General features: G+C 63.8%; 49 protein-coding genes (1 of these 49 running past the window's edge). 46 read left to right on the top strand and 3 right to left on the bottom strand.

The window, feature by feature from the left end; all coding sequences use genetic code 11:
* Positions 1–308 precede the first annotated feature (308 nt).
* From rpmH to GS_RS17160, 43 genes are all read left to right on the top strand, one after another.
* Positions 309–458, top strand: coding sequence for a 50S ribosomal protein L34 (gene rpmH / locus GS_RS17370; RefSeq protein ID WP_010944078.1), 150 nt, complete (start codon positions 309–311; stop codon positions 456–458).
* A gap of 11 nt (positions 459–469) precedes the next feature.
* Positions 470–814 carry a ribonuclease P protein component gene (gene rnpA / locus GS_RS17365; RefSeq protein ID WP_010944077.1) on the top strand — a complete coding sequence of 115 codons (345 nt, stop codon included), beginning with the start codon at positions 470–472 and terminating at the stop codon, positions 812–814.
* Positions 808–1,017 (top strand): membrane protein insertion efficiency factor YidD, encoded by a 210-nt coding sequence (gene yidD / locus GS_RS17360; protein WP_010944076.1) that lies wholly within the window; start codon positions 808–810, stop codon positions 1,015–1,017. The genes rnpA and yidD overlap by 7 nt, the downstream gene beginning before the upstream one ends.
* A gap of 19 nt (positions 1,018–1,036) precedes the next feature.
* A complete protein-coding gene (gene yidC, locus GS_RS17355) occupies positions 1,037–2,632 on the top strand; it encodes a membrane protein insertase YidC (protein ID WP_010944075.1) in 1,596 nt (531 codons plus the stop codon).
* A gap of 6 nt (positions 2,633–2,638) precedes the next feature.
* On the top strand, positions 2,639–4,009 hold the full coding sequence (mnmE, locus tag GS_RS17350; protein ID WP_010944074.1) for a tRNA uridine-5-carboxymethylaminomethyl(34) synthesis GTPase MnmE: 1,371 nt from the start codon (positions 2,639–2,641) through the stop codon (positions 4,007–4,009).
* Between the two features lie 206 nt (positions 4,010–4,215).
* Positions 4,216–6,099 (top strand): tRNA uridine-5-carboxymethylaminomethyl(34) synthesis enzyme MnmG, encoded by a 1,884-nt coding sequence (mnmG, locus tag GS_RS17345; protein ID WP_010944073.1) that lies wholly within the window; start codon positions 4,216–4,218, stop codon positions 6,097–6,099.
* On the top strand, positions 6,096–6,749 hold the full coding sequence (gene rsmG, locus GS_RS17340) for a 16S rRNA (guanine(527)-N(7))-methyltransferase RsmG (protein ID WP_010944072.1): 654 nt from the start codon (positions 6,096–6,098) through the stop codon (positions 6,747–6,749). The genes mnmG and rsmG overlap by 4 nt, the downstream gene beginning before the upstream one ends.
* A 291-nt stretch (positions 6,750–7,040) precedes the next feature.
* Positions 7,041–7,781, top strand: a complete 741-nt coding sequence (locus tag GS_RS17335) for a lipoprotein (protein ID WP_010944071.1) — start codon at positions 7,041–7,043, stop codon at positions 7,779–7,781.
* Positions 7,782–7,843: 62 nt separating this feature from the next.
* Complete coding sequence (locus GS_RS17330) at positions 7,844–8,236, top strand: YbgC/FadM family acyl-CoA thioesterase (protein ID WP_010944070.1); 393 nt, start codon at positions 7,844–7,846, stop codon at positions 8,234–8,236.
* Positions 8,233–9,240 (top strand): glycosyltransferase, encoded by a 1,008-nt coding sequence (locus GS_RS17325; RefSeq protein ID WP_010944069.1) that lies wholly within the window; start codon positions 8,233–8,235, stop codon positions 9,238–9,240. Before GS_RS17330 ends, GS_RS17325 begins: the two co-directional genes overlap by 4 nt.
* A 54-nt stretch (positions 9,241–9,294) precedes the next feature.
* Positions 9,295–9,591, top strand: coding sequence for a hypothetical protein (locus tag GS_RS17320; RefSeq protein ID WP_010944068.1), 297 nt, complete (start codon positions 9,295–9,297; stop codon positions 9,589–9,591).
* Positions 9,592–9,682: 91 nt separating this feature from the next.
* The gene (locus tag GS_RS17315; protein ID WP_010944067.1) at positions 9,683–10,240 is read left to right on the top strand and encodes a glycine cleavage system protein R; all 558 of its coding nucleotides are present in this window, start codon (positions 9,683–9,685) and stop codon (positions 10,238–10,240) included.
* 4 nt (positions 10,241–10,244) lie between these two features.
* Positions 10,245–10,754, top strand: a complete 510-nt coding sequence (def, locus tag GS_RS17310; protein WP_010944066.1) for a peptide deformylase — start codon at positions 10,245–10,247, stop codon at positions 10,752–10,754.
* A 99-nt stretch (positions 10,755–10,853) separates the two neighbouring features.
* Positions 10,854–11,609 carry an ABC transporter permease gene (locus GS_RS17305; RefSeq protein ID WP_010944065.1) on the top strand — a complete coding sequence of 252 codons (756 nt, stop codon included), beginning with the start codon at positions 10,854–10,856 and terminating at the stop codon, positions 11,607–11,609.
* Positions 11,610–11,693: 84 nt separating this feature from the next.
* A complete protein-coding gene (locus GS_RS17300; RefSeq protein WP_010944064.1) occupies positions 11,694–12,764 on the top strand; it encodes a radical SAM/SPASM domain-containing protein in 1,071 nt (356 codons plus the stop codon).
* Positions 12,765–12,936: 172 nt separating this feature from the next.
* Positions 12,937–13,959 carry a uroporphyrinogen decarboxylase gene (gene hemE / locus GS_RS17295; protein ID WP_010944063.1) on the top strand — a complete coding sequence of 341 codons (1,023 nt, stop codon included), beginning with the start codon at positions 12,937–12,939 and terminating at the stop codon, positions 13,957–13,959.
* 78 nt (positions 13,960–14,037) lie between these two features.
* Positions 14,038–14,241: a SlyX family protein gene (locus GS_RS17290; protein ID WP_010944062.1), complete on the top strand. Its 204-nt coding sequence runs from the start codon at positions 14,038–14,040 to the stop codon at positions 14,239–14,241.
* Positions 14,242–14,261: 20 nt separating this feature from the next.
* Positions 14,262–15,089, top strand: a complete 828-nt coding sequence (locus GS_RS17285; RefSeq protein WP_010944061.1) for an alpha/beta hydrolase — start codon at positions 14,262–14,264, stop codon at positions 15,087–15,089.
* 405 nt (positions 15,090–15,494) lie between these two features.
* Complete coding sequence (locus GS_RS17280) at positions 15,495–20,027, top strand: glutamate synthase-related protein (protein ID WP_010944060.1); 4,533 nt, start codon at positions 15,495–15,497, stop codon at positions 20,025–20,027.
* Between the two features lie 34 nt (positions 20,028–20,061).
* On the top strand, positions 20,062–20,250 hold the full coding sequence (locus tag GS_RS17275; protein WP_010944059.1) for a ferredoxin: 189 nt from the start codon (positions 20,062–20,064) through the stop codon (positions 20,248–20,250).
* Between the two features lie 32 nt (positions 20,251–20,282).
* Positions 20,283–21,494 carry an acetate/propionate family kinase gene (locus tag GS_RS17270; RefSeq protein ID WP_010944058.1) on the top strand — a complete coding sequence of 404 codons (1,212 nt, stop codon included), beginning with the start codon at positions 20,283–20,285 and terminating at the stop codon, positions 21,492–21,494.
* Between the two features lie 62 nt (positions 21,495–21,556).
* Positions 21,557–22,024, top strand: a complete 468-nt coding sequence (locus GS_RS17265; RefSeq protein WP_010944057.1) for a peroxiredoxin — start codon at positions 21,557–21,559, stop codon at positions 22,022–22,024.
* Between the two features lie 9 nt (positions 22,025–22,033).
* Entirely contained in the window at positions 22,034–22,486 is a 453-nt protein-coding gene (locus GS_RS17260; RefSeq protein ID WP_010944056.1) for a thioredoxin family protein, read from the top strand.
* A gap of 99 nt (positions 22,487–22,585) precedes the next feature.
* Complete coding sequence (locus GS_RS17255) at positions 22,586–23,014, top strand: NADH-quinone oxidoreductase subunit A (protein ID WP_010944055.1); 429 nt, start codon at positions 22,586–22,588, stop codon at positions 23,012–23,014.
* Complete coding sequence (locus GS_RS17250; RefSeq protein WP_010944054.1) at positions 23,001–25,379, top strand: NADH-quinone oxidoreductase subunit B/C/D; 2,379 nt, start codon at positions 23,001–23,003, stop codon at positions 25,377–25,379. Before GS_RS17255 ends, GS_RS17250 begins: the two co-directional genes overlap by 14 nt.
* A gap of 5 nt (positions 25,380–25,384) precedes the next feature.
* Complete coding sequence (gene nuoE / locus GS_RS17245) at positions 25,385–25,873, top strand: NADH-quinone oxidoreductase subunit NuoE (RefSeq protein WP_010944053.1); 489 nt, start codon at positions 25,385–25,387, stop codon at positions 25,871–25,873.
* Positions 25,874–25,876: 3 nt separating this feature from the next.
* Positions 25,877–26,221 (top strand): DUF488 domain-containing protein, encoded by a 345-nt coding sequence (locus GS_RS17240; protein WP_010944052.1) that lies wholly within the window; start codon positions 25,877–25,879, stop codon positions 26,219–26,221.
* A gap of 74 nt (positions 26,222–26,295) precedes the next feature.
* Positions 26,296–27,567, top strand: coding sequence for an NADH-quinone oxidoreductase subunit NuoF (gene nuoF / locus GS_RS17235; RefSeq protein WP_010944051.1), 1,272 nt, complete (start codon positions 26,296–26,298; stop codon positions 27,565–27,567).
* Positions 27,564–28,136: a hypothetical protein gene (locus GS_RS17230; protein WP_010944050.1), complete on the top strand. Its 573-nt coding sequence runs from the start codon at positions 27,564–27,566 to the stop codon at positions 28,134–28,136. Before nuoF ends, GS_RS17230 begins: the two co-directional genes overlap by 4 nt.
* A 9-nt stretch (positions 28,137–28,145) precedes the next feature.
* Positions 28,146–30,179: an NADH-quinone oxidoreductase subunit NuoG gene (gene nuoG / locus GS_RS17225; protein ID WP_010944049.1), complete on the top strand. Its 2,034-nt coding sequence runs from the start codon at positions 28,146–28,148 to the stop codon at positions 30,177–30,179.
* Between the two features lie 25 nt (positions 30,180–30,204).
* Complete coding sequence (locus GS_RS17220) at positions 30,205–30,546, top strand: zinc ribbon domain-containing protein YjdM (protein ID WP_010944048.1); 342 nt, start codon at positions 30,205–30,207, stop codon at positions 30,544–30,546.
* 164 nt (positions 30,547–30,710) lie between these two features.
* A complete protein-coding gene (locus tag GS_RS17215) occupies positions 30,711–32,312 on the top strand; it encodes an ATP-binding protein (RefSeq protein ID WP_010944047.1) in 1,602 nt (533 codons plus the stop codon).
* Entirely contained in the window at positions 32,309–33,298 is a 990-nt protein-coding gene (nuoH, locus tag GS_RS17210; protein ID WP_010944046.1) for an NADH-quinone oxidoreductase subunit NuoH, read from the top strand. Before GS_RS17215 ends, nuoH begins: the two co-directional genes overlap by 4 nt.
* A 141-nt stretch (positions 33,299–33,439) precedes the next feature.
* Positions 33,440–33,865, top strand: coding sequence for an ankyrin repeat domain-containing protein (locus GS_RS17205; protein ID WP_010944045.1), 426 nt, complete (start codon positions 33,440–33,442; stop codon positions 33,863–33,865).
* A 56-nt stretch (positions 33,866–33,921) separates the two neighbouring features.
* Positions 33,922–34,452, top strand: a complete 531-nt coding sequence (gene nuoI, locus GS_RS17200) for an NADH-quinone oxidoreductase subunit NuoI (protein ID WP_010944044.1) — start codon at positions 33,922–33,924, stop codon at positions 34,450–34,452.
* Positions 34,453–34,456: 4 nt separating this feature from the next.
* Positions 34,457–34,948 (top strand): NADH-quinone oxidoreductase subunit J family protein, encoded by a 492-nt coding sequence (locus tag GS_RS17195; protein ID WP_010944043.1) that lies wholly within the window; start codon positions 34,457–34,459, stop codon positions 34,946–34,948.
* Positions 34,945–35,253, top strand: a complete 309-nt coding sequence (nuoK, locus tag GS_RS17190; protein WP_010944042.1) for an NADH-quinone oxidoreductase subunit NuoK — start codon at positions 34,945–34,947, stop codon at positions 35,251–35,253. The genes GS_RS17195 and nuoK overlap by 4 nt, the downstream gene beginning before the upstream one ends.
* On the top strand, positions 35,250–37,124 hold the full coding sequence (nuoL, locus tag GS_RS17185; protein WP_010944041.1) for an NADH-quinone oxidoreductase subunit L: 1,875 nt from the start codon (positions 35,250–35,252) through the stop codon (positions 37,122–37,124). Before nuoK ends, nuoL begins: the two co-directional genes overlap by 4 nt.
* Positions 37,124–38,614 carry a complex I subunit 4 family protein gene (locus tag GS_RS17180; protein ID WP_010944040.1) on the top strand — a complete coding sequence of 497 codons (1,491 nt, stop codon included), beginning with the start codon at positions 37,124–37,126 and terminating at the stop codon, positions 38,612–38,614. The genes nuoL and GS_RS17180 overlap by 1 nt, the downstream gene beginning before the upstream one ends.
* Positions 38,611–40,011: an NADH-quinone oxidoreductase subunit N gene (locus GS_RS17175; protein WP_010944039.1), complete on the top strand. Its 1,401-nt coding sequence runs from the start codon at positions 38,611–38,613 to the stop codon at positions 40,009–40,011. The genes GS_RS17180 and GS_RS17175 overlap by 4 nt, the downstream gene beginning before the upstream one ends.
* 23 nt (positions 40,012–40,034) lie before the next feature.
* Positions 40,035–40,598, top strand: a complete 564-nt coding sequence (locus tag GS_RS17170; RefSeq protein ID WP_010944038.1) for a Tll0287-like domain-containing protein — start codon at positions 40,035–40,037, stop codon at positions 40,596–40,598.
* A 9-nt stretch (positions 40,599–40,607) separates the two neighbouring features.
* Positions 40,608–40,940, top strand: a complete 333-nt coding sequence (locus tag GS_RS17165; protein WP_010944037.1) for a DUF3147 family protein — start codon at positions 40,608–40,610, stop codon at positions 40,938–40,940.
* 454 nt (positions 40,941–41,394) lie between these two features.
* Entirely contained in the window at positions 41,395–42,294 is a 900-nt protein-coding gene (locus tag GS_RS17160; protein ID WP_010944036.1) for a C40 family peptidase, read from the top strand.
* A gap of 5 nt (positions 42,295–42,299) precedes the next feature.
* Here the strand turns inward: GS_RS17160 and GS_RS17155 are convergent, their stop codons facing one another.
* Both GS_RS17155 and merA read right to left on the bottom strand, forming a co-directional pair.
* A complete protein-coding gene (locus GS_RS17155) occupies positions 42,300–43,103 on the bottom strand; it encodes a hypothetical protein (protein ID WP_010944035.1) in 804 nt (267 codons plus the stop codon).
* Between the two features lie 6 nt (positions 43,104–43,109).
* Positions 43,110–44,516, bottom strand: coding sequence for a mercury(II) reductase (merA, locus tag GS_RS17150; protein ID WP_010944034.1), 1,407 nt, complete (start codon positions 44,514–44,516; stop codon positions 43,110–43,112).
* 78 nt (positions 44,517–44,594) lie between these two features.
* Between merA and tkt the strand changes: the two genes are divergently transcribed.
* The 3 genes from tkt to GS_RS17135 are packed head-to-tail and all read left to right on the top strand — an operon-like array spanning position 44,595 to position 47,920.
* Positions 44,595–46,601 carry a transketolase gene (gene tkt, locus GS_RS17145; protein ID WP_010944033.1) on the top strand — a complete coding sequence of 669 codons (2,007 nt, stop codon included), beginning with the start codon at positions 44,595–44,597 and terminating at the stop codon, positions 46,599–46,601.
* A gap of 6 nt (positions 46,602–46,607) precedes the next feature.
* Entirely contained in the window at positions 46,608–47,216 is a 609-nt protein-coding gene (locus GS_RS17140; RefSeq protein WP_010944032.1) for a tRNA-uridine aminocarboxypropyltransferase, read from the top strand.
* A gap of 11 nt (positions 47,217–47,227) precedes the next feature.
* Positions 47,228–47,920 carry a Crp/Fnr family transcriptional regulator gene (locus tag GS_RS17135; protein WP_010944031.1) on the top strand — a complete coding sequence of 231 codons (693 nt, stop codon included), beginning with the start codon at positions 47,228–47,230 and terminating at the stop codon, positions 47,918–47,920.
* A 72-nt stretch (positions 47,921–47,992) separates the two neighbouring features.
* Here GS_RS17135 and GS_RS17130 read toward each other — a convergent pair whose 3' ends face one another.
* Positions 47,993–48,901, bottom strand: the 3' portion of a protein-coding gene (locus GS_RS17130) for a lysophospholipid acyltransferase family protein (protein ID WP_010944030.1). The gene runs 15 nt beyond the window's last position; 909 of the gene's 924 nt are visible here — the last part of the coding sequence; the start codon falls outside the window, past its right edge — the gene reads right to left on this strand; the stop codon is at positions 47,993–47,995.

The following is a 48,901-nucleotide window of genomic DNA, read 5'->3' as shown; positions in this document are numbered from 1 at the left end:
TCAGTCGCTCAGAACCCGTACTCGCCGGGAGATAGTGAAACTTATTAGTTATACACAGGTTTTTCAACAACTGTTGATAACTAAATAACTACGAAAAACCGGGGGGTTGTAACGTGAAATGGTGGCTTTTACAGCCATTTCGGCAGTCTTGGGAAGATGCAGACTAGCAGACGGTGGTCCAATTTGCAAGGTCAATTTATTGCAGGGTAAGTAAATAAACTCTTGACATATAAGGGTCTCTGTGGTTAAAAGTATCCTCTTTGCAATCCCCGAGAACACCCTCGATTTTCACTGTACGGAGAGAACCCATGAAGAGGACTTATCAACCGAGTAATACGTCGCGTAAGCGCACCCACGGCTTTCTCGTACGCATGGCAACCAAAAACGGCCGTCTGGTCATCAAGCGTCGCCGTGCCAAGGGGCGGAAGAGACTTTCGGTTTCCATCGCCGGCAAGTAGGACGTTCGACCCTGTTCCGTTTTACCAAGGATGAGCGTCTGCTGCGGAGGGCCGATTTTCTTCGGCTCTCCGCAGCGGCGCGAAAGCTTCATACGTCCAGCTTCATTGTTCTTTGGACGCCAGGTGAAACAGGACGGAGACGGATTGGAATCACTGTTAGCCGCAAGGTGGGAACGGCTGTGGTACGTAACCGCATCAAGCGACTTGTGCGGGAGTATTACCGGCACCATCGTGACGCCCTTCCGAGCATTGATCTGAATGTCATTGCAAAGAAGGGCGCCGAGCGGCTTGATTATCACGGCGTCTGCCGGGAGCTTGGCCCGGTTGTTGAACGCCTCGCAGGCTTGGAATGCTGAAGGGTATTCTCTACATCATCGGCATCTACCAGCGCTACCTGTCTCCCCTCAAGGGGCCTACCTGTCGTTTTTACCCTTCCTGTTCACGATACGCGCACGAATCGCTCACACGGTATGGTCTCGTTAAGGGACTCTGGCTTACTACTATCCGGATCCTCAAGTGTCATCCATTCCATCCGGGCGGCGTTGATCCAGTCAAGTAACGAATAATCAGGAGCTGACATGGAAAAAAGGGCTTTGATAGCTGTTGTACTATCCATTCTCTTCTTTTACGGCTACACGGCACTCTTTTCGCCGCCCCCGAAAGAAACACCGAAGCCGGTTGCCACTGCGACGCAAAGCCAGCCGGCTCAGCAGGTGACTGCCGCACCGGTTCCCGTGGCTGTTCCCGCTCAGCCTCAACCGGCTGTTGCCGCCAGGGACGTGTCGGTCGACACTCCTGCCTATTCGGTGACGTTTTCCACCCAGGGCGGGAGTATTAAGCGCCTCGATCTGAAGCGGTATCATGAGACGGCTGGTCCGGGCGGCAAGAACGTCACGCTGGTTTCCGAGGACAATCCGTCGAATTACACCATTGGCCTCCGCGCTCCCGGTTTCGGTCTTGACCAGAATGCAGTCTTTGTCCCGAGTGCCGACGCACTCACCGTAGGACCCGGCGAGAAGAAGCAGCTTTCCTTCACCTGGGTTTCGCCGGCCGGCGTCACGGTGACAAAGACATATAACTTTTCCGGTGACGGCTACGGGCTGGAGATACAGTACCAGGTCACCAACAGCGGCAGCGCTCGCGTATCCTCGCCTGTTCAGACGGTCCAGACCTATCCCCTTGTGCCAAAGGTCAAGGAGAGCAGGTTTGAGACCTTCGGACCGGCGACCTTTGCCCAGGACAAACTGTTTGAGGACAAGGTGAAGGACCTGGAGTCGGGCGCAAAGACTCATGCGGCTCCGCTCTGGTCCGGATTCGCTGACAAGTACTTCCTCTCTGCCGTACTGGCTCACGAGGGTAGTATGGCGGCAGCAACCATCCGCAAGACAGCCTCGGGTTATCTGGAGAACACCATCTCTTCACCTGAACTGTCCCTTAACCCCGGTGAGGGCCGGGCGCTTACCTATCGTCTTTTCTTCGGGCCCAAGGATATCGATGTTCTCAAGGCACAGGGCAACAGCCTGGAGCGGGCGATCAACCTGGGCTGGTTCGCGATGCTGGCTAAGCCCCTTCTCCACAGTCTCAAGTTTTTCCACAACTACACCGGGAACTACGGGATAGCCATTATCATCATCACGGTTATCATAAAGGTTATCTTCTACCCGCTAACCCACTCCAGCTACAAGTCCATGAAGGAGATGCAGAAGCTCCAGCCGAAGATGCAGCAGTTGCGCGAAAAGTACAAGAATGACCGTGAGGCCATGAACCGCGCCATGATGGAACTGTACCAGACCCATAAGGTGAACCCTGTGGGCGGGTGTCTCCCCATGCTCGTACAGATTCCCGTCTTCTTCGCGCTCTACAAGGCGCTCATGTTCTCCATTGAGTTGCGCCACGCGCCCTTCATGCTCTGGATCACCGATCTGGCCGCCAAGGATCCCTACTACGTGACTCCCATCATCATGGGTGTGACAATGGTCATCCAGCAGAAGATGACGCCTTCCCAAATGGATCCTGTGCAGCAGAAGATGATGATGGCGCTGCCGGTGGTCTTTACGTTCATGTTCCTCAACTTCCCGTCGGGCCTTGTGCTTTACTGGCTCGTCAACAACGTGCTTACCATCATTCAGCAGTACTACATCAACCGCAGCATCAGTACGGCGGAGGCCAAGTAGCGGACCATGTACGTGGAAGATACCATAGCCGCCATCAGCACGGCGGCAGGGGAGGGTGGGGTCGGGATCGTCCGCGTTAGCGGACCGGACGCCCCCTCGATTGCCCGCCGCGTTTTCAGGCGCGGTTCCAACGGTGACTTCGAAAGTCACCGTTTTTATTATGGGTCGGTTGTTGATGCTGTCACTGGCGAGGCCGTGGACGAGGCAATGGCGGTCCTCATGGTACGCCCACGGTCCTACACCCGTGAAGACGTCCTGGAGATCCAGTGCCACGGGGGATATCTCGTCACCCGACGCGTCCTGGAACTCGTGCTTGCCGCCGGGGCGCGTCTCGCAGAACCCGGTGAGTTTACCCGTCGAGCCTTTCTCAATGGCCGCATCGATCTGGTTCAGGCAGAGGCTGTCATCGACGTGATCAGGGCCAAGACCGACGCTGCCCTTGCCTTGGCTCAGCACCAGCGCCAGGGTCGGCTATCCCAACGGCTCGACACGGTTATGGCCGAGTTGCGTCAGGCTCTAGCACTGGTAGAAGCGTTCATCGACTTTCCCGAAGACGACATCGACCCAGCTGCTCAGGATGCATTAACGGTCCATGTGAGGAAAGCCGCCGAAACGGTTGGAGAACTAATTGCCGGATTTGACGAGGGACGGGTCCTGCGAGAAGGGGTGGCTGTCCTTATCGCAGGCAAACCGAACGTGGGAAAGTCTAGTCTTCTGAATACCCTTCTTCAGGAAAAGCGGGCCATCGTCACCTCGGTACCCGGCACCACCCGAGACATTATCGAGGAGGTGGTCAATATCCGCGGTCTGCCGCTCCGGATGATCGATACCGCCGGTATTCGCGACACTGAAGACATTGTGGAAAAAGAAGGGGTCCGCCTCACCCTTGAAAAGATCCCCGAGGCGGATCTGGTACTGCTGGTGATCGACGGTTCGCGACCTCTTGATGAGGACGACCGGATGATCCTTTCTGCCCTTGCCGGCAAGCGACTCATTCTCGTGGAGAACAAATGCGATCTGCCGCGGGCCGTGCAGATTCCCGATGAACTTGTCCTGATGCCTAGGGTCACGGTTTCCACCTCGCGAGGCGACGGCATTGATGAGCTGAAGGAGTCAATTTTCCAGACCTTTATTCACGGAGCTGCTATTGACAGTCGTGAGTATGTTGCTGTCTCCCGGGTTCGTCACCGCGATCTGCTGTCCCGTTCAACGATGCACTTGACCGCGTTCGAGCAGGGACTTGCGTCGGGGTTCACTCTTGAGTTGCTGGCTGTTGAGTTGCGCGACGCTCTGGCCGCTGTCGGTGAGGTCACGGGTGAGACAACCCCGGACGACATCCTGGACGTCATTTTTGACCGATTCTGCATTGGCAAGTGACCCGAAACGCCACGTGAGGGGCATGGCTGACGCGGGTTCCCCGTGCCACACGGTGTAGGGGTCAGCTCAAAATTGGTCCGATGTCGGCATCATGTTTCACGTGAAACGTTTGCTGTAACATTGCGAATGTAGTGATAAAAAAGCTGGGATACAGTATCCTTGAAGCTCTGATGTGAAACGAAGGGGAAAGGAGGCGGCGGGACGTCATGAATCTCATTGATTACGAAAAGCAGTACGACGTCATCGTGGCGGGAGCCGGCCATGCGGGCTGCGAGGCGGCCCTGGCCGCGGCGCGGATGGGATGCGAGACCCTGCTTCTCACCATCAACCTGGATGCCATCGCCCTCATGTCGTGCAATCCGGCCATCGGCGGACTCGCCAAGGGGCACTTGGTGAAGGAGATCGATGCGCTGGGCGGCGAGATGGGAAAGAACATCGATGCCACCGGCATCCAGTACCGCATTCTCAATACCCGCAAGGGGCCTGCGGTACGGGCCTCCCGCGCCCAGGCTGACAAGCAGCTCTATCGCCTCCGGATGAAGCACGTAATGGAGGAACAGGAACATCTCTCGCTCAAGCAGGGTGAGGTCACGGGCCTCGTGGTTGAAGATGGTCGGGTGCGGGGAGTGGTGACCAAGGTCGGGGTTCGCTTTCTGGGTAAAACGGTTATTCTCACCACCGGGACCTTCATGCGCGGACTGATCCACGTGGGTCTCACCAACTACCCGGGCGGCAGGGCGGGAGACCTGCCTTCGGTGGGGCTGTCTGACCAGTTGCGCGATCTCGGCTTCACGGTCGGCCGCCTCAAGACGGGAACCCCGGCGCGCCTGGACGGGAACACCATCGATTTTTCCCGGTTGGAACCCCAGTACGGAGATGATCCGCCAGTGCCGTTTTCCTTTTCTACCGAACGGATCGATCGGCCCCAGCTTCCCTGCTACATTGCTTACACCAACGAACGTACCCACGAAATCATCCGGAGCGGTCTTGACCGTTCACCTCTCTATTCGGGCGTTATTGAAGGGGTTGGTCCCCGGTATTGCCCGTCCATCGAGGACAAGGTCATGCGGTTCCCGGACAAGGACCGCCACCAGAGTTTTCTTGAGCCAGAGGGGCGCGATACGGTGGAATACTATCCGTCGGGCCTCTCCACCTCTCTTCCCATCGATATCCAGTATCGCCTCTACCGCTCCATCGAGGGGCTGGAAAACGTTGAGATCATGCGGCCGGCCTACGCCATCGAGTACGACTACGTGGATCCGATTCAACTCCATACGTCACTTGAAACAAAGCTCATCCGCAACCTCTATCACGCCGGCCAGATCAACGGCACATCCGGCTACGAGGAGGCGGCGGGGCAGGGGCTCATGGCGGGCATCAACGCGGCGTTGCGAGTGCAGGGTGAGGAGCCCCTGGTGCTCGGCCGCGACGAGGCCTACATCGGGGTCATGATCGACGATCTGGTAACGTTGGGGACCCGCGAACCCTACCGGATGTTCACGTCGCGGGCCGAATACCGGTTGCTGCTGCGGGAGGACAACGCCGACCTGCGCCTTCGGGAACGTGGCCACGCTGTTGGTCTCGTTCGGGACGAGGAGTACCGGCTGTTCCTGGAAAAACGTGAGCGGATCGGTGCGGAGCTGGAACGGTTGCGCACCGCGAAACTCCTGCCGTCCGAGGCGGATCCGTCGTTCCTCGAAACCTACGGCATGACCGATCTGCGCAATGCTTTGACGTTTGAGCAGCTCTTGCGGCGGCCCGACATCACCTATGAAGAGCTTTCGCAGATTGACCCGGTTGCGGGTATGGTTCCGCCGTCGGTGAAGGAACAGGTGGAGATCCAGATCAAATATCAGGGCTACATCGAGCGGCAGCTGGACCAGGTGGCGCGGGCGCGCAAGCTGGAAGGGACCCGTATCCCCGACGACCTGGACTACACCGTCATCCCCGGTCTCTCCGCCGAGGTGAGGGAAAAGCTCCTTCGCTTTCTCCCCGATACCTTGGGGCAGGCCTCACGCATCCAGGGGGTCACCCCTGCCGCCGTCGGTATCCTTTCCGTGGCCATCAAATCCAGGAGCGCGTCGTCGTGAACGGCCGGGCCTGCCGGATACTGCAGGAAGGTGCTGCCGAGCTGGGTGTCGAGATCAGTGACGAACTGGTCACGTTATTTTCCCTCTTTGCCGACGAGCTGAAAAAGTGGAACCGGAAAATTAACCTCACAGCCATCACCGGCGACGAAGAGATCGCCCTGAAGCACTTTGTCGACTCGCTGGCCTTGTGTCGGCTGGTGAGCGGTGACGACGAACTGCTTGATCTGGGGTCTGGTGGCGGTTTTCCCGTTTTGCCCCTGGCGTTGGTGTTCCCGACTATGACAGCGGTGTCGGTTGACGCCGTTGAAAAGAAGATCATCTTTCAGCGCCACGCGGCCCGTTTGCTGGGGTGCCGGAGGTTCGAGGCCATTCACGCCAGGGGCGAGGATCTGCCTCGCATGCTCGAGCGTCGCTTCAATCGGATCGTATCGCGCGCCTTCAGTGACATTCCCTCCTTTGCGAGAATGGCGCTGCCGCTTTTGATGCCCCAGGGGACGATCATCGCCATGAAGGGGAGGGGGGGCGCGGAAGAGGCTGATGCCGCGCGCGGGGCCCTGGAGGAGATGGGCCTCACTGTTGTCCGGGTGACAGAGTACCGCCTTCCCTTTTCAGGCGACGCCCGCACCCTGGTTGAGATTGGTTTTTGTTAATTTTACACAATCTAACAATCTGGTGGGCGAAACAGCCTTCTCGCCGGTTTTTGCTGCCGGGGGAGGAGGCGGCCTTGGTGGTCCCTTAAAAGCCGCTCAAAGCTAAAATTTGAAAGCCGCCCCTCTGCAGCCCTTCACGGGGTTTTTCGCCCATGGACCCGCCTCCCGTACAGTCAGCCCTGCTGTTGCGTGCCGACCAGCAGGTGATATCATTAAAACGCGGTGCCCGTGAACCGTAAGGTGCCGCGGAGTCCCGCTGCTAGCCAGTCGAGGAAAGGGGAGATTAAAATAATGAAAATTCGCATCCTCAAAATCATAGCTGCCGTGCTGCTGCCGACACTCATCCTCACGGCCTGCACCTCCTATCGGAGCCAGTATGTCGGGTTTAGGCCCGCTGAGGACTACATAAACAGTCAGGTGGTGAACGGCGTGACCATCGGCGGCGAGGCCTTTGCCGACACGGCCTCCGCCACCGACGCTTTCGGATTCGACGTGATCGGGACCGGGGTCATGCCGGTGCAGGTGGTCATGAGCAACAAGGGTCCTAGAAGCCTTGAGATCGTTTCCAGCCAGACCTTTTTGGTGAATGATCAGAACCGCTACTTCCCCGTGATCCCCAACACGACCGCCGTTGACCGAATCGAGAAGTCGACCCAGTTCGCCTCCTTTTTCGGCAAGGGAGCTGGGAAGGGAGCACTGCTCGGTGCGGCCGGCGGTGCGATTCTCGGTGCGGCCATCGGCATCGTCTCGGGGCACAGCGTTGCCGAGGCGGTGGGCAAGGGGGCAGCCGTCGGCGCAGCCGGCGGAGCCATTGCCGGCGGTGTTTCCGAAGGGACGTCGGGCGAGCGCGAGCGCACCATTATCGAAGATATCCGTAACAAGGGGCTTGAGGGGAAAGCTCTGCCGGCAGACAGCATTGCCAGCGGCTTCCTGTTCTTCCCTGCCGAAGCCGGAAGTGCAAAGGAATTGCGCCTGCAGCTGCGGGAGCGTGAGACCGGCGTGACCTCCAACGTGGTGTTGAGATTCAAGTAACCGCAGCCCCATCTGCCATTAAAAAGAGGCTCACAGCCTCTTTTTTTTCGTGAGGAGCCAGAGTGGAATTCCGTATCTACTATGAGGACACCGACGCCGGCGGCGTAGTCTATCATGCGCGCTACCTGGGCTTTTTCGAGCGGGGACGATGCGAGTTCCTGCGGGAACGCGGACTTTCGGTCCGGGAGCTGGCCGACCGAGGCTGCATTTTTCCGGTCGTGCGGATGGAGATCGACTTTCGTGCCCCGGCAGTGCTGGACGATCTTGTCCGGGTTGAGACCGAGGTGCTTGAGGTGGGCAAAACCTCATTTACCGTGGGACAGCAGGTGGTGCGCTGCCTGGACGGCAAGCTGCTGGTTGGGGGCAAGGTGACCCTCGTCTGCGTCGGGCCGGGGATGAAGCCCAAACGTCTCCCCGCCGAGCTGATCCAAGCCTTGATGCCGGAGATGCCGTGAGCGCACCCCGCGTGTCGATTCTCATGCCGGTCCGCAACGAAGAGCGCTTCCTGCCCGCTGCCCTGGCCTCCCTGTGCCGGCAGTCCCTGACGGCATGGGAACTCATTGTCGTGGACGACGGCTCCACCGACGACACGCCGGAGCTGTTGCGCGTGGCCGCGGCCCGAGACCGGCGGGTGAGGGTGTTCAACAACGCGGGCGCGGGACTGGTAGATGCCCTGAATTACGGCCTCGCCCACTGCCGTGCGGAACTCGTGGCCCGCATGGACGGTGACGACATATCCCACCCGCAGAGGCTGGAACGCCAGGCCGCTGCCCTTGACGCGGATCCCGGCCTGGGACTCGTGGCCACCCGGTTTCGCCACTTTCCCCGACACTCGGTGGGACTCGGCATGCGTGCCTATGAAGAGTGGCAAAACGGCCTGCTGACTCACGAGGAAATCATGCGTGACCGCTTTGTGGAGTCGCCGGTCGTCCACCCGAGTGTCATGGCTCGCCGGCAGGCTCTGACAGATGCCGGAGGCTACCGGAAGACCGGATGGGCAGAAGATTACGACCTCTGGCTGAGGCTTGCAGCCGGGGGGGTCAGGTTCACGCGGCTGCCGGAGGTGCTGTTCTTCTGGCGGGAGCGCCCCGAGCGCGCGACCCGCACCATGGGGGAATATGCCGCCGATGCCTTCCGCGCCTGCAAGATCCATCACCTGTGTCAGGGGTTCCTGCTGGGTGTGGACAACGTCACCCTGGCCGGGGCCGGGCTGGAGGGGAGGGCGTGGCAACGAGCCCTGGCGCGGGAGGGGGTGCGGGTGGGCCGATGGCTCGACGTGGACCCGCGGAAACAGGGTCGAATCCTCCACGGGGCGCCGGTGACGGCACCGGATGACGTCAGGGCGGGCGCTGAAAAGATCCTCGTTACCGTGGGAACCCGGGGGGCGCGGGATGGAGTTCGGGCCTGGGCCCGCAGGGCGGGCTTGCGTGAGGGAGAGGATTTCGTCTGCGTCACTTGAGCGGTGGCCAGTGGTGCGCGCGGGATTGATCAAAGCGGAAGGAGAACAATGGCCATGCCGGTAAAGCTCAAGGCGTCTGACCTCTTTTACAAATATCCCAAGGACGTGGTCAACCGCGACCAGCCCAAGTTCCGGTGCAAGCCCGATCCGTCCCCCTTCAACCGGGACGACCTCTATGAAGTTGTGGCGATGATGGAAGCGGTGATGAACGAACTGGGCTCCAGCGATGGCCGGGTCCTTAACCTGCTCGAAGACATCATGCACCAGGACATGCCACGCTTCATCGAAAGCCGCGAGATGGTCTTCGACTGCCTCGTGGAGACGGCCCGGGAGCGGCTGGGGCTCGGGTAGCCGGTCTTGCCATGGCCTCCCGCATCTGCTATAGATTAATGAACCAAATCGGCAGACACTTTTGCCGGGCATCGACCCCGGGAGGCACACCATGACCAAGGATTCAGTTGTCCACTTCGCCCTTTCCGTCGTCGGCAAGGACCGGCCCGGCATCGTCGCCGGGACTACCGGCATTCTCTACCGACTCGGCTGCAACATCGAGGACTCCAGCTCCACCATGCTGGGAGGGGAGTTCGCCATGATCCTCATCATCTCCCACCCCAAGCCGTTCACCAAGAGCAGGCTGCTCGAAGAATTCCGGGTGCTTGGCGAGGATATGGGCCTCACCGTCTCCGCCCGTACAATGACCCCCGACGAGGCCGAGTACCGCGCCCCCGAAGGGGAAATCTGCATGCTGTCGGTCTACGGGTCGGACAAGCCGGGCATCGTCTACCGGGTGACCAAGGAGCTGGCCGAGCGCAGCATCAATATCACCGACCTCAACACAAAGTTGGTAGGGAAAAAAGGTGAACCGGTCTATGTGATGATGATCGAGGCCGCGCTGCCGGAGGGGATCTCGGTGGACCAGGTGTCGGCCATGCTCGAAGAAATCAGGAAGGAGCTGAACGTGGAGATCTCGGTGCGCTCAATCACACCGGTTTCCCTCTGACGCCATGCCAGCACAGACCATACTGCAGTATCCCCATCCCGTCCTGAAGAAGGTATGTCATACTGTCACGGCCATCGACGAGGCCATCAGGGGGCTGATCGACGACCTGATCGAGACCATGCGTGAAGGTCCCGGCTCCGTGGGCGTTGCCGCCCCCCAGATCGGCGTCACCTTGCGGGTCTGCGTCATTGACGTCTCGGGCAGCCGCCACGGCAAGGACAACAACCACGGGCTGCTCCTCATGGTCAACCCGGAGATCGTTGACCGGTCGGGCAATGCGGTCATGCGCGAAGGATGCATGAGCGTCCCCGACTACACGGGAGACGTGGAGCGCTCCACCGAGGTCCGGGTCCGCTTCCTGGACGGCGCGGATGGCTCGGAGCGGGAGATCACGGCCTCCGGCTTCGAGGCCGTCGCAATCCAGCACGAGATGGACCACTTGGACGGCATCCTGTTCCTCGACCGGATTGTCTCGATCAAAACGGGCCTCTTCCGGCGGAAAAATTATAAGTAACGGCCAGCCAGGCTACGGACCGCCATGGCGGCTGAACGCGCAGCAGCGTCGGCATTCCGCCGGTCCGGGGGTGATCTGCGCCGCAGGAGGCGGGGAACCGTGTTGACAGGCGCCTTTTCCATCTGGAAGCGCGACATGCTGGTGCTCCGCCGCAGCCTCTTCTCGGAACTGGCGGCGGTGGTGGCCGCTCCCCTCACCTTTTACCTCGCCTTCGGCTTCGGCCTTCGCGGCTACATTGCCGATGTGGAAGGGGTGCCATACACCGTGTTCATGGCGCCGGGGCTCATCACCATGACCGCCGTTTCTGCCGCCTTCGACGAGAGCGCCTGGAGCATGTGGTTTCACCGTAAGGTTCAGCGGACCATCGAGGCTTACCGGGTCACCCCGATCACCGTCTACGATATCGTCATCGGCAAGATATTCTCGGGTTTCACCCAGGGCGCCCTCAAGGGGGTGGCCGTGGCTGCGGTCATCTTCCTTCTCACCGGCGTCCGGTTCGACCCCACCCACCTGGTGGCCTATCTTTCCTTCATCATTCTTGGTTCCATGGTCTTTTCCTGTGCCGGGACGGTCTGCGGGACGCTCCTGGACAAACCCGAGACCATAGGCAAGGTTCAGGCAGTGGTCATTATGCCCCTCATCTTCCTGTCAGGGGTCTTCTTCCCGGTATCGTCCTATCCCGAGGCGTTGCGAGCCACGGTCATGCTCATCCCCACCACGGCCCTGTTCGAGGGATCCCGCAGGGCTCTCCTGGCAGGTGCTCTCGATGCCGGCCTGATTGCCATCCTCGCCATTACCGCTCTGGCCGCCTTCGTCGCCACGGTGGCCATCTTCAATCGAAAGATGGCAGAGTAGTACCGGCCCCCGGCCGCTAAACTTCTTGTGCTGTCGAGGTTATTTTAGTAGGATTTACAGGATTGTCACACGAACGGAGAATCCATGGCCGAAGAATTCATTCCCAAGTGGGTTGCCTGGGAAACCACCCAGAAATGCAACCTCAAGTGCGTCCACTGTCGCTGTTCCTCTGACCTGACCTCCTCCGAAGGTGATTTCACCACCGAGGAAGGGAAGAAGCTCCTGAAGGAGATTGCCGATTTCTCAAAACCGGTCATCGTTCTTTCGGGCGGTGAGCCCCTCATGCGCCAGGATATCTTTGAGTTGGCCGAGTACGGCACCTCTCTGGGGCTGCGGATGTGCATGGCCACCAACGGCGCCTTGGTCACCGACGAAATCTGCGCCAAAATGAGGAAGGCGGACATCAAGATGGTGTCCCTCTCTCTGGATGGCAGCAGCGCCGAGGTCCACGACGATTTCCGCCAGTGTCCCGGTGCCTTCGAGGGAGTGGTGCGGGCCGCCGAAATCTTCCGGCGTAACGGCCAGAAATTCCTCATAAATTCTTCCTTTACCAAACGGAACCAGCACGATATCGCCAACACTTTCAAGCTGGCCAAGAGCCTGGGCGCCACTGCCTGGTACATGTTCATGATCGTCCCCACGGGCCGGGGCGAGGAGATCATGAACGAGCTCATCTCCAAGGAGGACTACGAGGAGATCCTGGAGTGGCACTACCAGCAGGAGAAGCTTGAGGACGAAATTCTCATGCGCCCCACCTGTGCCCCCCACTACTACCGGATGGTCCCCATGCGGGCCAAGCAGGAAGGGGTCAAGTTCGAACGCCGCTCCCTGACCTTCTCCACCGGCGGCGGCAAAGGATGCATCGCGGCCCAGACCATCTGTCTCATCGACTGCTTCGGCAACGTAAAGCCCTGCTCCTACTTCCACCGTACTGCCGGCAACGTGAAGGAAATCCCCTTCCGGGAAATCTGGGAGAACTCGGAAATCTTCAAGGATCTCCGTAACTTCAAGGCATACAAGGGGAAATGCGGCGAGTGTGAGTTCATCAACGTCTGCGGCGGCTGCCGGGCCCGGGCCGACGCGGTCTATGGGGATTACATGGAAGAGGAGCCGTTCTGTAATTACGTGCCGATACGCCTTCAGAAGAAGGCGTAAGGAACGCGATAGTTACGCCGTGTTGGCGTCGTCCTCGTCACCCCCTTGTGCGGCGTAGCCGGGCTACGCCTCCGCCGGGGTTACTGCGGGTGCAGCAATTTGATGCAAATCTCACGCTTCTGGGTTTTTATAATCGAAATTCCAAAGACAATTTCTCTGAGGAGGGTTTTCAATGAATAATCGTTTTCTCGACGCCTGCTGGGGCAAGCCCGTTGACCGTACTCCCGTGTGGCTCATGCGCCAGGCGGGCCGCTATCTCCCCGAATATATGGCAGTACGCTCCAAGTGCACCTTCCTGGAACTCTGCAAGACCCCGGAACTGGCGGCAGAGGTGACCATTCAGCCCATCGACATTCTGAATGTCGACGCGGCGATCCTCTTCTCCGACATCCTCACTCCGGTTGAGCCCATGGGGCTCAAGCTCGACTTCGTGCCCGGCCCGGTCTTCGAGCACCCCGTACGTACCATGGCCGATGTGGAGAAGCTGCGCATTCCCAACCCCGAGGAAGATGTCCCCTACGTACTGGACACCATCAAGATCCTCCGTCGGGAACTGGCCGGCAGGGTTCCCCTGATCGGCTTCGGCGGAGCGCCGTTCACCCTGGCCTGCTACATGGTTGAAGGCAAGGGTTCCAAGGACTGGGCAAACATCAAGCGGATGATGTATGCCGCTCCCGACGTCTATGCCGCCCTCATGGACAAGGTTACCATGATGGACATGGAGTACCTGAACGCCCAGATCAAGGCCGGTGCCCAGGCGATCCAGATCTTCGACACCTGGGGCGGGGTCCTCTCCCCCACCGATTACGAGAAGTACGTTCTGCCCTACACCACCAAGCTCATCAACGGCCTGAACCGTCAGAACACGCCGGTGATCCACTTTGTCAAGGGCGCCGGCACCATGCTGGAGACGGTGCAGAAGGCCGGCGGCGACGTCATGGGGCTCGACTGGCACGTGAATCTTGGGAAGGCCAGGGACGTGCTCGGTCAGAACATGGCCGTGCAGGGGAACCTGGACCCCACGGTCCTCTACGCCCCCAAAGAGGTCATCGAGGCCGAGGTGAAGCGGGTGCTCGACGAGAATGCCGGCCGTCCCGGACACATCTTCAACCTGGGACACGGCATCCTGCCGACAGTGCCGCCGGAAAACGCCATCCACATGGTGGAGTGCGTGCACCGGCTGTCCCAGAAGTAGCCCGATTACCTGCCTGGACAAGGAAAAGGCAGCCCGGCGCTGCCTTTTCCTCATTCCGGCCCAAGCATCGAACCAGCCATGGAAAACCGCATCACCGACATCGAGATCCACCTTTCGCACCTGGAGCACACCATCCAGGAACTGAACGAGGTGGTCTACCGCCAGCAGCAGGCCATCGACCGGTTGGAAGACGAGCTGAAGGCCCTGCGGACGCAGTTCCTGGCGGTGGCGCCGTCGCCAACCCGCCCGCCCGACGAGGAAACGCCGCCTCCCCACTACTGACAGCCATTCATGGGGGCCCCATGGAGCATCCCCTCATCCGGATCGTCATCCTGGCCGTGCTCGCCTATGTGGGGTACGCACTGCTCTGTTTCCTGGTCCAGCGCACCATCATCTATCCCGGCCGTTCCCTTTCCGTGGCCGGCCAGCCTCCCGATTTGCCCGACATCCATCCCCTCTGGCTCACAACCCCATACGGCCACGTCGAATCCTGGTTTCTGCCGGCCACGGGGAGCGTTGCCGGAGACAGGCGTCCGGTGGTACTCTTTTTTCACGGCAACGGCGAGGTGATCGACGTTCTGCCGGACCAGGCCGAGGGGTTTCGCAGGATGGGGATGCACGTCATGCTCGTGGAGTATCCGGGATACGGCCGTTCCGGCGGGTCGCCGTCAGAGGAGGGAATCACGGCTGCGGCCGTGGCCGCCTATGATGAACTTGTGCGGAGGAGCGACACGGATTCCGGCCGCATGATCGCCTTCGGCAGGTCGCTCGGATGCGGGGCCGCCTGTGCCCTGAGCCTCAGACGCCCGCTGGCGGCCCTTATCCTCCAGTCGCCGTTCACCTCGACCCGTCCCTTTGCCCGGCAGATGCTCCTCCCCGGATTTCTGGCACGCGATGTCTTCGACAACCGTAAGGCCCTGGAATCCTACGGCGGAGCGGTCCTCATCCTGCACGGCACGGAAGACGACATCATCCCCGTCGGCCACGGGCGCGAACTGGCCCGTACCGTCCGGCGCGGGTGCCTGATAGAGCTTCGCTGCGGCCATAATGACTGCCCCCCCGACTGGCTGGAGTTCTGGCGGATCATTGAGGGATTTCTGGAGCAGGAAGGGGTGTCGGGGAGAAAATGAAAGGCCCGCCACTCTGCGGCGGGCCCCTGCTCATTCATATTTCCGAGTTCCCGTTTCACGGGATCTTCCGGCATCAACGGCAGCCGGATTCGTACTGCCTAAGTTGTGGTTCGGCTGAAACTTCCTCGATAGGTTTCGCCCCTCCTTTTGGCAGTGCTGGTTCAGGTAGCTACCTGAGTAAACTATAGCTCCCGGCGGGAAAAATTCCAGGCTGTTTTTTTTTGTTGGATCGCACTAAAATGGTTGAGTTGCATCGAATAGGGAGACACCAATGGCGAGGGGACGGGCATGGCCGCGTCCCTCTTGTTTTTGCGGCGGTCGTCGGGAGCTATCCCTTGCGGCCTGCTAAAATTGTGTGCGATAGTTAACACCGTTCGACTACCCTGCCGTGCCGAGGAGAACACCATGGCCGACAAGACCATCGACCCCTCCGGCCTCGTCCCCCCCGAGCGGGACGCCTGCGCCATCATCTGTCACATCAACAAGGAAGCCCGTCCCACCCACGGCAACGTCCAACGGACCATCGAGGCCCTGGTGAAGATGGGGCACCGGGCCGGTGAAATCAACGGCGAAGGAGACGGGTGTGGCGTCCTGACCGACATCCCCCGAACGATCTGGCGGGAGGTCCTGGCTGGCGCAGGCGCCGACCCCGATCTGGCCGAAGCTCCCGGCTTTGCCGTGGGGCATTTGCTTCTGCCGAAGGAGGCCATTGTCGCCGATCCGCAGCTGCAGGCGGCAATCCTTGGCCGGTTCTCCGCCGCCGGCGTCCAGTTGCTTGTGGAGCGGCCCGGGATTGTCCGGAGCGAAGTCCTCTCCAGCCGCGCAAGGGAAGGGGAGCCCCTCTTCTGGCAGGTGGCGCTCCTCTGCCCGGAGAAGGTGGCAGCACCAAAGCTCCTGTTCGAACTCCAAACATCCATCGAGCGGGATTTCACGGTCCACGTGGCGTCTCTCTCCACCGATGTGACCGCCTGGAAGGTTCACGGCGCACCGGAACTCCTTCCCCGTTACTATCCCGAATTGCGGCGCCGCGACTTTCTCTCCTCAGTTACCATCGGTCACAGCCGTTATTCCACCAACACGCTCCCCACAGTGCTCCGGGCCCAGCCCTTTTCGCTTCTGGGGCACAATGGCGAGATCAACACCATCGCCCGGCTTCGGGAAGAGGCTCGGATGATGGGAATTCCTCTCTTCGCCGACGGCTCCGACTCCCAGGACCTGAATCGGACCCTGGAAGGGCTCATGTTCCGCTATGGTCTCACCCTGTTCGAGGCGATGGAGGTGGTTTTCCCGCCCATTTTCAGCGCCATGGACGGCATGGGGCCGGAGCTGAAGGCCATGTATACCTGGTTCCGCCGCTTTCTGAAGGCGTCAGCCCAAGGGCCCGCGGCCATCATTGCCCGCCATCGCAATCTCTGCATCTTCAGCGTGGACGCCATGGGGCTGCGCCCTCTCTGGGTGGGTGAGACCGACCGGGAGATATTTGCCTCGTCGGAACTGGGCGTCGTCCCCCATGAGGAGATCCTGAGCGACCCGAAGCCCCTGGCCCCCGGCGAGAAGGTGGGGGTGCGGATCGTGGCGGGGCAACAGGTGGAGATCATCGGGCACCCGGCCCTGCGGGGGGAGGTTTACCAGAGCTTCCGGAAGCGGACGAACCTGGCGTCCCAGGAGAAGTGGGTAACGCAGGGGGCGGCACTGGGGGACGGGCTGCCGTCCCTGGCGGTCCGCTTCGGCCGGAGCGCCAAACTCCACCAGGACAACCTCATGTCCGCCTTTGCCTGGAAGTCCAGCGATCTGTCCATTCTGCGAGAGATGGCCGGCAGCGGCTCGGACCCTATTGCGTCCCTGGGGTACGACGGCCCCCTGGCGTCGCTTTCCAGCCGGCGTCAGAATCTCTCCGACTACTTCAAGGAACAGGTGGCTGTGGTGACCAATCCGGCCATTGACCGGGAACGGGAGGCAGAGCATTTTTCCACCAGGGTCTACCTGGGGCCGCGGCCCCTGTTCCGAGGCCCCGCCCGCCTGGCGGTGACGCTGGAGGTGCCGCTGCTGACCGGTGGCCGCCGTACCGGCATCGAAGCGGCCGACGCCGCCGTGGCCCGGGAGTTCGGCACCGCCAGCCTGGAGGCGCTCGTGGCCGCCTTTGGCGAGGGCAAGGGGCGGTGTCGGGTAATTCCGTGCCACATGGCAAAGGAGGAATGTCTGGGAGCCGCCCTGGCGCGCCTGACCCGCGAGGCTGTGGAGGCAGTGTCCCGGGGGGCTGCGGTGCTCCTGCTGGACGACAGCGACTGCTTCGCCCCGGGGAAGAGCTTCATCGACCCGTTTCTGGTGACGGCGGTCCTCCACAAGGGGCTCAAGGAGGCCACCGACGCCTCGGGGGAAAGTCTGCGGCGGCGGACCGCCCTGGTGGTCCGGTCCGGGGCGCTCCGCAGCCTCCACGACCTCATATTCGCTCTCGGCATGGGGGCCGATGCCCTTTGTCCCTATCTCATGTGGGAAGGGGCCGGCGATGGTCCGGGGATGAAGAACCTCTTCTCGGTCGTTGCCAAGGGTCTCGAAAAGGTCATCTCCACCATGGGGACCCACGAGATCGGCGGCTACGGCAAGTACTTCGCATCCATCGGCCTTTGCCGGCATCTGGCGGAGATATTTGAAACCCCCAACTTCTGCGGCTCGGGGCAGGGCGGGCTCACCCTTGAGCGGCTGGAGGAGGAAAACCGCTCCCGCAGCTCCGTGGCCCGCAGCCGCGAAAAACAACCGGTGCCGGTCCAGTTCCGGCTCTATCCCAAAATTTGGAAGATGGTGGGGGCCGTGGCCAAGATGGAGGAGACCTACGCGGACCTCTCCCGCCTCATCCAGCAGTACGAGGCGGAGAACCCCCTGGCCATCCGGCACCTGCTCGACCTCCGCTACACCCAGGAACTGACCGTGGACCCGGACGAGGTGGACACCACCGTGGGGGACCATAACCTGCCGATCCTGATTTCCGCCATGAGCTTCGGTTCTCAGGGGGAGACTCCTTTCAGGATCTACGCCGAAGCGGCAAAGCGCCTTAACATCATCTGCATGAACGGCGAGGGGGGCGAAATCGCCGACATGCTGGGGCAGTACCGGAAGAACCGGGGGCAGCAGATCGCCTCGGGGCGCTTCGGGGTGAACATGGCATTCCTCAACTCCGCCGACTTTCTGGAGATCAAGGTGGGGCAGGGGGCCAAGCCCGGCGAGGGGGGGCATCTCCCCGGCTTCAAGGTGACGGCCAAGATCGCTGCAGCTCGCCACGCCACGCCCGGCGTCAGCCTCATTTCCCCCTCCAACAACCACGACATCTACTCTATCGAGGATCTGGCCCAGATCGTCGAGGAACTCCGTACCGCCAACCCTTGGGCCCGCATGTCGGTGAAGGTGCCAGCGGTGGCGGGAATCGGCACCATCGCCCTCGGCGTGGCCAAGGCCGGGGCCGACATCATCACCATCAGCGGCTACGACGGCGGCACCGGCGCGGCCCGCAAGCACGCCATCAAGTTCGTGGGGTTGCCCGCGGAGATCGGGGTCTCAGAGGCCCACAAGGCGCTGGTGGCGGCCGGGATGCGCCAGAAAGTGGAGATCTGGGCCGACGGCGGCGCCCGCACCGGCCGGGACGTGGTAAAACTCATGCTCCTCGGCGCCAACCGGGTCGGTTTCGGCACCATGGCCATGGTGGTCATCGGCTGCACCGCCTGCCGGGGCTGCCATCTCGGGACCTGCCACGTGGGAATCGCCACCCAGATCGAAACCGCGGAGGAGGCCGAAGCCCGGGGACTCAAGCGGTTCGTTCCCCGGGTGCTGGAAAACGGGGTCATTTACATGAGCACCTTTTTCCGGGGGATGAGTCGGGAAATCAGGATCCTCACTGCCAAGCTCGGCTTCCGGCGCACCCAGGACCTGGTGGGGCGGAGCGATCTCCTCGCCCAGGCCCGGGGCCTCGACCGCCTGGACCTGACGGAGTTGCTCCGCCCGGCCCGACCGGAGGAGCATCAGCCCTTCGAACCCGAGGTGCGCATCATCCGCAAGCCCCTCAATTACCTGACCTCTCTTATCTCCGGGCTCGTGACCGACTCTTTCGCCAAGGGCGAGGAGCGGGTCCGGTACGATGACGACAGTGCCACCAGCTCCGACCGGGCCATCGGCACCCATCTGGCCGGTGCCTTGGAGCGCGGTGTGGCCGAGGGGCGCGTTCGGACCGGGCAGCGGGCGCTCCTCCAGTTCCGGCGCGACTCCATCCCGGGCAACGGCTTGGCCGCCTTTTCCATCGACCGGCTCACCATCCGGGTAGAGGGAGGGGCTCAGGATGGCGTGGGCAAGAGTACCTCCGGCGGCAGAATCGTCATCCTCAAGGGTGAGAACCGGGAGGGGCGCCGGGTGGGTGGGACTGTGGGCAAGGGGCTCGCCTACGGTGCCCAGGGAGGAACCTTCCTTGTCCAGGGAGATGCCGACAGCAGGGCCTGCATCAGGCTCTCCGGGGCCGATGTGGTCTTCGGCTCCCGCATCCGCGAGCCGGTTGACGACTTTCGAGGGGACATCGCCTCCCGGGCAAACCTTAAGGGTTTCGCCTTCGAGTACATGACCGCCGGACGGGTGGTGGTCCTGGGGGATCCGGGCCCCTGGATCTGCTCCGGCATGACCGGTGGCGTGGTGTACTGCCACCTGGACGGAGCCATGGGGTTCACCCGTGAGGCCCTGCGTCGGCGGCTGGCCAAAGGGGCCGGGGTGGAGATCCGGGACGTTGAGGAAGAGGATGTGGCAAGCATTGGGGAGCTCCTCCTGAAGTACCACCGGGAGCTCCTCCACTCCCACCAGGAGGAAGAAGCCGACGCCGTGGAGGGGATCATTGCCGACACCCGGAGCTGTTTCGTTAAGATCGTGCCGGAGAAGAACATCGTTACCCCCAGGAGCACCGAGTGACGGCATCCCCCTGAGGATGCAAGGAGGAACGACCATGAGCCGTAATCTGTACGTCGAGAAAGATGTCTGTATCAGCTGCGGTCTTTGTGTTGAGACGGTTCCGGAGGTGTTCCGGTTTGACGACGACAACCTGGCCGAGGTGTACGATCCGGCCGGCGCTGCCGAGGAAAAGATCCAGGAGGCCGTTGACACCTGTCCGGTCTCCTGCATCCATTGGGGGTAACAGCCCACACATCCCACGATACGGGAAGACACATGATTATCCTGATTCTCAATTGCCGGGGCTTTTCCATCCACTTCCAGCTCTTCGACTGGTCTACGCGGACCGTCCTCGCCCGGGGGGACGTGGACCGGATCGAGCTGGGCGACTCGTTCATCTCTATGGAGGTACCGGGGCGGGACCCCTATCACCTGGAGTCTGACTGCTCCAGTTTCGGTGCAGCCGTGGCCCTTATTCTCGCCACCCTGACCCACCCCCTGGAGGGTCCCCTCTCCCGGGTCGAGCAGATCACCGCCGTGGGGCACCGGGTCGTTCACGGGGGGGAGCGGTTTACCTCCTCGGTTCCCATCGACGGGAAGGTCATCGAGGCGGTCAGATCCGTGGAGGAACTGGCGCCGCTCCATATTCCCCCGAACCTGGCGGGGATCGAGGGAGCCATGGCTACTCTGCCCGGCATTCCCCACGTGGCAGTCTTCGACACGGCATTCCACCAGGCAATGCCGCTCCATGCCTACCTCTACCCTCTCCCCTGGGAGTGGTACGAGCAGCACGGCGTGAGACGCTACGGCTTCCACGGCGCCTCCCATTGTCATGCGGCGCGGCGGGGGGCGGCGCTCCTGGGGCGCGAGCCGGCCCTCTGTAATCTGGTCACCATCCACATCGGCAATGGGATTTCCCTTTGCGCCGTGGAGGGAGGGTGCTCCATTGATACGAGCATGGGTCTCACGCCGCTGGAAGGGACCATGATGGGAACCCGTTGCGGCTCCATCGACCCGGGCATTCCCCCGTTCATGATGCAGGAAGAACAGCTCTCGCCCCGTGATCTGGACCGGATTCTCAACCAGCGGAGCGGTGCCGCGGGCATCACCGGCCTCAAGCTGGACCGGTCGGCGTTTCTGGCCCGGGCCATCGCGGGGGATGAGCGGTGCCTCCTGGCTCTGGAGATGGAGGCCTACCGACTCCGGAAGCACATCGGCGGCTACGCCGCGGCCCTCGGCCGGCTCGACGCCGTGGTCTTCAGCGCGGCCTCGGGGGAGGGGGAATGGCTCGTGCGGGAAAAGGCCCTCGCCGACATGGCATGCTTCGGCATCCGGCTCGACCGGGAGCGGAACCGAACTGCCCGTTCCGTGGACCGGGAGGAGCGGGTCAGCGCCGATGACTCGCCTGTTGCGGTCTACGTGATTCCCACCGATGAGGAAATGGTTTACGCCGAGGAGGTGGCCGCGCTCCTGAATGGGCAGGGGTGACAACGACCGGGAATGGGGTAAACTGTTTTTCCTGTCGGATTCGATTCACCAAGGAGGCAGGCATGTCGCTGGAAGGCAAAAAAGCTCCCGACTTCACCCTGGAGGGAAGTGACGGGAAAAAACACTCCCTGAAAGACTATGCAGGGAAAACGGTCGTCATCTATTTCTATCCCCGGGACAATACTCCGGGATGCACCAAGGAGGCCTGCGGCTTCCGGGATCTGCACCAGGATCTGATGGCGCGCGGCGTTGTTCTTCTCGGCGTCAGCAAAGACAGCCTCGCGTCCCACGATAAGTTCATCAAGGCCTTCGGCCTCCCCTTCACGCTTCTGTCGGATCCGGACGCCGCCATGATGACCGCCTACGGTGCCTTCGGCGAGAAGGTCCAGTACGGCAAGACTACTATGGGCACGATCCGCTCCACAGTGGTGGTGGGTCCCGACGGGACGGTGGTGAAGCACTGGTCCAAGGTGGCCAAGGCAGAGGCCCATCCGGCGCAGGTGGCGGAGTTCCTCGCCAAGCAGGGGTAGGAACCTCCCATGGCAGAGAGCGGCCAGTCATTTCTCGTTGCCTGCCCCGCCTGTGGCACGAGCAACCGGGTGCCGGCATCCAGGGAAGGGGTTGCGGGCCGCTGCGGCAGCTGCCGCGGTGTGCTCCCGCCCCTCTATTTCCAGCCGGTCCCGCTTACCGACCGGAGTTTCGACCCGTTCGTCGCTGGCTATCATGGCCCCGTTCTGGTTGAATTCTGGGCCCCCTGGTGACCCCACTGCCGGGACTTCGCACCGGTGGTGCGGGAGGTTGCGCGGGAGCTTGCCGGCACGGCGGCAGTGGTTCAGGTGAACACCCAGGAGAACCCGCAGCTGGCAGCCCGCTTCGGCATCCGGGGGATTCCGGCCCTGGTGCTCCTGCGACGGGGGCAGGTGCTCGCAACCTGGAGCGGTGCACTACCCAGAGAGGCGGTGCTTTCCCGGGTCCGCGATGCCCTGCGCTAATGTGGCCGGGCATCGGCGTTTCCCTCAAAACCGTTGACATGAGTCCCGATTGCGCTAGAGTATGAACTCGGCATTTCACTCGACGCCAAGGAGAGTAGAATGCAACCAGCCGGCATTTCACATTCCCTCTTCCCCTCGTTGCCGCCCGAGTTCCTTCCCCTGGCGCTCTACACCCTTGCGGCATCCATTCTGATCGGCGTGCTTCTCCTGGCTGCCTGGTGGCTCGGCGCCAAGACCACGAACCGCAACAAGGAACTCCCCTACGAATCGGGCGCAATCCCCACCGGTTCGGCCCGGCTCGCCTATCCGGTCCCGTTCTACCTCATTGCCATCTTCTTCATCGTCTTCGACGTGGAGGCGGCCTTTATCTTCGCCTGGGCCACGGCCTGGCGCGAACTGGGCCTTCAAGGGCTCGTCCATATCACCTTCTTCATCGTTATCCTCCTTCTCGGCCTCGTCTGGCTCTGGCTGAAGGGGGGCCTCGACTGGGGACCGTCCCGTGCACGGAGGGGCCATGTCCGAGACTGAGGTCCCACAGAACAACATCATTCTGGCCAGCCTGGACGACCTGATCAACTGGGGCCGGGCCAATTCCCTCTGGCCCATGTTCTTCGGGCTCTCCTGCTGTTTCGTCGAGATGATGACCTCCTTCACCTCCCGCTACGACGTTTCCCGCTTCGGGGCCGAGGTGCTCCGGGGCACCCCCCGGGAGGCGGACCTCATGGTCATCGCCGGCACGGTCTTCAAGAAGATGGCCCCGTCAATCCTCCGGCTCTACGAGCAGATGGCCGAGCCCAAGTGGGTCATCTCCATGGGGAGTTGCGCCAACTCCGGCGGCATGTATGACGTCTACAGCGTGGTCCAGGGGGTGAACCAGATCATCCCGGTGGATGTCCACGTCCCCGGCTGTCCCCCGCGCCCCGAGGCATTCCTCCAGGGGCTGATGCTGCTCCAGGAAAAAATCAGGAGGGAAGAACGCCCCGCCAGGAAGGTCCTCCACTTGGCCGGCGGGAGCGAGGGAACCACCCGGCCGGTGCTGGTGGACGGGGTGACCAAGTCCCGCGACACCCGGGGACCCGGCATGGAGGGGATCGCCATCAGGGGGACTTCGGTGCAGCACCCCCATTTCCCAATGCCCCGCTCGGACGAGATGTGGCGCCCGCCGGCCCCAAAGCACCAGTTCCCCGACTTCGGTCTTGCCGGCGAACTGGAAACGGCCTTCGGCCACCGGGTGGTGCGGGACGATCACGCTACCGACATGCTCACCTACCGCTGCCCGCCGGAGCTGCTGCCGGACGTGCTGCGCCACCTGAAAACCCGGAGCGCCGCTCCTTTCCGGCGTCTGGAGGACGTGGCCTGCGTGGATGAGTCGTGCCGCCGGGAGCGGTCGCGGTTCCCGGACTTCACCGTCAATTACCACCTACTGAACTTCCACATCCCCGGACATCTGCGGATCAAGGCCGAGTTGCGAGGGGATACGCCGGAGATCCCGAGCGCGACAAGCGTCTTCCCGGCGGCCGACTGGTACGAGCGGGAGGCCTTCGACATGTACGGCATCCAGTTCGCCGGCCACCCGAACCTGCGCCGCATCCTCATGCCACCCGACTGGGAGGGGCACCCGCTGCGGAAAAATCACCCCTTCCGGGCAACGGAGATGCATCCCTACACCACGGACGACGCCCGGCGCCATCAGGCCCTGCCTGCCTCTGATTTCTTCGATAGAATTGACGAAGAAACACTGATCCTGAACCTGGGGCCCCAGCACCCCGGCACTCACGGCATCATCCGCTTCGTCCTCAAGCTGGACGGCGAAGAGATCGTGGACATGGATACCGACATCGGCTACCACCACCGGGGTGCCGAGAAGATCGGCGAGCGCCAGCACTGGAACCAGTTCATCCCCTACACCGACCGGATCGACTACCTGGCCGGGGTCCAGAACAACCTGGCCTACGTGAACAGCGTGGAGCGGCTCTGCGGCATCACCGTGCCGGACCGGGGCATCGCCATCCGGGTCATGCTGGCTGAGCTCTTCCGGATCGCCAACCATCTGGTCTGGCTCGGCACCTTTGCCGCCGACGTGGGGGCCATGACCCCAGTCTTCTACACGTTCACCGACCGGGAGAAGATCTTCGACATTGTGGAGATGGTCACCGGTGGCCGGATGCACCCCTCCTGGTTCCGGATCGGCGGCGTGGCCGACGATCTCCCCGAGGGGTGGGACGGGGCGGTGAAGGCGTTCCTTGACTGGATGCCGGGCCGGCTCAAGGAGTACGAGGATCTCCTGAAGGGGAACCCCATTTTCCGGGAGCGGCTGAAAGGGGTGGGCGTCATCACCGGGGACGAGGCCCTGGAGTGGGGAATCACCGGCCCGAACCTGCGGGCCTGCGGCGTGGAATGGGACCTGCGGAAAAAGATCCCCTATAACGGCTACCAGCACTTCCACTTCGAGGTTCCGACCGAGGAGGGGGGGGATTGCTGGGCCCGCTATCGGGTCCGGATCGAGGAGATCCGCCAGTCGCTCCACATCGTCCGCCAGTGCTGGAAGGAGATGCCGGCCGGGCGCTGGATCACCGATGACTACCGTTACGTGCTGCCCAAGAAGCGGGACGCCCTCCACGACATCGAATCCCTGATTCACCATTTCATCAATGCCACACGGGGAATGGCGCCGCCGAAGGGGGAGAACTATAGCGCCATCGAAGCGCCCAAGGGGGAGAACGGCTACTTCGTGGTGAGCGACGGCCTCAACGTGCCGTACCGGGTGCGGATCAAGACGCCGAGCTTCCCGCACATCCAGGCCCTCCCCCTCATGAGCCGGGGGTGGCTCGTGGCGGATTTTCTGGCCATCATCGGGTCCATTGACTTCGTGCTGGCGGATTTGGACAGGTGACGCCGATGATCTCGGAGCTTCTCAAAAAGGAACTTCAGGCCCGCGTCGCTCACGCCGTCACCAGCCGTGAGGCGGCCGTGGACGTGATGAAAGCGCTGCAGCGCCACTACGGCTGGCTCACCGACGAGGCAGTGGGGGAGGCGGCGGAGCTCCTGGGACTCACCCCCCTCCAGGTGGAGGAGCTGGCCACCTTCTACGAGATGATCTACCGCCGCCCCGTGGGAAAGCGGGTGATCCACGTCTGCGACTCCATTTCTTGCTGGGCCCTGGGGGGCGAGAGCCTCATGGCGCACCTGGCAGCGGCGCTGAACATCGAACCGGGGGGAACCACGGCGGACGGGCTCTTTACGCTTCTGCCCTGCTGCTGCCTTGGCAACTGCGGCGAAGCCCCGACGCTCATGGTCGGCGACACCCTCCACGGCCGGGTGACGCTGGAGCGGGCCGGGGAGATCCTGGCGACTGAGCGGCGGCAGCTTGCAGCCGCGGAGGGATGAACGATGGTGCGAGTAAAGCGGATCTACGACGAACCGGCAACCGAGGACGGCACGCGCGTCCTGGTGGACCGGCTCTGGCCCCGGGGTATCGCGAAAGACAAGGCCCGCATCGACGAGTGGCTGAAGGAGATCGCCCCCAGCGACGAGCTGCGGCAGTGGTTCGGCCACGACCCGGCCCGGTGGGACGAGTTCCGGGAGCGGTACCGGCGGGAGTTGGACGCGAAGGCGGAACTCCTGGATGGACTCAGGAAACTGGCGGCCGGCGGGACGGTAACGCTCCTGTTCGCGGCAAAGGACGAACAGCACAACAACGCGGTGGTGCTGAAGGACATTCTTGTTGAGCAATAAGACCCCCCTCGGTCCCCCCTGCCTTGTAGGGGGAAGCGAACGAGAGCGAAGCAGGGGGGTGAACAAAGGGGTAAATGGAACAGGTTCTCTTCCGACATAACCGTCCCGGCCGGTGCGTAACCTTTGCCGAGTACCGGGCGGAGGGAGGCTTCGCGGCCCTGGAGAAGGCCCTTTCCGGCATGTCGCCCAACGATGTCCAGCAGGTGGTGATCGACGCCAATCTGCGGGGCCGGGGCGGGGCCGGGTTCCCCACCGGGAAGAAGTGGTCCTTCGTGCCGCGGGACATCCCAGGCCCCCGTTATCTCATCTGTAACTGCGACGAGATGGAGCCGGGCACCTACAAGGACCGGATACTCCTGGAGGCGAACCCCTATTCTCTGGTGGAGGGGATGACCCTGGCCGCTTATGCCATCGGTGTGGCCCATGCCTTCATCTTCATCCGCCGCGGCTACGAAGAGGCGGCGGAGAATTGCCGGCGCGCCATTGCCGAGGCAAAGGAAGCGGGCCTGCTGGGGAAGAACATCCTCGGCTCCGGTTTCTCCCTGGACCTGGACGTCCACCAGTCCGCCGGGCGTTACATCTGTGGCGAGGAAACAGCCCTCATGAACGCGCTGGAGGGGAGGCGGGCCAACCCGCGGAGCAAACCCCCCTTCCCGGCAGTGAAAGGGCTCTGGGGGCGCCCCACGGTGGTGAACAACGTGGAGACCCTGGCCAACATCCCGGCTATCGTGGCCAACGGCGCCGCCTGGTTCAAGGGGCTGGCGAGAATCTCCGAAGCGGCCGGTACCAAGCTCTTCTGCGTGAGCGGACATGTGAACAACGCCGCCTGCTTCGAGCTTCCCCTGGGGATGAGCCTGGGCGAGATCATCGACGGCCCCTGCGGCGGCATGCTGCCGGGGCGGGAGTTCAAGGCGTGCATACCCGGCGGGGCGTCCACGCCGTTCTTTACCCGGGAGCACTGGAACGTCCCCATGGACTTCGATGCCGTGGCAAGGGCCGGCTCCCGGCTCGGCACCGGCGGCATCGTGGTCTTCGACCGGAACACCTGCATGGTGGCGGCAACCCTGAACCTGGTGTCCTTTTACGCTCGGGAGTCGTGCGGCTGGTGTACCCCCTGCCGGGAAGGGCTCCCCTTTGTGAAGGACGTCCTGGCCCGGATCGAGGCGGGCGCCGGGCGGGAGGAGCACATCGCCATCCTGCGGGAGCATGTCCAGTACCTGAACTACGCCTTCTGTCCCCTGGCCCCCGGTGCCATGGGGCCGGTGGAGGGGCTCCTGCGGCTCTTCGAGGACGAGATCCGGGAGCACATCGTGATGGGGCGCTGCCCCCTCGGAGGAAAGGGATGACGGCACCATCTGACGATTTCGGCGGCCTCGTGACCCGGGCCACGAGGCTTTGGACGGGCAATTTCGGCAATCTCCTCGTCCTCTCCCTGGTCTTCTCCCTGGTGGCGTGGATTCCTGTGGCCAACATCGGCTTCCTGGCCGGCTACATCCGCGCGGTGCTCAAGGTGGCCCGCGGGGGAAAGGCGGAGCCGGGGGACATCTTCCGGGCCTGGGATTGCTTCGGCGATCTTTTCGTCTACTTTCTGCTCGTGGTCGTGGCCATGTTCGCCCTGAACCACGTGCCGGTCATCGGTCAGGTGGCGGGGTTCGTCCTGTCGGTGGTGGTCGCGCCCGGCATGTACGGCATTATTGACCGGCGGATGAAGTTCATGGACGCCTTGCGGTGGAGCCTCGAAACCATAAGGGGAGACCTGGCCGGCTGGATTCTAGCGGTACTCGTGGGGAGCATCTTTACAGCCGTGGGGGCGCTCCTGCTCGGCATCGGCATCATCATCACCCTTGGCTGGGGAAGTCTCGTCATGGCGCTCCAGTACGACAAGGGGGAACAACCACGGGTGATTATCCTGTAACCTGAAACCATGCCCAAACTGACCATCGATCACATACTGGTCGAAGTCCCTCCCGGCACCAGCGTGCTGGAGGCGGCCAAGACCGCGGGAATCTGGATTCCGCACTTCTGCTATCACCCGGCCCTCGGCAGCGTGGGGGCCTGCCGGCTCTGTGCCGTGAAGCTGCTGGACGGACCTGTGAAGGGGATCCAGATGTCGTGCATGCTCCCGGCCCAGGACGGCATGGTGGTCTCCACCACCGACCCCGAGGCCTTGAAGATGCGGAGCCTGGTCATCGAGTGGCTCATGACCAATCACCCCCACGACTGCCCGGTCTGCGACGAGGGGGGGGAGTGCCTCCTTCAGGACTACACCGTGGCCGGCGGCCACGGCATCCGCCGCTTTGAGGGGAAAAAACGGACCCACGTGAACCAGGATCTGGGGCCGCACATTCAGCACGAGATGAACCGCTGCATCCAGTGCTACCGGTGCGTCCGCTTCTACCAGGAGTATGCCGGCGGCAGCGACTTCGGGGTCATGGGGAGCGCCCGGCGGGTCTACTACGGCCGGTTTGAGGAGGGGGAGCTCGAATCCCCCTTCTCGGGAAATCTCGTCGACATCTGCCCCACCGGGGTCTTTACCGACAAGACCGCCCGGTTCCGGGCCCGTTACTGGGACTACGAGATGGCCCCTTCGGTCTGCCCCTGGTGTTCCCTCGGCTGCAACACCGTGCCGGCGGCCCGCTACCGGGAACTCCTCAAGACCATGGCCCGGGAGAACCCCGCCGTGAACGGCCACTTCATCTGCGACCGGGGGCGGTTCTCCAATGCCGCCGTGAACGACCCGGTGCGGCCGAGGGTGCCGCTGGTGGACGGGGAGGAGGTTTCATGGGCCGCGGCCATCGACGCCACCATGCTCCGGATTGAAGAGTTCATGGAACTCTACGGCCCCGGCCGCTTGGCCCTGGTCGGCTCACCCCGTCTCCCGCTGGAGGGGAGTGTCCTTCTGGCACGGCTGGCCGGGCTCATCGGGACGGAGTACCTTTGTTACTTTGCCGAGCGGGACGAAGGGGAGCGGGTAGCCGCCGCCGTTTCCCTCCTTGCCGACGGCAGGGCGGCCTCCATGGCGGACGTACGGAAGGCCGACTGCATTGTCATCCTCGAGTCGGACCTCCGGGACGAAGGGCCGATGATGCTTCTGGCGGTCCGGCAGGCATGGCGCAGCGGCGCACCGGTCTTCCTGGTGGGGACGCATGCGCCCCTTGAGCAAGCCCGAGCCGTTTCCATCGAGGCCATCGAGCTCAGCATTATTGAAGAGGTGCCTCTGGCGATATTCGAGAGGGCTGTGGTCATCTGCGGCACCAGGAACAATCCTCCCGCAGCCACTGAGTTACTTGCCCATACTGATGCCAAAATCGCGTACCTCTTTCCCGGTCCCAACGCCTTTGGGGCGGGTCTTCTGGCGAAGGAGCACGGAGCGGTTACCCTGGCCGAGGCCGTTGCCTCGGGGAGAGTGAAGGGGATCATCGCTGTAGAGGCCGACATCCCCGAGGCGCTCCTGGCCGGCGTGCCGTTCGTGGTGGCCGCTGACTGGCTTCCGACGGAAACGGTCAGGCGTGCCCAGATCGTCATCCCCACCGCCGCCTGGGTGGAGACGGACGGCACCTATGTCAACTTTGAAGGGCGCGCCCAGCGGTTCCGGAAGGTCATGGCGCCCGGACTTCCGATTCGGGGGCTCCCGGCCCGCTACCACGCCTCCCCCGACAAGCCGGCGCCGTTCCATCCGCCGCGGGTGCACCGCAGCGCCCCCCCCGGCGGGGAACTCCGCCCCGCTTGGCGGTTCGTGGCCGAGCTGGTGGAGCGGTTCGGGGGCGAAGCGGTGACGGGGGGGGTGCCGGACGGTGGGAGCTGCTGCGGGACCTCGACCCGGAAGGGAGAGGGGAAACGGTGCTGTAGTGAAAAATGTTGCGCGAAACTGAACCACATCTCGATAACTGGCAAGAGTGGTTTACTCAACAGGTACTTCCAGAGGACCGTGCACTACGCGGCGGCTCCTGGAGTCTGACTTACCAAACAGAAAAAGGAGCACCATGAGCAGTTTACCCGCATGCCCACAATGCAGTTCGGAATACACCTATGAAGACGGGACCATGTACGTCTGCCCGGAATGCGCCCATGAGTGGCCGACGGCTGCGCCGGGAGAGAGCCCGGAAGAGCAGCGCGTTGTGCGCGATGCCTTCGGCAACGTGCTCAGTGATGGCGACTCCGTCACGGTGATCAAGGATCTGAAGATCAAAGGCTCGTCCTCGGTTGTCAAGGTCGGAACCAAGGTGCGGAACATCCGGCTCGTGGAGGGGGACCATGACATCGACTGCAAGATCGACGGCGTCGGTGCCATGCAGTTGAAGTCGGAATTTGTGAAAAAGGCATAGTTGAGGCGAAACGGGCATGCAAAGCGAACAGGCGCCCGGGAATACCAGTTCACTGTAAATGGCATGTTCCGCCGTCATAACCGCGTGGAAGAAACAGCCCGGCGCGGCGGTGCATACATTCGGGGGCCATCTCCCGGCATTGCGTCACACCATTGAGGAAGCCGATGGAGAGCGAACACATCTGCAAATTGCTGCTCGATTTCGCAGCTGACTGGGAGTTCTGGCTCGACCCCGAGGGGGCCTGTCGCTATGTCTCCCCGGCCTGCGAGCGGATTACCGGGTACCGTCCCGACGAGTTCATGGGTGAAGCGGGCCTGCTGCGGCGGATTGTCCATCCTGAGGACCGGGAGGCCGTGGAGAGCCATCTGACGGATGCTCTGGCCAATCGAGAGGGGGTCTGCCCCATTGACTTCCGCATCATCACGCGCACCGGTGAGGTGCGTTGGATCAGTCATCACTGTCAGCCGGTGCACGACGGCGCCGGAACGTTTCTCGGCCGGCGGGGGAGCAATCGGGACATTACCGACCGCATGGCGGCCCAGGAGGAGAACCGGCGGCTCGGCGGGCTCATGGAGCGGCTTGTCCGCGTAGTGCAGGAGCTTTCCCGGGCCCGCAGCCTCGACGAGATTACGGCGGTGGTCCGGACTGCCGCCCGGGAGTTGGTGAGCGCCGACGGGGCCACGTTTGTCCTGCGGGAAAACGGTAACTGCTTCTATGCGGACGAAGATGCCATCGCCCCGCTCTGGAAGGGGCTCCGGTTCCCCCTTGAGCGCTGCATCAGCGGGTGGGTCATGCTCAACCGGCAGGCGGCGGTCATCGAGGATATCTACCAGGATCAGCGGATACCCGTGGAGGCCTATCGCCCTACGTTCGTGCAGAGCCTTGCCATGGTCCCCATCCGGGGGGAAGACCCCATCGGCGCCATCGGCACCTACTGGGCCAGGCGCCATCGCCCCTCCGAGCAGGAGATCAGCGTCATTCAGGCCCTTGCCGACACGACGTCGGTGGCCATGGAAAATGTGCGGGTCTACGCGGATTTGGAGCAGCGCGTGCGGGAGCGCACCGAGGCCCTGGAAACCGCCAACCGCGAACTTGAGGCGTTCGGTTTTTCAGTTTCTCACGACCTGCGCGGCCCGCTCCGGAGGCTGGACGGGTACAGCCGCATGCTCTATGAGGACTACGCCGACCGCCTGGAGGGGGAGGGGCGGGACATCCTCATCCGTATGATCCGGCTGGCAACGCGGATGGAACAGCTGATAGACGATCTTCTCAGGTTTTCCCGGAGCGTGAAGGGTGAGGTCGTCCACGAGGCGGTGAACCTGAGCCGCCTGGCGCGGAGCATTGCCCGTGAGCTGAGTGACGGGGAGCCCGGTCGGGCAGTGGATTTCATCATAGCCGACGGCCTGACGGTCGAGGGGGATCCGGGGTTGCTGCGGGCTGCCATGGAGAATATCCTTAGGAACGCCTGGAAATATACGGCCCCAAAGGAGAACGCAGTCATCGAGTTCGGCCGTTGCGAGGGCGAGGGAGAGCGGCTCTACTTTATCCGCGACAACGGCGTCGGCTTTGACATGGCCCACAAGGACAAGCTTTTTCAGCCCTTCGAGCGCCTCCACGACGCGCGCGCGTTCGAGGGGACCGGCATCGGCCTTGCCACGGTCAAGCGGATCATCGACCGCCATGGAGGGCGCATCTGGGCGGAGGGAACGCCCGGCGCCGGCGCCACGTTTTACTTCACGTTGCCGGAACCCGGCGGGGAGTCATGAACGGAGTTGCTCTCGACATAGCCATCCACGGGGCCAAGATCGCCCTGATCTTCTTCGTGGTGCTCACCCTGGCGGCCTACCTGGTCTTCGCCGAGCGGCGGCTCCTGGCCTGGATCCAGGACCGCAAGGGGCCGAACCGGGTGGGCCCCTTCGGCCTGCTGCAGCCCCTGGCGGATCTCATCAAACTCCTGACCAAGGAGGATTTCCGCCCCGCCGGCGCCGACAAGTGGCTCTTCTATCTGGCCCCGGCCATGGCTGCCGTCCCGGCGATCCTCACCTTTGCGGTGATCCCCTTCGGGGCGCCGGTCACGATTCTCGGCCGTGAGATCCCGCTTCAGGTGGCGGATCTGAACGTGGGGCTCCTCTTCTTCTTGGCACTCTCCTCCATTGCGGTGTATGGTGTGGCCCTGGGGGGATGGGCGTCCAACTCCAAGTACGCGCTCCTGGGCTCCATCCGGGGGCTGGCCCAGCTCATCTCCTACGAGCTCTCCATGGGGCTGTCCCTGGTGCCCACGGTGATGCTGGCCGGGTCGCTCCGGCTGTCGGACATCGTGGCGGCCCAGGAGGGGGTCTGGTTCATCGCCTACCAGCCCGTGGCCTTTCTGATCTTTCTCATCAGCATCGCGGCCGAATGCAAGCGGATACCCTTTGACATCCCCGAGGCGGAGGGAGAGCTGGTGGCGGGGTTCCACACCGAGTACTCGGGGATGCGTTTCGGCCTCTTTTTCGTGGGCGAGTACATCAACATCATCGTCCTCGGCGGTTTGGCAACCACCTTCTTTCTGGGCGGCTGGCAGGGGCCGCTGCTGCCTCCCTTCGTCTGGTTTTCGGTGAAGACTCTCGCCTTCGCCTTCTTTTTCATCTGGATGCGGGGAACCCTGCCGCGGTTGCGCTACGATCAGCTCATGCACCTGGGATGGAAGGTGCTGACGCCGCTGGCACTGCTCAACATCCTGATCACCGGATGGGTACTGATGTTCGTGTAACGGAGAGACAAACACCATCGAGAGAAAGGGGGGAGAGAACGTTCGCACCACGCACAACCGCATCACGGTCTGACACACGCACACTGGTCATCGTTCCGCAGAAGAGAATCCAACACGCAACGAAGCAAAGGAGGACGTGTCATGGTTGAGAACGTGAATACCAAGGACAAGCACGGGCATACGCCGCTCATCGACGCGGCGAAGGCAGGGGATGTGGATGCGATCAGGGATCTCATCGGCCGTGGCGCCGACCTGGAGGCCAAAAGCGAGAAGGGCAAGACCGCCCTCCACTACGCGGCGGCCAACGGTCAGGCTGCAGCCATCCGGGCGCTGCTTGAGGCGGGCGCGCAGGTGGACCCGCGGGATCTCGAATGGCACACCCCCCTCATGCTGGCTGCGAATTACGGATGCAACGAATGCGTGGAAGACCTGCTGACGGCCGGCGCCGACCCCCTGGCCAAGATGAAGCTGGGCAATACGGCCCTGACCTATGCGGAAGCGAACGGACACCCTGACACTCTGGACCTGATCAAAAAGGCGCAACGGGCCAAGTCGGGCACCGCCTGACCGCCGCGTGAACCGGTGGAGGGGCTCTGGCCGGAGCCCCTCCACTCCCGTGAACCATGCCGATACTGACCGATTTCAAAGCCATCGCCACCGGGCTTTTCGTGACCTGGAAGCATATCTTCCGCAGGCCGGTGACCGTGGAGTACCCGGAGGTGAAGCGGACGCCGGCGCCCCGCTACCGGGCGCGGATCGTTCTCACCCGCGACCCGGACGGCGGAGAGCGCTGCGTGGCCTGCTACCTCTGCTCCGCGGCCTGTCCCGTTGACTGCATCTCCATGGAAGCGGCCGAAGGGGAGGAGGGCCGCCGCTACGCCCGGTGGTTCCGGATCAACTTCTCCCGCTGCATCTTCTGCGGCCTCTGCGCCGAGGCCTGTCCGACCCTGGCCATCCAGATGACCCCCGACTACGAGATCTGCGAACGGGACATCATGGAACTGGTCTACGAGAAGGAGGACCTCCTCATCGATGGCTGCGGCAAGGATGCCGGGTACAACTTCTACCGTCACGCCGGCATCGGCGTCGCCCAGCCCCGCGGGGCTGGCGAATGCGAGGAAGAGCCGGTGGACGTGCGGGGACTGATGCCCTAACGGTATGGAACAGGCTCTTTTCTACATCCTTGCCGCCGTGACCGTCATCGCCACGGTTCTTGCCATCACCGAGAAGCACGCGGTGCACGCCATCGTCTACCTCGTGACCTCCTTTTTCGCCCTGGCGGTGATCTTCTTCACGCTCGGCGCGCCGGTAGTGGCGGTGTTCGAGGTGATCATCTATGCCGGCGCTATCATGGTCCTCTTCCTGTTCGTGATCATGATGTTGGACCTGGGGCACCCGGAGCGGGCCAGGCGTCCCGGCATCCGCGACTGGTGGCCCGCCCTGGCCCTCGGCGCCGTAACCCTGGCGTCGGCCCTGACGCTTCTGATCTCTCGCGCCCAGGCGGCATCGGCGGCGGGCCGGGCCATCGGCGTGAAGGAATTCGCCCTGACGCTCTTCGGGAAATACGGGGTAGCAGTTGAGGTGATCTCCATGCAGCTTCTCTTTGCACTGGTGGGGGCGCTCTACCTGGCCAAAAGGAGGGAGCGGTGATCGTCCCCTTCGAGCACGTTCTGATCCTTGCCGGCCTTCTCTTCGCCCTGGGGCTTGTTTGCGTCCTGGTCTGGCGGATGAACCTGATCATGCTCCTCATCGGTATCGAAGTGATGCTCAACGCCGCCATGCTCGCCTTCGTGGGGGGCGCGGCCCGCTGGGGAATGGCGGACGGACAGGTCTTCTCCCTCATCATCATGGCCCTCACCTCGGCCGAGGTGTCCCTGGCCCTGGCCATGGTGGTCTACCTCCACCGGCGGAAGAAGACGGTTGATGCGGATGAGTTCAGGGAGCTGCAGGGATGAAGCTCTATCTCGCCCTCATACTCCTGCTGCCGCTGCTGGGCGGCACCCTCAACGCGCTGGTGGGGCGGAAGCTCCCGCGCCGCCTGTGCGAGGCGCTGGCCTGTGCCGCGGTCTGGGGGGCCTTCGTCTGCGCGGCCCTGGCCTTCGCGGCCTATGAAGCGCCGGAGACCGTGCTGCTGGCCACTTGGCTGGCGGACTTCGACTTCACCGCCCCCATCGCCCTCTACCTGGATCCCCTCTCCCTAGTGATGACGGTGATGATCACCTTCGTCTGCGGCCTGATCCACCTCTACGCCGTGGGATATATGGCGGGGGAGGGGAGCCCGGCCCGGTTCTTCGCGCTGCTGAATCTCTTCGTCTTTGCCATGCTGGTCCTGATCCTGGCGGAGAACCTGCCGCTTCTCTACCTGGGGTGGGAAGGGGTCGGCTTCTGCTCCTACGCCCTCATCGGTTTCTGGTATTCCGACCCGAAAAACGCCACTGCCGGCCGCAAGGCCTTCATCACCACCCGAATCGGCGATACGGCCTTCGGCATCGGCATTGTCTGGTGCTTCCAGCTTTTCCAGACCGAATCCATCAGCCAGATCAACCAGATGGGATTTCTGATGCCCGTGGGGGTCGTCACGGCGCTGGGGCTTTTGTTTCTGGCCGGGGCCATGGGGAAGTCGGCCCAGGTACCCCTCATGGTCTGGCTCCCCGACGCCATGGCCGGCCCAACGCCGGTCTCGGCACTGATCCACGCCGCCACTATGGTCACCGCCGGGGTCTACCTCATGGCCCGGATGTCGCCCCTCTTCAGCGCGGCCCCCGTGGTCATGGCCGCCGTGGCCATAACCGGTGCCGTCACCGCCTTCTACGGCGCCACCTGCGCCTTGGTCCAGCGGGACTTCAAGCGGGTGCTGGCCTACTCCACCATCAGCCAGATCGGCTACATGATGCTCGGCGTCGGGGCCGGCGCCGTCACTGCCGCCACCTTCCACCTGCTGGTGCATGCCTTCTTCAAGGCGCTTCTGTTCCTCGGGGCCGGCTGCGTCATCGCGGCCCTCCATCACGAGCAGGACCTCTTCAGGATGGGGGGCCTGCGCCGGAAGATGCCGGTCACCTTCTGGGCCTTCATGGCCGGTGCCGCCTGCCTGGCGGGACTTCCCCCCACCGGCGGCTTCTTCAGCAAGGACGCAATCCTGGCCGCGGTCTGGGCCAAGGGGGGCGCGCTCTACGGCGGGCTCTTCGGTTTGGGGCTCATGGCGGCGCTCCTCACCTCCTTCTACACCTTCCGAATGGTCTACCTCGTCTTCGGCGGCGAGGGGGCAACGGAGGTTCACCGTAATCCGCGGATCATGGACCTGATGCTCCTTCCCCTGGCGATCCTGGGGCTCATCGGTGGGTTTATCCACCTCCCCGCGTTCCTGGCCGACGGCTGGCTCGGCCGCTTCCTGGCCACGACCCTCACCGAAGGGGCTGCCCATCTTTCCCACGGGGAAGAGATGGCCGTGGAGGCAATCGCCGCCCTCGTGGCCCTGACCGGACTCGCAATCGCCCACTACCGCTACGGCGGCATCCGCCGCGCGGCCCGGATCGAAGCAGCCGCAGCCGAGCCCAGGGGGATCACCGCTTTCCTCCTGAACGGCTGGTACGCGGACCATCTCTACCGCGCCCTCTTCATCCGCCCCTACGAGGCCATCGCCTCCTTCCTCTGGCGCCGGGTGGACGAAGGGGTGATCGACGTCTCTCTCGACCGCCTGGCCGACGGCATCGGTACGGCCGGACAAGGGCTGGGCCGCTGGAGTTGCGGACGGGTGTCGGTTTATCTCCTCAGCTTCGCGGCGGGGCTGGCGCTGGTTCTGGGGTGGCTCGCATGGGGGAGGATCTGATGACTTCCTACTCCATCCTCACCATCTTGATCCTCCTCCCCCTGGCGGGGTGCTTCTGCCTGGCGCCGGTCTGGAACCGTCCGGAGTGGGCCCGCCCCCTCGCCCTGGGGATTGCCGTGGCGGAACTGGCCCTGGCCGGCTGGGTCCTCGTCGCCGCGCCGGGAATGCCGCCGGCGCCGGGTGCCGCAGCAGGGTATTTTCTCTGGGAAGATGCCGCCTGGATCGAGCGGTTCGGCATCCGGTACCTGCTGGGGATGGACGGGATCAGCCTCCTCATGGTGGCCCTCACCGCCTTCACCACGGTGGTGGCGATGCTCGTTTCGTGGCGCGGCATCACCGAGCGGGCCACGCTCCACTACTTCCTGATCCTTCTCATGGAGAGCGGGATCATGGGAGTGTTCCTTTCCCTTGACCTGGTCCTCTTCTACCTCTTCTGGGAAGTGATGCTGATCCCCATGTTCTTCTTGATCGGCATCTGGGGCCACGGCCGACGCATCTACTCGGCAGTTAAGTTCTTCCTTTATACCCTGGTGGGCTCGCTCCTGATGCTGCTGGCCATCATCGGGGTCTACCTCATTCATGGCGATGCCACCGGCACCTTCACCTTTGCCCTGCCGCTCCTGGCCAAGTCACCCATTGCCCATGCCGCGGCTCCGTGGCTTTTCGGGGCGTTTCTGCTGGCCTTCGCCATCAAGTTTCCGCTGTTTCCGGTCCACACCTGGCTCCCGGACGCCCACACCGACGCCCCCACGGCCGGCAGCGTGATCCTGGCGGCGCTGCTCCTGAAGACCGGGGCCTACGGTCTGGTCCGCTTCGGCTACCCGCTCTTTCCCGAGGCGGCCAAAGGATTCACGCCGCTCCTCTACGTGCTGGCAATCATCGGCATCCTCTATGCCTCGTGGATCGCCTACGCCCAGGAGGACATGAAACGGATGGTGGCCTACTCCAGCGTTGGGCACATGGGGTTCGTCGCCCTCGGGATCGCCTCCTGGGGGCCGGTGGCCCTGTCGGGCTCCATTCTCCAGATGGTGAACCACGGCTTCACCACCGCCGCTCTCTTCGCCCTGGTGGGGATGCTGGACGAGCGCGCCCACACCCGGGAGGTGTCGGCGTTCGGCGGACTCTGGGGAACCATGCCGGCCTTCTCCTTTTTCTTTCTCTTCTTCGCCATGGCTTCGGCGGGGCTGCCGGGGCTCAACAACTTCGTGGGAGAGTTCCTGATCCTGGTGGGGGTCTTCCGGATCACGCCAGCAGCCGGGGCAATCGCCTTCCTCGGTATCGTGCTGCCGCTTATCTACACCGTGCGACTCGTGCAGGAGGTTCTCTTCCAGACGGAACGGCGGCCACTGCGCCTGCCCGACCTGACCCTGCGTGAGGGGGCGGTGCTGGCCGTACTGGCCGTGATCGATCTCTACATCGGGGTCCATCCGAAACCGCTCCTGGATATCCTCAAGGTGCCGGTGGCGCTGCTGACGGGGGTGGCACCGTGACCATCGCCGATCTCTGGACCATCATGCCGCTTCTGCTCCTCGCCTGCGGGAGCGTCCTCGTGCTTATCCTGGGTGCGATCGTGCCTGGCCGGTACGGGACTGCCATCGGAGTGGCGGTCTGCGCCGGTGCGGCCCTCTGGGCTCTGCAGACCCCCCCCCGGCCCCTGGCGCCGACCCTGGGGGTGGCGTTCACGCCGTTCGCCCGGTCGTTTTTGGTGCTTTTCGCGGTGACCGCGCTCCTGTCCCTGCTCCTTGCCCATGACCACGCCGACCGGCAGGGATTGGAGGGAGAGGAGTATCCGGCCACGATCCTGTTCGGCGCATTCGGCATGGGGGTGGTGGCGAGCGCGGCCAACTTCCTGACCCTCTTTCTGGGGCTGGAGGCCCTGACCTTCGCATTCTACATCCTGGTGGCCTATGATCGCAACCGGCCGGCATCGGGGGAAGCGGGACTCAAGTATCTCCTCATGGGTGCCGTGTCCGCGGCATTCGTGGCCTTCGGCATCGCGCTCCTCTATGGTGCCACCGGCTCCCTGGAGATCGGGCGGGCCGTTGCCGCCTCGGCAGCGGGCGGCGGGATCGCCCTGGCGGGATGGGGGCTCCTCCTGGCGGGGCTCGCCTTCAAGGTGTCGCTGGCCCCGGCCCACCTCTGGACCCCGGATGTCTACCAGGGGGGGCCGACGCCGGTGACCGCCTTCCTGGCCGCCGGTTCCAAGGGAGCGGCCATCGCCCTGTTCCTGCTGATCCTGCCCCCCCTGGGGGAAATCGGTCCCCTGCGGGCGCCCCTCTGGGGGCTGGCGCTCCTCTCCATGGCCGTGGGGAACCTGGCGGCGCTGCTCCAGCCCAATGTGAAGCGGATGCTCGCCTACTCCTCCGTGGCCCAGATGGGGTACGTGGCCCTGGCGCTCCTCTCTGGTGGACGGGGCTACGAGGCCGCGGCCTTCTATGCCGTTGCCTATGGGGTCATGAGCCTGGCGGCCTTCGGTGCCCTTGCCTCCCTGGAACAGGAAAGACCGCTGGAGCAGGTGGATGAGCTCCGGGGGATCGGCTACCGGCGGCCGTTCCAGGGGGTGGTACTGGCGGTGGCCATGTTTGCCCTGGCGGGAATTCCCCCCACCGTGGGTTTTGCGGGGAAATTCGCCATCTTTTTCGCGGCCCTCAGGGCAGGAGAGACGCCCCTGGCGATCATCGGCATCCTCACGGCAGCGGCGTCGGCCTACTACTACCTGCGGGTGGTGGTGAACCTCTACATGAAACCGGCTGAGGAGGCTGCCCCGGGTCCGCTCCCCACCCCGGCGGAGGCGGTATGCCTCGGCGCCGTGACCGTCGCCATCCTGGCTCTCGGCGTCTGGCCCGGTCCTTTGTTCGACTTGGTTGAGGCGATCCTCAAGGCCTGAGCCACGTGTTCGGGAGGAACCAGATGAGACGCATGCTCGCCACCTGCCTGTTTGCGACGCTGTTCGGTACGCTCCCGGCCTTTGGTGCCGAAGGCGACGCGGTCCCCCGTGCCCGGATGGCCGCTGACCGACTTTCCGCCACCCTGCGGGAGCGGGTCATGATCGTGATGAAGGAGAAAGGACCGGCAGAGGCGGTGAAGGTCTGCTTCGCTGAGGCCCAGAAACTGACGGCGGAACTGGCGCGGACCGAACATCTGTCCATCCGGCGAACATCGCTCAAGATCAGAAACCCGGCCAACAGTCCCGACCCCTTCGAGCGCAGTGCCCTTGAGCGGTTGGCCGCCATGAAGGAGCAGGGGAGCCTGCCGGGGGAGATGATCGTGCCGGCCCGGGTGGGGGGCAAGCAGGTCCTGCGCTACGTGAAGCCGATCCTCGTGCAGCCCGGCTGCCTCGTCTGCCACGGTGCCGAAGACTCGATCCCTCCCGAGGTGAAGACGCATCTGCAGGCGTGCTACCCCGGCGACCGGGCCACCGGATTCGCGGCGGGAGACCTGCGAGGGATCGTGAGCGTGGTGGTGGAGGAGTAGGGGGCAACGGTGCAAACCTTCGTAAAAGCCCTCATCAGCCTTACCATCATCATTGCCTGCGCCAGGATCGGCAAGCGATTCCCGACCCTTGGCGGCCTCATCGCCACCATGCCCCTCACGAGCCTGCTGGTGCTCCTCTGGCTCTGGTCCGAGTCGCCGGGGGACTACCGGCTCATGGAAGGGTACACCAGGGGAGTCCTCTGGGGGATCATCCCCACCATCCTCTTCTTTGTGGTGGCGTATGTTCTCTTCCGCCGGCACCTCCCCCTGCCGGTTGTTCTGGCGGCCAGTTTCGGCGTGTGGCTGGCCGGGGCGGCGGTGCATCAGTATTTTCTCAAGTGAATCCATAACCGGCATTTCCACGGATATCGCCGATAAGTCAGACGGTTGCGCAATAATTGCAGAGGTCCGCCGGGCGACGCCCTTGGTTGTGCAACGTAGTGCTTTTCCTCGGAGTCCTCTGTGAACTCTGTGGCTGACTGCTTTTTTGTGTGTCAGGGGGGCTGTGGTTGCGTGAGGGGGCGGGACTCCCGCTCCGAAAACAGTCAAGCGTCACCGGTCGGTTTTCACATGACCTGAACTGCCGGGCCTGCCGCTTTCCCTCCGGGAGTTTCTCCGGTGCTTTTCTGCGGGACTCTTTTCTCCGCGTGAGCCCCGCCCCCTCACGGGGAGCTGCGGTGGTGAGGGTGGCGCACTGACAGCACTGATAGCAACAATTGTTGATCCTCCCCCTGTTCCTCTGAGCTCTCTGTGGCTAATGCGTTATCTGTGTGTATTTTTCGAAGAAGGGAGATGTGTGAAGAGATACTTTCTGGCCGCAGCCGCGGCCGTTTTCGTTCTGATGATGACCTCCGTCACCCGGGCGGGCGACGCGAAGCGCTACGCCGTGGCGGTGCTGCCGGCACCGGTCCTCAATACTCCCGATTTCCCCGGCATCTTCGGCGGCAGGGACGGCTCGGCCCTGCGTACCGACCGACAGGGCCAGATCCGGGAGCTGGAATTCATCGCCCTGCCGGGGACGGTGTTCGTGGTTCACGAGACAGTCCGAAACGGCTCATCAGTGGTCCACCGGGTGACCACCGACGACTATCCCTATCCATCGGCCACGGGTTATTTCGTGGATGACCGTTTCGTCCGGCTGACGGATGAGGAACCGCCGCCGCGGTCCCGGACGCTCCCTTCCCGCGACGAGATCATCATCCGCCTTCTGGCTGCCAGGGGAAGCCGTTACGTCTGGGGGGGCAATGTGCGCGCCGGGGTGTCGGCAATGGTGGATTTCTTTCATCCACCGGGCAGGCTCCCCGCCGAAACGAACCGCCGCTGGCGGCTCCAGGGGCTCGACTGCTCGGGGCTTCTTTACGAGGCAACCAACGGCGTCACTCCCCGGAACACGAGTGAGCTCACCGGCTTCGGCCGGGGCGTCCCCATTGCCGGCCTTTCTGTCGAGGCCATCCGCCGTCGACTGGAGCCCCTGGACCTGATCGCCTGGAAGGGGCACGTGATCATCGTGCTGGACCGGGAACGGACCATCGAGAGCCGCCTCGGCCCGGTGCCGGGGGTGCGGGACGGCGTGGTGGTCCGGCCCTTGGGGGAGGTGCTGGCGGAGCTAATGACGGGGCGAACGCCGTCGGACCGGTTCAGGGACGCGTACGGGCAGGGGGAGAAGACTTTTGTCGTCCGGCGGTGGTACGAATAGGGCGGTCAGCAGCCCCGCCGCTTGAGCTCCTGGGCTGCCAGGCGCTTGCGTTCGGTCCCCAGGCGTCCCGAGGCGGCCAGGTTCCTCACCTCCATGGTGGGGGCCGAGGCGAGGAGGGTGCTGAAGAGGGAGGTGGGGGTGTTGGGGTTTTTGAGCATGGCTGCCTTCAGGTTGGGACGGTTGCTCCAGCACTGGTGGCGTGCCACGGCAGCGATGACGTCACCGGTGGCGCGGGAGCTTGAAACTAGTTGAAAAACAGATCCCTCCTTGAGGCGGGGGTTCGTGAGGCACGATTCTACCACCCGCACATCGCTCTCCTTGAGCAGGGCGTCCAGAATCGATGCCGTGGCGCGCCGGGCCAAGGTGATCTTGTTGCCCAGGGGGGTAGTGGAGAGACGCTGGATGACGGCGCGCTCGGCGGCGACCCGCTGGTCCGGGGTCACGCCGGCGAGAAGGCAGAGGTCCACCAGCTCGAACAGATAGAGGTGGGGCAGCAGCGACATGACCAGCTGGGCTGGGGTGGCGGGGTTGCGTACCAGGGCCGCTTTCAGCTTGTGGCTCTCGGCCACCGCATCGTGGCGGCCGATGGCCGCAACGAGATCCTCGCCCAGGTCCCGCCGCCCAAGCAGTACCAGTAGATGGTTTTCGTCCATGGCCGGGTTGCGCAGGGCCGCCCGGATCACGTCAGGGGCGGGGTCGGCCACGACCTGGAAGAGCTCCTCCTTGCCACAGGTGAGCGCCCCGTGCAGCCGCTGTGACAATTCCCGGTCAATCTGAACATTTTTTGCGTAGACGCCGGCCGGTTCCATGGTCCATCACTCCGCACAGCACGACAACTTGCTGACATCCCTCGTGAATCCCTGGGCGCAGAGCCGCAGCCCCTCTCCTATTGAAGGGTAGACGTGCAAGGCGTTTGCCAGATCCTCGAACGTAGCCTTCAGCCGAATGGCCAGGGCTGCCTCGTTGATGAGCTCGGCTCCCCGGTGGCAGGCCAGGTGAGCCCCCAGCAGCCGTCCCGTGGCCCGCTCCGCCACCAGTTTGATGACGCCTGCCGTATGCCCGGTCACATGGGCCTTGGGAATGGCTGACACGGGGAGAATGCTCACGATCGGGTCGAGTCCGGCGTCCCGGGCGCCCTGTTCGGTGTAACCGACGGCCCCCACCTCGGGGTCGGTAAAGATGGCCATGGGGACACTCAGGTGATCCATGGCGCAGCCGCAGCCGGTGGCGAACATGTCGTCCACGGCGATGATTCCCTCCCGCGCCCCCACCGTGGCGATCATCATACCGCCGGTGCAGTCGCCGGCGGCCCAGATGCCCGGAGCCGTGGTCCTCATCCGTTCGTCCACCGTGACGAATCCCCTGCCGTCGGTCTCCACGCCGGCCAGCTCCAGGCCGATGCCGCGGGTGGCCGGCGTGGTGCCCACGGCCAGAAGGAGCTTTTCCGCCGTATAGGTCCGGCGTCCGTCCTCGCGCTCGACCTCCACGCTCACCGCGGAGCCGTCTCCCGACACCGCGCAGACCGGAGAGTGGCAGATGATCTCCATCCCCTCGTCCCTGAGGACGTTCCGTATCGCCAGGGCGGGTTCCGGCTCTATGGGGGCGAGGATGCGCGGGCCGTGTTCGAGGATGGTCACCCGGGTGCCCAAGCGCTGGAACATCTGCCCCAGTTCCACGGCTATGACCCCGCCGCCGATGATGATGAGGGATGCCGGAAAGCGTTTCAGCAGGAGCGCGCCCCGGCTGGTGAGGAACGGGGTGGACTCCAGGCCCGGTATCTTCGGGATGCGGGGGGTGCCGCCGACGGCCACGAGGTAGCGGTCGCAGCGGTAGACCTGGTCCACCACCTCCAGCCGGCCGGATCCCAGGAATCGGCCGGTCCCCTTGGCCAGTTCCAGCCCCGGCGTGTTCCGGAGTATATCCAGGTACCTGGTGGTGCGCAGGTGCTTTACCACCTCTTCCTTGCGGGTCATGAGGGGGGCCAGGTCCACGGCGTTTCCGCACTCTCCGAGGCCGAGCCTTGCCCCGAGCCGTCCCTCCTGATAGAATAGCGCCCCGTGGATCAGGGTCTTGCTCGGCACGCACCCCCAGTTGATGCAGGTGCCGCCGAGGACGCTCTTCTCGACCATGAGGACCCGGGCGCCCCTGGAGTGGGCGCGGAGCGCGGCAGCGAAGGCGGTGGAGCCTGAGCCGAGGATGATGAGGTCGTGTTTGTCGGACATGGCATGGTTCTCCCTGGTTCTGACAGTGTACCCGAATGCGTGCGTTTGAGAAGTACGTTATGGCAACAAGGAGGATTCATGGCCGCGGTAAGCCTTACCAACGAAGATGCCCGCCTGGGCGCCGATACCCTCAGGATGCTGGCGGTGGACGCGGTTGAAGCCGCCGCCTCCGGTCACCCGGGGCTGCCCATGGGGGCCGCCGACTACGCCTTTCTCCTCTGGCACTCCCACCTCCGCTTCGACCCCGCCGACCCGGAGTGGCCGGGGAGGGACCGGTTCATCCTCTCGGCGGGGCATGGTTCCATGCTTCTCTACGGTCTGCTCCACCTCTTCGGCTTCGATCTTCCCCTGGATGAACTGAAGCGGTTCCGCCAGTGGGGGAGCCGCACCCCGGGCCATCCGGAATACGGCCATACCCCCGGCGTGGAGGTGACCACCGGTCCCCTGGGGCAGGGGTTCGCCATGGGGGTCGGCATGGCCCTGGCGGCGCGCATGGGCTCGGCCCGCTTTGCCGACGAGCGGTTTGATCCCTGCGCCCACCACATCTACGCCTTGGTGAGCGACGGCGACCTCATGGAGGGAGTCAGCCAGGAGGCGGCATCCCTGGCCGGTCACCTGAAGCTCGGCAACCTGGTCTACCTGTACGACGACAACCGGATCACCATCGAGGGTTCCACGGACCTCGCCTTTTCCGAAGACACGGCGGGGCGCTTCGCGGCTCTTGGCTGGCACGTGCAGGCCGTTGACGGCCACGATGTCCGCCAGGTGGACGAGGCCCTCTGGCGGGCCCGGGTGGAACGGGAGCGGCCCTCCCTCATCATCGCCCGGACCCATATCGCCCAGGGCTCGCCCGGCAAGCACGACTCCGCCGCCGCCCACGGCTCGCCCCTGGGTGCCGAGGAGGCCGCAGCCACGCGCAGGAGCCTGGGGTGGCCCGATGAGTTGTTTCACGTGCCGGAGCGGATTCGGGAGCTCTGCGAACAGAGGCGGGAAGCGCTCGCCGAGGCGCGCGCCGCCTGGCAGGATGAGCTCCGCCGCTGGCGCCGCCGCAATTCCGACAAGGGACGGCTCTGGGATCTGATGGCGGAAAAGGGGGTGCCCAGGGATCTGGAGTCCCGGCTGCTGGCGGCGGTGGGAGCCGAAGCCGGCGCCACGCGCTCCCTTGCGGGCAAGGTCCTCCAGGCGGCCGCCGCCGTAGTGCCCTCCCTGGTCGGGGGCTCGGCGGACCTCGAGCCCTCCACCAACACCCGGATCAAGGATTCCTCCTCCGTGCTCCCCGGTAGCTACGGGGGGCGCAATCTTCACTTCGGCGTGCGCGAGCATGCCATGGCCGCAATCATGAACGGCATGGCCCGCCACGGCGGGTTCATCCCCTACGGCGCCACCTTCCTGGTCTTTGCCGACTACTGCCGGCCGGCTATCCGGTTGGCGGCGCTCATGAAGCAGCAGGCGGTGTACGTGTTCACCCACGATTCCCTCTTCGTGGGTGAGGACGGTCCCACCCACCAGCCCGTGGAGCAGCTCTCGTCACTGCGGCTCATCCCTAACCTCCGGGTGATCCGGCCAGCGGACGGCCCCGAAACGGCCTTGGCCTGGGCTGCGGCTCTGCGGCGCACGGACGGCCCCACGGCCCTTGTCCTGACCCGCCAGAAAGTGCCGGCCATCGCCCGGGAGGAGACCCTTGACCCCAGAACCTTTGCCAAGGGGGGCTACGTGGTCCGTTCCGGCGGGGCGGCCCCGGCCGTGGTTCTCATGGCGAGCGGGTCCGAGGTAGGACTGGCTCTGGCCGCGGCAGAGATTATGGCCGGTAACGGGGTTGCGGCTCGCGTGGTATCTATCCCCTGTATGGAGGCATTCCTGGCCCAGCCGGAAAGCTACCGGCGCCGCTGTCTGCCGGGACGTGTCCCACGAGTTGCGGTGGAGGCGGGGCACGGCGGCCTCTGGTGGCGGCTCCTGGGTCCGGCTGGCCTGTTCATTGGCCTGGAGACCTTCGGCGCTTCGGCCCCGGAAAAGGTACTGGCCGAGCAGTACGGTTTCACCCCTGAGCTGGTTGCCCGGCGTGTGGCCGAGTTCGTGGAGCGCTGAGACACCGTGGGTACCAGATCGAAACGGAGCGAGCGCTGTGCGCGGTGCCGCTTGCATATCCACCGGTGCGTCTGCCCGGCTATGCCGCGGTATTCCCTTGCGACCCGGGTGGTCCTGGTCATGCATCACCGGGAATACCCGAAAACCACGGCTACGGGCCCCCTGGCCCTGGAGATACTCCCCAACAGCGAACTGCGCATCCACGGGGAGCCGGGCCGTTCCCTGAATCTGAGCGATCTGGACACCCCGGCGCGGCGCATCCTTCTGCTCTATCCCGGCGACGACGTCCCCGTCTTGGACCGGGAACTGCTGGAACGGGACGGACGGCCCGTCACACTGGTGGTGCCCGACGGCACCTGGCGCCAGGCGTCCCGCATGGGCCGGCGGTTGCCCGGTCTTGCCCGCGCCGAGATGGTCCGGCTCCCGCCGGGCCCTCCCACCGAGTGGGGCGTTCGGCGAGAGAATCATCCCCAGGGGCTGGCCACTTTCGAGGCAATCGCCCGGGCCCTGGGCATCATCGAATCACCCGACGTCCAGTCGGGCATGGAGCACCTGTTCCGCCTCATGGTGAGACAGACCCTCGGTGCCCGGGGATGCGCGGTCGACCGGGACTGAAAGGACTTTTCATGGACATCAGGGACATCCTCAGGAAATCGCTTCTCTTTTCCGGCCTGGACGAGAACCACCTGGCCGAAGTGGCGGCCATTGCCGCCCGCCGCCCCTTTGCCCGGGGAGAAACCGTCTTTGCCGAAGGGGAGCCGGCAAACGGCTTTTACCTCCTGGCCCAGGGGAGCATGAAGCTCTGCAAGGTCTCGCCCGACGGCAAGGAGAAGGTCCTCCACTTTGTTCATCCCGGCGAAACCTTTGCCGAGGCTGCTTTCTTCGGCGACGGCAAGTACCCCGCCGAGGCCCGGGCCGTGGAGAAGGGGGAGGCGATCTTCTTCCCGCGCGAGGGCTTCATGGGTCTGCTTGAGCGCAATCCGCGCTTCTCCCTGAACCTGATCGTGTCGCTGTCACTGATGCTTCGCCGCTTTGCCCGGCAGATCGAGGAACTCACCTTCGCGGAGGTGCCGGCGCGCCTGGCCGCCCACCTGGTAGAGTTGGCCGAGCGCAAGTCCACCTCGTTCCAGGGAACGACCTACCTGGATCTGGATATGAAAAAGGGGGAACTGGCGTCACGCCTGGGCACGGTGAGCGAGACCCTGTCCCGTTCGTTCCGCAAGCTGAAGGAGGAGGGGCTCATCGAGGTGGACGGGAGCCGCGTGGTGATCTTCGACATGGAAAAACTGAAGGCCGCTGCCGGGAGGCGCCCGGCCTGACCTGCGCCGCCGCATCCCTGTTGTGCGATCCGTTGACAACCTCGCGGGATCGCCGCAGGGGATACGGGGCGGCTACTGCTCCGCCGGTACTCGCTTCCAGCGGTTATAGACCCAGAGCCACTGGTCCGGGTGGCGGACGATGTAGGCTTCGATGGCGCGGTTGAGGAGCCTGGTGGTGGCGATGGGGTCGCCGGCGGGGTCGGGTGCTATCTCGGGGAAGAATTCCAGCACGTGACGATTCCCCTCCCGCCTCCCGAATCCGGGGACTAGGGCCGCGCCGGTCTTGGCCGCCAACAGGGCCGGCATGGTGGTGGTCCATGCCTTTTTCCCCAGAAATTCCACCAGCTCTCCCTCGCTGGGATGGACTGCCTGGTCCATGAGCAGGCCGATGGCGCCGTTCTTCCTCAAGCGGAAAAAGATCTGTCGTGCCGCGCCGTCGGCGTAGATGACGCTGTTGCCGTGCCGGTTGCGCAGCCGCTCAAGCAGCCTTGTCAGCGGCTCGTACTTCTGGCGGCGGGCCACCACGGCCATGCCGTCGGAATGGGTGCCGAAGGCGTGGGCCACGATCTCCCAGTTATCGCAGTGCCCCGTGATGAAAATGACCCCCTTGCCCCGCTCCTTTGCCCGCAGGTAGTGCTCCATTCCCCGCAGTTCCGTCCCCTCCACCAGCCCCTGTCCCTGTCCGTAGCAGAGCTTGATGATCTCCACGGCGGTCCGCCCCAGGTTGACGAAGGTGCGCCGGGCGATCTCCTCCGGCGTGCCCGCTGCCGGATCCCACCCTTCCATGGATTGGAGCGCGGGGAGCGCGTTCCTGATGTTCGTGACGGTGTTCCGGCGCACCTTGCCCAGGAGCCGGAAGGCGAGAGAGCCGGCTGCCCCCCCGAGGGCTACGGCGACCGGCGCGGGAAGCAGCAGCACCGGCAGGGTCGCGACGATGGCCGCGAAGACGCCCAGGTGCCACTTGAGACGTTTGCGTAAAGA

It is taken from the genome of Geobacter sulfurreducens PCA, assembly GCF_000007985.2.
In the GTDB taxonomy this organism is placed as follows: Bacteria; Desulfobacterota; Desulfuromonadia; order Geobacterales; family Geobacteraceae; genus Geobacter; species Geobacter sulfurreducens.
This window is presented reverse-complemented; position numbering and strand designations above follow the sequence as displayed.

Coding starts and splice junctions, on each gene's coding strand:
- rpmH (WP_010944078.1), top strand. CDS start 309: ATGAAGAGGACTTATCAACCGAGTAATACGTCGCGTAAGCGCACCCAC.
- yidD (WP_010944076.1), top strand. CDS start 808: ATGCTGAAGGGTATTCTCTACATCATCGGCATCTACCAGCGCTACCTG.
- yidC (WP_010944075.1), top strand. CDS start 1,037: ATGGAAAAAAGGGCTTTGATAGCTGTTGTACTATCCATTCTCTTCTTT.
- mnmE (WP_010944074.1), top strand. CDS start 2,639: ATGTACGTGGAAGATACCATAGCCGCCATCAGCACGGCGGCAGGGGAG.
- mnmG (WP_010944073.1), top strand. CDS start 4,216: ATGAATCTCATTGATTACGAAAAGCAGTACGACGTCATCGTGGCGGGA.
- GS_RS17335 (WP_010944071.1), top strand. CDS start 7,041: ATGAAAATTCGCATCCTCAAAATCATAGCTGCCGTGCTGCTGCCGACA.
- GS_RS17320 (WP_010944068.1), top strand. CDS start 9,295: ATGCCGGTAAAGCTCAAGGCGTCTGACCTCTTTTACAAATATCCCAAG.
- GS_RS17315 (WP_010944067.1), top strand. CDS start 9,683: ATGACCAAGGATTCAGTTGTCCACTTCGCCCTTTCCGTCGTCGGCAAG.
- def (WP_010944066.1), top strand. CDS start 10,245: ATGCCAGCACAGACCATACTGCAGTATCCCCATCCCGTCCTGAAGAAG.
- GS_RS17300 (WP_010944064.1), top strand. CDS start 11,694: ATGGCCGAAGAATTCATTCCCAAGTGGGTTGCCTGGGAAACCACCCAG.
- hemE (WP_010944063.1), top strand. CDS start 12,937: ATGAATAATCGTTTTCTCGACGCCTGCTGGGGCAAGCCCGTTGACCGT.
- GS_RS17290 (WP_010944062.1), top strand. CDS start 14,038: ATGGAAAACCGCATCACCGACATCGAGATCCACCTTTCGCACCTGGAG.
- GS_RS17285 (WP_010944061.1), top strand. CDS start 14,262: ATGGAGCATCCCCTCATCCGGATCGTCATCCTGGCCGTGCTCGCCTAT.
- GS_RS17280 (WP_010944060.1), top strand. CDS start 15,495: ATGGCCGACAAGACCATCGACCCCTCCGGCCTCGTCCCCCCCGAGCGG.
- GS_RS17275 (WP_010944059.1), top strand. CDS start 20,062: ATGAGCCGTAATCTGTACGTCGAGAAAGATGTCTGTATCAGCTGCGGT.
- GS_RS17270 (WP_010944058.1), top strand. CDS start 20,283: ATGATTATCCTGATTCTCAATTGCCGGGGCTTTTCCATCCACTTCCAG.
- GS_RS17265 (WP_010944057.1), top strand. CDS start 21,557: ATGTCGCTGGAAGGCAAAAAAGCTCCCGACTTCACCCTGGAGGGAAGT.
- GS_RS17255 (WP_010944055.1), top strand. CDS start 22,586: ATGCAACCAGCCGGCATTTCACATTCCCTCTTCCCCTCGTTGCCGCCC.
- GS_RS17250 (WP_010944054.1), top strand. CDS start 23,001: ATGTCCGAGACTGAGGTCCCACAGAACAACATCATTCTGGCCAGCCTG.
- nuoE (WP_010944053.1), top strand. CDS start 25,385: ATGATCTCGGAGCTTCTCAAAAAGGAACTTCAGGCCCGCGTCGCTCAC.
- GS_RS17240 (WP_010944052.1), top strand. CDS start 25,877: ATGGTGCGAGTAAAGCGGATCTACGACGAACCGGCAACCGAGGACGGC.
- nuoF (WP_010944051.1), top strand. CDS start 26,296: ATGGAACAGGTTCTCTTCCGACATAACCGTCCCGGCCGGTGCGTAACC.
- GS_RS17230 (WP_010944050.1), top strand. CDS start 27,564: ATGACGGCACCATCTGACGATTTCGGCGGCCTCGTGACCCGGGCCACG.
- nuoG (WP_010944049.1), top strand. CDS start 28,146: ATGCCCAAACTGACCATCGATCACATACTGGTCGAAGTCCCTCCCGGC.
- GS_RS17220 (WP_010944048.1), top strand. CDS start 30,205: ATGAGCAGTTTACCCGCATGCCCACAATGCAGTTCGGAATACACCTAT.
- GS_RS17215 (WP_010944047.1), top strand. CDS start 30,711: ATGGAGAGCGAACACATCTGCAAATTGCTGCTCGATTTCGCAGCTGAC.
- nuoH (WP_010944046.1), top strand. CDS start 32,309: ATGAACGGAGTTGCTCTCGACATAGCCATCCACGGGGCCAAGATCGCC.
- GS_RS17205 (WP_010944045.1), top strand. CDS start 33,440: ATGGTTGAGAACGTGAATACCAAGGACAAGCACGGGCATACGCCGCTC.
- nuoI (WP_010944044.1), top strand. CDS start 33,922: ATGCCGATACTGACCGATTTCAAAGCCATCGCCACCGGGCTTTTCGTG.
- GS_RS17195 (WP_010944043.1), top strand. CDS start 34,457: ATGGAACAGGCTCTTTTCTACATCCTTGCCGCCGTGACCGTCATCGCC.
- nuoL (WP_010944041.1), top strand. CDS start 35,250: ATGAAGCTCTATCTCGCCCTCATACTCCTGCTGCCGCTGCTGGGCGGC.
- GS_RS17180 (WP_010944040.1), top strand. CDS start 37,124: ATGACTTCCTACTCCATCCTCACCATCTTGATCCTCCTCCCCCTGGCG.
- GS_RS17170 (WP_010944038.1), top strand. CDS start 40,035: ATGAGACGCATGCTCGCCACCTGCCTGTTTGCGACGCTGTTCGGTACG.
- GS_RS17155 (WP_010944035.1), bottom strand. CDS start 43,103: ATGGAACCGGCCGGCGTCTACGCAAAAAATGTTCAGATTGACCGGGAA.
- merA (WP_010944034.1), bottom strand. CDS start 44,516: ATGTCCGACAAACACGACCTCATCATCCTCGGCTCAGGCTCCACCGCC.
- tkt (WP_010944033.1), top strand. CDS start 44,595: ATGGCCGCGGTAAGCCTTACCAACGAAGATGCCCGCCTGGGCGCCGAT.
- GS_RS17135 (WP_010944031.1), top strand. CDS start 47,228: ATGGACATCAGGGACATCCTCAGGAAATCGCTTCTCTTTTCCGGCCTG.